At 57.2% G+C, this 57,142-nt stretch carries 54 protein-coding genes and 1 tRNA gene (2 of these 55 running past the window's edge); 16 read left to right on the top strand and 39 right to left on the bottom strand.

Going from position 1 to position 57,142, the window contains the following annotated elements; all coding sequences use genetic code 11:
• The 4 genes in view from WMO45_RS00875 to WMO45_RS00860 are tightly spaced (at most 40 nt apart) and all read right to left on the bottom strand, a layout consistent with a single transcriptional unit that may run on beyond the window.
• Positions 1 to 527: the 5' portion of a dihydroorotate dehydrogenase gene (locus WMO45_RS00875; protein WP_349138743.1), read on the bottom strand. 391 nt of this gene lie to the left of the window's left edge; the window shows 527 of its 918 coding nt (coding positions 1-527); it begins with the start codon at positions 525 to 527; the stop codon falls past the left edge of the window.
• Positions 520 to 1,278, bottom strand: a complete 759-nt coding sequence (locus tag WMO45_RS00870; RefSeq protein WP_349138742.1) for a dihydroorotate dehydrogenase electron transfer subunit — start codon at positions 1,276 to 1,278, stop codon at positions 520 to 522. Before WMO45_RS00870 ends, WMO45_RS00875 begins: the two co-directional genes overlap by 8 nt.
• 40 nt (positions 1,279 to 1,318) lie before the next feature.
• On the bottom strand, positions 1,319 to 2,245 hold the full coding sequence (gene pyrF / locus WMO45_RS00865; protein ID WP_349138741.1) for an orotidine-5'-phosphate decarboxylase: 927 nt from the start codon (positions 2,243 to 2,245) through the stop codon (positions 1,319 to 1,321).
• Positions 2,246 to 2,250: 5 nt separating this feature from the next.
• A complete protein-coding gene (locus WMO45_RS00860; RefSeq protein WP_349138740.1) occupies positions 2,251 to 3,534 on the bottom strand; it encodes a dihydroorotase in 1,284 nt (427 codons plus the stop codon).
• A gap of 178 nt (positions 3,535 to 3,712) precedes the next feature.
• Here WMO45_RS00860 and WMO45_RS00855 point away from each other — a divergent pair, with 178 nt between their 5' ends.
• Positions 3,713 to 3,889, top strand: a complete 177-nt coding sequence (locus tag WMO45_RS00855) for a hypothetical protein (protein WP_349138738.1) — start codon at positions 3,713 to 3,715, stop codon at positions 3,887 to 3,889.
• Positions 3,890 to 4,189: 300 nt separating this feature from the next.
• On the opposite strand, the gene WMO45_RS00850 is transcribed toward WMO45_RS00855, so the two are convergent.
• The 9 genes from WMO45_RS00850 to WMO45_RS00810 all read right to left on the bottom strand — a co-directional run bounded on the left by WMO45_RS00850 (position 4,190) and on the right by WMO45_RS00810 (position 11,195).
• A complete protein-coding gene (locus WMO45_RS00850; protein ID WP_349138736.1) occupies positions 4,190 to 4,600 on the bottom strand; it encodes an arsenate reductase ArsC in 411 nt (136 codons plus the stop codon).
• Between the two features lie 3 nt (positions 4,601 to 4,603).
• Positions 4,604 to 4,951, bottom strand: coding sequence for a thioredoxin family protein (locus WMO45_RS00845; RefSeq protein WP_349138735.1), 348 nt, complete (start codon positions 4,949 to 4,951; stop codon positions 4,604 to 4,606).
• A 17-nt stretch (positions 4,952 to 4,968) separates the two neighbouring features.
• The gene (locus WMO45_RS00840; protein ID WP_349138734.1) at positions 4,969 to 5,970 is read right to left on the bottom strand and encodes a permease; all 1,002 of its coding nucleotides are present in this window, start codon (positions 5,968 to 5,970) and stop codon (positions 4,969 to 4,971) included.
• Positions 5,971 to 6,050: 80 nt separating this feature from the next.
• Positions 6,051 to 6,377, bottom strand: a complete 327-nt coding sequence (locus tag WMO45_RS00835; protein WP_349138733.1) for an ArsR/SmtB family transcription factor — start codon at positions 6,375 to 6,377, stop codon at positions 6,051 to 6,053.
• Positions 6,378 to 6,666: 289 nt separating this feature from the next.
• Positions 6,667 to 8,835 carry a M56 family metallopeptidase gene (locus WMO45_RS00830; protein WP_349138732.1) on the bottom strand — a complete coding sequence of 723 codons (2,169 nt, stop codon included), beginning with the start codon at positions 8,833 to 8,835 and terminating at the stop codon, positions 6,667 to 6,669.
• On the bottom strand, positions 8,832 to 9,206 hold the full coding sequence (locus tag WMO45_RS00825) for a BlaI/MecI/CopY family transcriptional regulator (protein ID WP_349138731.1): 375 nt from the start codon (positions 9,204 to 9,206) through the stop codon (positions 8,832 to 8,834). Before WMO45_RS00825 ends, WMO45_RS00830 begins: the two co-directional genes overlap by 4 nt.
• 86 nt (positions 9,207 to 9,292) lie before the next feature.
• Complete coding sequence (gene sigE / locus WMO45_RS00820; protein ID WP_349138730.1) at positions 9,293 to 10,015, bottom strand: RNA polymerase sporulation sigma factor SigE; 723 nt, start codon at positions 10,013 to 10,015, stop codon at positions 9,293 to 9,295.
• Between the two features lie 14 nt (positions 10,016 to 10,029).
• The gene (locus WMO45_RS00815) at positions 10,030 to 10,887 is read right to left on the bottom strand and encodes a sigma-E processing peptidase SpoIIGA (RefSeq protein WP_349138729.1); all 858 of its coding nucleotides are present in this window, start codon (positions 10,885 to 10,887) and stop codon (positions 10,030 to 10,032) included.
• 113 nt (positions 10,888 to 11,000) lie between these two features.
• The gene (locus tag WMO45_RS00810; protein WP_349138728.1) at positions 11,001 to 11,195 is read right to left on the bottom strand and encodes a DUF951 domain-containing protein; all 195 of its coding nucleotides are present in this window, start codon (positions 11,193 to 11,195) and stop codon (positions 11,001 to 11,003) included.
• A gap of 138 nt (positions 11,196 to 11,333) precedes the next feature.
• Here WMO45_RS00810 and WMO45_RS00805 point away from each other — a divergent pair, with 138 nt between their 5' ends.
• The gene (locus WMO45_RS00805; RefSeq protein WP_349138727.1) at positions 11,334 to 12,263 is read left to right on the top strand and encodes a S1 RNA-binding domain-containing protein; all 930 of its coding nucleotides are present in this window, start codon (positions 11,334 to 11,336) and stop codon (positions 12,261 to 12,263) included.
• 1 nt (position 12,264) lies between these two features.
• Here the strand turns inward: WMO45_RS00805 and WMO45_RS00800 are convergent, their stop codons facing one another.
• From WMO45_RS00800 to glyA, 3 genes are all read right to left on the bottom strand, one after another.
• Positions 12,265 to 13,530 (bottom strand): replication-associated recombination protein A, encoded by a 1,266-nt coding sequence (locus WMO45_RS00800; protein WP_349138726.1) that lies wholly within the window; start codon positions 13,528 to 13,530, stop codon positions 12,265 to 12,267.
• 81 nt (positions 13,531 to 13,611) lie between these two features.
• The gene (locus WMO45_RS00795; RefSeq protein WP_349138725.1) at positions 13,612 to 14,679 is read right to left on the bottom strand and encodes an S-layer homology domain-containing protein; all 1,068 of its coding nucleotides are present in this window, start codon (positions 14,677 to 14,679) and stop codon (positions 13,612 to 13,614) included.
• A 122-nt stretch (positions 14,680 to 14,801) separates the two neighbouring features.
• On the bottom strand, positions 14,802 to 16,043 hold the full coding sequence (gene glyA / locus WMO45_RS00790; protein WP_349138724.1) for a serine hydroxymethyltransferase: 1,242 nt from the start codon (positions 16,041 to 16,043) through the stop codon (positions 14,802 to 14,804).
• A 136-nt stretch (positions 16,044 to 16,179) separates the two neighbouring features.
• On the opposite strand from glyA, the gene nth reads away from it, so the two are divergent.
• Complete coding sequence (gene nth / locus WMO45_RS00785) at positions 16,180 to 16,818, top strand: endonuclease III (protein WP_349138723.1); 639 nt, start codon at positions 16,180 to 16,182, stop codon at positions 16,816 to 16,818.
• 42 nt (positions 16,819 to 16,860) lie between these two features.
• Here the strand turns inward: nth and WMO45_RS00780 are convergent, their stop codons facing one another.
• The 4 genes from WMO45_RS00780 to trxA are packed head-to-tail and all read right to left on the bottom strand — an operon-like array spanning position 16,861 to position 19,868.
• Positions 16,861 to 18,156, bottom strand: coding sequence for a redoxin domain-containing protein (locus WMO45_RS00780; protein ID WP_349138722.1), 1,296 nt, complete (start codon positions 18,154 to 18,156; stop codon positions 16,861 to 16,863).
• A gap of 3 nt (positions 18,157 to 18,159) precedes the next feature.
• A complete protein-coding gene (locus WMO45_RS00775; protein ID WP_349138721.1) occupies positions 18,160 to 18,579 on the bottom strand; it encodes an RrF2 family transcriptional regulator in 420 nt (139 codons plus the stop codon).
• Entirely contained in the window at positions 18,576 to 19,523 is a 948-nt protein-coding gene (gene trxB / locus WMO45_RS00770) for a thioredoxin-disulfide reductase (RefSeq protein WP_349138720.1), read from the bottom strand. The genes WMO45_RS00775 and trxB overlap by 4 nt, the downstream gene beginning before the upstream one ends.
• A gap of 18 nt (positions 19,524 to 19,541) precedes the next feature.
• Complete coding sequence (gene trxA, locus WMO45_RS00765) at positions 19,542 to 19,868, bottom strand: thioredoxin (protein WP_349138719.1); 327 nt, start codon at positions 19,866 to 19,868, stop codon at positions 19,542 to 19,544.
• A gap of 164 nt (positions 19,869 to 20,032) precedes the next feature.
• Here trxA and WMO45_RS00760 point away from each other — a divergent pair, with 164 nt between their 5' ends.
• From WMO45_RS00760 to WMO45_RS00720, 9 genes are all read left to right on the top strand, one after another.
• A complete protein-coding gene (locus tag WMO45_RS00760) occupies positions 20,033 to 20,773 on the top strand; it encodes an N-acetylmuramoyl-L-alanine amidase (protein ID WP_349138718.1) in 741 nt (246 codons plus the stop codon).
• A gap of 9 nt (positions 20,774 to 20,782) precedes the next feature.
• A complete protein-coding gene (locus WMO45_RS00755) occupies positions 20,783 to 22,063 on the top strand; it encodes a glycosyl hydrolase family 18 protein (RefSeq protein ID WP_349138717.1) in 1,281 nt (426 codons plus the stop codon).
• A 309-nt stretch (positions 22,064 to 22,372) separates the two neighbouring features.
• Positions 22,373 to 22,449: transfer RNA gene (locus tag WMO45_RS00750), tRNA-Arg, on the top strand.
• Positions 22,450 to 22,569: 120 nt separating this feature from the next.
• Entirely contained in the window at positions 22,570 to 23,217 is a 648-nt protein-coding gene (locus tag WMO45_RS00745) for an SGNH/GDSL hydrolase family protein (protein WP_349138716.1), read from the top strand.
• A 160-nt stretch (positions 23,218 to 23,377) separates the two neighbouring features.
• Positions 23,378 to 25,054, top strand: coding sequence for a formate--tetrahydrofolate ligase (locus tag WMO45_RS00740; protein WP_349138715.1), 1,677 nt, complete (start codon positions 23,378 to 23,380; stop codon positions 25,052 to 25,054).
• Positions 25,055 to 25,067: 13 nt separating this feature from the next.
• Positions 25,068 to 25,685, top strand: a complete 618-nt coding sequence (locus tag WMO45_RS00735) for a cyclodeaminase/cyclohydrolase family protein (protein WP_349138714.1) — start codon at positions 25,068 to 25,070, stop codon at positions 25,683 to 25,685.
• Positions 25,685 to 26,539, top strand: a complete 855-nt coding sequence (locus WMO45_RS00730) for a bifunctional 5,10-methylenetetrahydrofolate dehydrogenase/5,10-methenyltetrahydrofolate cyclohydrolase (RefSeq protein WP_349138713.1) — start codon at positions 25,685 to 25,687, stop codon at positions 26,537 to 26,539. Before WMO45_RS00735 ends, WMO45_RS00730 begins: the two co-directional genes overlap by 1 nt.
• 155 nt (positions 26,540 to 26,694) lie before the next feature.
• On the top strand, positions 26,695 to 27,393 hold the full coding sequence (locus WMO45_RS00725; RefSeq protein WP_349138712.1) for a response regulator transcription factor: 699 nt from the start codon (positions 26,695 to 26,697) through the stop codon (positions 27,391 to 27,393).
• On the top strand, positions 27,368 to 29,440 hold the full coding sequence (locus WMO45_RS00720; protein WP_349138711.1) for a sensor histidine kinase: 2,073 nt from the start codon (positions 27,368 to 27,370) through the stop codon (positions 29,438 to 29,440). The genes WMO45_RS00725 and WMO45_RS00720 overlap by 26 nt, the downstream gene beginning before the upstream one ends.
• 55 nt (positions 29,441 to 29,495) lie before the next feature.
• On the opposite strand, the gene WMO45_RS00715 is transcribed toward WMO45_RS00720, so the two are convergent.
• The 9 genes from WMO45_RS00715 to leuC form a co-directional block, all read right to left on the bottom strand.
• A complete protein-coding gene (locus tag WMO45_RS00715; protein ID WP_349138710.1) occupies positions 29,496 to 29,645 on the bottom strand; it encodes a hypothetical protein in 150 nt (49 codons plus the stop codon).
• Between the two features lie 118 nt (positions 29,646 to 29,763).
• On the bottom strand, positions 29,764 to 31,653 hold the full coding sequence (locus WMO45_RS00710) for an ABC transporter ATP-binding protein (RefSeq protein ID WP_349138709.1): 1,890 nt from the start codon (positions 31,651 to 31,653) through the stop codon (positions 29,764 to 29,766).
• Positions 31,646 to 33,385, bottom strand: a complete 1,740-nt coding sequence (locus WMO45_RS00705) for an ABC transporter ATP-binding protein (RefSeq protein ID WP_349138708.1) — start codon at positions 33,383 to 33,385, stop codon at positions 31,646 to 31,648. Before WMO45_RS00705 ends, WMO45_RS00710 begins: the two co-directional genes overlap by 8 nt.
• 62 nt (positions 33,386 to 33,447) lie before the next feature.
• Positions 33,448 to 33,882: a MarR family winged helix-turn-helix transcriptional regulator gene (locus tag WMO45_RS00700; protein WP_349138707.1), complete on the bottom strand. Its 435-nt coding sequence runs from the start codon at positions 33,880 to 33,882 to the stop codon at positions 33,448 to 33,450.
• Positions 33,883 to 34,036: 154 nt separating this feature from the next.
• On the bottom strand, positions 34,037 to 35,170 hold the full coding sequence (locus WMO45_RS00695; RefSeq protein WP_349138706.1) for a hypothetical protein: 1,134 nt from the start codon (positions 35,168 to 35,170) through the stop codon (positions 34,037 to 34,039).
• The gene (locus WMO45_RS00690; protein ID WP_349139323.1) at positions 35,167 to 35,799 is read right to left on the bottom strand and encodes a redox-sensing transcriptional repressor Rex; all 633 of its coding nucleotides are present in this window, start codon (positions 35,797 to 35,799) and stop codon (positions 35,167 to 35,169) included. The genes WMO45_RS00695 and WMO45_RS00690 overlap by 4 nt, the downstream gene beginning before the upstream one ends.
• Positions 35,800 to 35,936: 137 nt before the next feature.
• Positions 35,937 to 37,013 carry a 3-isopropylmalate dehydrogenase gene (gene leuB, locus WMO45_RS00685; RefSeq protein ID WP_349138705.1) on the bottom strand — a complete coding sequence of 359 codons (1,077 nt, stop codon included), beginning with the start codon at positions 37,011 to 37,013 and terminating at the stop codon, positions 35,937 to 35,939.
• Positions 37,010 to 37,495 (bottom strand): 3-isopropylmalate dehydratase small subunit, encoded by a 486-nt coding sequence (locus tag WMO45_RS00680; protein ID WP_349138703.1) that lies wholly within the window; start codon positions 37,493 to 37,495, stop codon positions 37,010 to 37,012. Before WMO45_RS00680 ends, leuB begins: the two co-directional genes overlap by 4 nt.
• A gap of 14 nt (positions 37,496 to 37,509) precedes the next feature.
• Positions 37,510 to 38,769 (bottom strand): 3-isopropylmalate dehydratase large subunit, encoded by a 1,260-nt coding sequence (gene leuC, locus WMO45_RS00675; RefSeq protein ID WP_349138701.1) that lies wholly within the window; start codon positions 38,767 to 38,769, stop codon positions 37,510 to 37,512.
• Positions 38,770 to 38,868: 99 nt separating this feature from the next.
• Between leuC and WMO45_RS00670 the strand changes: the two genes are divergently transcribed.
• From WMO45_RS00670 to WMO45_RS00655, 4 genes are all read left to right on the top strand, one after another.
• A complete protein-coding gene (locus tag WMO45_RS00670) occupies positions 38,869 to 39,492 on the top strand; it encodes a Crp/Fnr family transcriptional regulator (protein WP_349138700.1) in 624 nt (207 codons plus the stop codon).
• Positions 39,493 to 39,606: 114 nt separating this feature from the next.
• Entirely contained in the window at positions 39,607 to 40,308 is a 702-nt protein-coding gene (locus WMO45_RS00665; protein ID WP_349138699.1) for an ABC transporter ATP-binding protein, read from the top strand.
• Positions 40,309 to 40,311: 3 nt separating this feature from the next.
• Positions 40,312 to 42,624 (top strand): ABC transporter permease, encoded by a 2,313-nt coding sequence (locus WMO45_RS00660; RefSeq protein WP_349138697.1) that lies wholly within the window; start codon positions 40,312 to 40,314, stop codon positions 42,622 to 42,624.
• 20 nt (positions 42,625 to 42,644) lie between these two features.
• The gene (locus WMO45_RS00655; RefSeq protein WP_349138696.1) at positions 42,645 to 44,111 is read left to right on the top strand and encodes an efflux RND transporter periplasmic adaptor subunit; all 1,467 of its coding nucleotides are present in this window, start codon (positions 42,645 to 42,647) and stop codon (positions 44,109 to 44,111) included.
• A 62-nt stretch (positions 44,112 to 44,173) separates the two neighbouring features.
• On the opposite strand, the gene WMO45_RS00650 is transcribed toward WMO45_RS00655, so the two are convergent.
• From WMO45_RS00650 to tsf, 10 genes are all read right to left on the bottom strand, one after another.
• Positions 44,174 to 48,313, bottom strand: coding sequence for a PolC-type DNA polymerase III (locus WMO45_RS00650; RefSeq protein ID WP_349138695.1), 4,140 nt, complete (start codon positions 48,311 to 48,313; stop codon positions 44,174 to 44,176).
• Between the two features lie 22 nt (positions 48,314 to 48,335).
• Complete coding sequence (ispG, locus tag WMO45_RS00645) at positions 48,336 to 49,373, bottom strand: flavodoxin-dependent (E)-4-hydroxy-3-methylbut-2-enyl-diphosphate synthase (RefSeq protein ID WP_349138694.1); 1,038 nt, start codon at positions 49,371 to 49,373, stop codon at positions 48,336 to 48,338.
• A gap of 13 nt (positions 49,374 to 49,386) precedes the next feature.
• Positions 49,387 to 50,460: a M50 family metallopeptidase gene (locus tag WMO45_RS00640; RefSeq protein ID WP_349138693.1), complete on the bottom strand. Its 1,074-nt coding sequence runs from the start codon at positions 50,458 to 50,460 to the stop codon at positions 49,387 to 49,389.
• A gap of 12 nt (positions 50,461 to 50,472) precedes the next feature.
• The gene (locus WMO45_RS00635) at positions 50,473 to 51,612 is read right to left on the bottom strand and encodes a 1-deoxy-D-xylulose-5-phosphate reductoisomerase (RefSeq protein ID WP_349138692.1); all 1,140 of its coding nucleotides are present in this window, start codon (positions 51,610 to 51,612) and stop codon (positions 50,473 to 50,475) included.
• A 1-nt stretch (position 51,613) separates the two neighbouring features.
• Entirely contained in the window at positions 51,614 to 52,441 is an 828-nt protein-coding gene (locus tag WMO45_RS00630) for a phosphatidate cytidylyltransferase (protein WP_349138691.1), read from the bottom strand.
• 2 nt (positions 52,442 to 52,443) lie between these two features.
• On the bottom strand, positions 52,444 to 53,190 hold the full coding sequence (gene uppS / locus WMO45_RS00625) for an undecaprenyl pyrophosphate synthase (RefSeq protein WP_349138690.1): 747 nt from the start codon (positions 53,188 to 53,190) through the stop codon (positions 52,444 to 52,446).
• Between the two features lie 84 nt (positions 53,191 to 53,274).
• Positions 53,275 to 53,829 carry a ribosome recycling factor gene (frr, locus tag WMO45_RS00620; protein ID WP_349138689.1) on the bottom strand — a complete coding sequence of 185 codons (555 nt, stop codon included), beginning with the start codon at positions 53,827 to 53,829 and terminating at the stop codon, positions 53,275 to 53,277.
• 1 nt (position 53,830) lies between these two features.
• A complete protein-coding gene (gene pyrH / locus WMO45_RS00615) occupies positions 53,831 to 54,553 on the bottom strand; it encodes a UMP kinase (protein ID WP_349138688.1) in 723 nt (240 codons plus the stop codon).
• Between the two features lie 124 nt (positions 54,554 to 54,677).
• Positions 54,678 to 56,825 carry an ATP-dependent helicase gene (locus WMO45_RS00610; protein ID WP_349138687.1) on the bottom strand — a complete coding sequence of 716 codons (2,148 nt, stop codon included), beginning with the start codon at positions 56,823 to 56,825 and terminating at the stop codon, positions 54,678 to 54,680.
• A gap of 126 nt (positions 56,826 to 56,951) precedes the next feature.
• Positions 56,952 to 57,142, bottom strand: partial view of a translation elongation factor Ts gene (gene tsf / locus WMO45_RS00605; RefSeq protein WP_349138686.1) — the final stretch only. It continues 724 nt past the right edge of the window; only the last 191 of its 915 coding nucleotides appear in the window; its start codon lies beyond the right edge, outside the window; it ends in the stop codon at positions 56,952 to 56,954.

Here is a 57,142-nt window from a genome sequence, read left to right as displayed (position 1 = left end):
TCAGTAATATCTGTGACGTTGGGGGAAAGCTTTACCATTACAGGGACGGTAGAGTGCGCCTTCGCCATCCGAGTGACCTCTGCGGCCAACTCCGGCTTGGTGCCGTAAGCCAACCCACCAGCCTTTACATTGGGGCAGGAAATGTTGACCTCGATCATATCCACACCAGCCGCAGAAAGCTTTTCACACATAATGCCGTATTCCTCCGGCGTATTGCCCGAGATGTTGGCAATTATGGCCAGGTCGTGGGTACGCAGCTCCGGCAGTTCCTCGGCAATAAAGGCGTCCACACCGGGGTTCTGGAGTCCCACCGAGTTGAGGATCCCCATGGGGGTCTCGGCAATACGGGGAGACGGATTGCCTTCTCTTCTGTGAAGTGTAAGTCCCTTACAGCAAATACCACCCAGCTCATTCAGATTATAAAACTGCCCGTACTCCCGGCCAAAGCCAAAGGTACCGGAGGCCACCACTACAGGGTTTTTCATCTTCACACCCGCCAGTACGACGGACTGATCTACCTTAGACATTCCAATCCACCTCCCTGGCATCAAAGACTGGGCCGTCCTTACACACGTGCTTCATGGTGCCGTCAGCCATCTGTACCGCACAGCCCAGGCAGGCGCCCACGCCGCAGGCCATCCGCTCCTCCAGCGACACCTGGCAGGGCACACCAAACTCGGCCGCCACCCGGGCCACATTGCGCAGCATCGGCTTGGGGCCACAGGCCGCCACGACCGTAAAGTCTTTTTCCTTTTCAAGTGTTTCCCGCACCAGTGCATCCACATAGCCGTGGTAGCCCAGGCTGCCGTCATCTGTAGCTACCTGCACATTGGCGCAGGCAGCCACAAACTCCTCCTGCAGCATGGCCCGGTCAGCCGAGCGGAAGCCCAGGATGGCAGTGCTCTTCCCGTCGGTCCATCTCGCACAGCCCAGCATGGGCGGCACTCCGATGCCGCCGCCTACCAGCAGACACTTGTCCTGTCGCTCCATCTGGAACCCTTTGCCCAGGGTACCCAGTACACTCAGCTGGTCCCCTGCCTTCCGGTGAGCCAGCCAGTCAGTCCCCTCGCCGCGCACCTCAAACACAATGCGCAGCAGCCCATCCTGCCAGGAGCAGATGGAGATGGGACGGCGGAGCAGCAGGCTGTCGCCGCACTTGATATGGACAAATTCCCCCGGCCCCGCAGGGGACATATCCCCCACCTCCAGGGTGAAGGAATAGGCGTACTCATTCAGTTTTACGGCCTCTGCGACCGTACAGATCCGTTCGATCGGCATGGGTTGATATTCCCCTCTCGTCTCTCAAGATAGCGTCTGCTTACGCGATGGTGGTAAAGCGCGCGATGTCATCCCGCATGGCAATGGCCGCGTTCCGGGCCGCCTGCTGATAATCCAGGCCGTCCTTGCCAGTCTTCTGCCAGGCACACATAATACCCCGGGAGGAGTTGACGATGGCACCGTGGCCGTTAGCCTGGAAGGCATACTGCACATCCTCAGCGGTGCCGCCCTGGGCGCCGTAACCGGGCACCAGCAGGAAAGTGTGGGGCATACGGGCGCGGATCTGCTTGAGCTCGTCGGGATGGGTGGCCCCCGCCACAGCGCCGGCCATGGTATAGCCATACTTGCCCTCGGTACCCGCACCCCACTTCTCAATGAGCTCAGCCATCAGGCCATAGACTGTATCATCTGCACCCGCAGGCACGTTCTGCAGCTCGCCGGAACCGGGATTGGAGGTCTTGACCAGCACAAAAACGCTCTTGTCCCGCTCCTTGCAGGTCTTGAGGAAGGGATTGACGCTGTCGGAGCCCATATAACCGTTGAGAGTGACACAATCAGCGTTGAAGCCCTCGCACAGAACATCCCCCACCTTGGTGGCACCCAGCCAGGCATCGGAATACGCCTCAGCGGTGGAGCCGATGTCGCCCCGCTTGATGTCGGCGATGACATACAGCCCCTTCTCATGGGCATAGCGGATGGTTTTTTCCATCAGGGCCATACCAGCCCAGCCCAGGCGCTCATAATAGGCCGCCTGAGGTTTCACAGCGGGGACCACATCGTACAGCGCGTCGATCAGGCCTTTATTGAACTCCCAGATAGCGTCGGCCGCACCCAGCAGGGTCTGACCGTATTTCTCATAGGACACCTTGCGGATATGTTCAGGTACATATTCCGGCTTGGCATCCAGCCCAGCCACCGTGGGGTTTTTCTTGGCGATGATTTTCTCCTGCAGTACATCAAAGGACATGGCTCTTAAACTCCTTCCTGGTAGACGATGTTTCCGCCTACCACGGTATATTTGATCTTGCCTTTCAGCTTCTTCCCCGCAAAGGGGGTATTGCGGCCCTTGGAGGCAAACCGCTCCGGGTCCACCGTCCACTCCTCGTCCGGGTCAAAAATGACTACGTCAGCATCCGACCCGATGGCCAACCGGCCCTTGGTGGGCAGACGCAGGATACAGGCCGGGTTGATGGTCATCTTGCGCAGGATGTCGGACAGTCCCAACTCCTTGGTGTGGTAAAGGTAGGTCAACGTCACCGCCAGGGCGGTCTCCAGTCCCACCATGCCGCTGGGGGCCTCGGTCAGCGGCCGGGCCTTCTCCTCAGCGGAATGGGGCGCATGGTCGGTGGCAATGGCATCGATGGTGCCGTCCTTCAGTCCCTCGATGATGGCCTCCACATCCGCCTTGGTACGCAGAGGCGGATTGACCCGGGCCATGGTGCCCTGCGAGAGGATCTCATCCTCCGTCAGGCTGAAATACTGGGGGCAGGTTTCACAGGTAATCTGAACACCCTTGCGCTTATACCGCCGGACGATAGCTACCGACTTGGCTGTGGAGATGTGGCAGATATGCACCGCCGCGCCGGTCTCCTCCGCCAGCATAGCATCCCGGGCCACCATCAGTTCCTCGGCAATGGCGGGCCGTCCGTCCAGCCGCAGCTGGCGGGAGATACGCCCTTCGTTGACGGCATAATTCTTAACCATGTCGGCATCCTCACAGTGGGACAGAATGGTCAGATTCTGCCGGTGAGCCAGGATAAGTCCGTCCCGCATGAGATTAGCGCTCTGCACCGGTACGCCGTCATCCGATAGCGCCACCACACCTGCCTCTTTCAGAGCTTCAAAATCCGTGAGTTCCTGCCCTTTCTGCCCTCTCGTCACCGCACCAATGGGCCACACGTGCACACCGCAGGCCTCGGCAGCTCGCCGCTTGACGTAGTCTACCTGCTCCTGACAGTCCACAGTAGGCCTGGTATTCGGCATACAGGCAATAGAGGTAAATCCTCCGTGAGCTGCCGCCAGAGTACCAGTTTCAATGGTTTCCTTATACTCAAATCCCGGTTCGCGCAGGTGCACATGCATATCTACCAGGCCGGCGCAGACCGTCAGCCCGCGGGCATCAATCACCTGAGCCTCCGGCTCGAAAATATTGCTGCCAATAACGGCCACTTTGCCGTCTTCCATCAAAATGTCCATGACGCCGCCGATACCGCCCACCGGGTCCACCAAACGGCCCTGGCGTATGAGCAATTTCACTCGCAATCACTCCTTCCGCGCATAGAAAAAGGGTCCAGGCCTCCCCCGTCCCCTCCTCAAAACAAGTTTCCATATCCTTTTTCATTATAACTTGAATCGCATATTTTAGCAACGCATTTTTCCGCTTTTCCGGCAATAATAAAAGCGGACACCGAGCACAGAAGGGAGTAACGCAAATATGACCAAACACGCATTTCTGGAAGGTATGGGACTGGGTGTACTGGCCGGTGCAGCCATTGGCATGGCCGTCACAGCCAAAAGCATGCAAAGTCCCGATGTGCGCCGCATGGCCCGCCGGGCGGTACGGCGAATGGACCAGATGAAAAGCGAACTGACTGACACCCTGGGCCTATAAAACACCATCCACGCAAAAATGACCGTCTTTCTCTAGCGTTCCATCGGGACAATATCGGAACCTGTCCGTATATCCTTAATATTTGTTCCTGTGGAAGGAGGCTGTGTTTCGGCACAGCCTCCCTTTTTCACTCATGGGCTCCTCAAAGGTGGGATAAAAATCAGGCATCCATCTCCGCTTCTTCCGCTGAAGATGGGTGCCTGTACATTTTAACATGATCTAGTTTGTACGCCAGTTTCTGTGTTAACTGAAAGCTGCTGTCTATAGGGTATTCCTCTGGGATCATATCGTTTTGAAAAACTATAACAATCCATCATCTACTCTGCTTTTCAGTTCCAAAACTTTTTTCTCAATGCTGTGGATCACTTCTAAAAAACAATCATCATCCTTTCCGGTTGGATCATCCAGTCCCCAGTCCTCCCGGTATTGGCAAGGCAACGACGGACAGGATACATTGCACCCCATAGTGATCACAATGTCAGCTGGGGGAATCTCAGACAACAGTTTACTGTACTGCCCCTGCTCCATATCTATACTATAGAGCTGTTTCATCAGTCGTACTGCATCCTGGTTGATCTTCGGCTTGGTCTGCGTCCCTGCGGAACAGCTGTCAAACGAATCGGCCGCCAACAGTTTGCCAAGCGCTTCTGCTATCTGACTGCGGCAGGAATTATGGACACACACGAAGGCTACTTTTGGCTTTTGACACATGGGTTACCCCCGAACCTTCTGGATCAGCGCCTTGGCCTCGTCCTTTTTCAGAACTTTACCATAGGATACTACTTTTCCATCTACTACCAACGCCGGAGTCGTCATCACCCCATAAGCGGCAATCTGCGTGAAATCTGTCACATGGTCAATCGCAATCTCCATGCCCAGCTCTGCCAGCGCCTCACGGGTAGCCTGCTCCAAGGCATTACATTTGGCGCAGCCGGAACCAAGCACTTTGACGCCGTTGGAGATCTTGTCAGCCTCCGCCCGGACCATTGCCTCAGGTGTGCAGCTGCCGCTGCAGCAGCAAGAATACTTTTTTTCTCCCTTGTTTCTGCTAAAAAGCCCCATATTTCATACCTCCTAAATTAAATGAAAACGTACTGGAATATATTAAACAAGTAGCCGACAACAATAATGCCAACTGTGCACACACCAATAAATAAAGCCAGCAGTTTCGGCTTGACGGCCTTGCGCAGCATGATCATAGATGGCAAACTCAGCGTTGTAACCGCCATCATAAAGGCCAGGATCGTACCAATCTGTGCGCCTTTTGCAAGCAGAGCCTCCGCCACCGGGATTGTACCGAATATATCCGCATACATAGGAACACCCACCAGTGTCGCCAGGAGCACCCCAAAGGGATTGTGGCTGCCCAAAACAGTCTCAATCCAGCTTTCCGGTATCCAGTTATGAATCACCGCACCGATCCCAACACCCACTAAAATATAGGGAAATACCTTTTTGAAGGTGGAGGAAACCTGTTCTTTTGCATACTTCACACGCTCCACTTTTGTCAAAGTAGGAGACTCAATATCTACGCTCCCGGCGGAAAGAATAAAGCTCTCCACATACTTCTCCATGTGCATCTTTTCAATGATTGTGCCGCCCACAACGGCAATCACCAATCCGAGCAGCACATAGATCACCGCTACCTTCGCTCCAAAGATGCTCATCAACAATATCAGACTGCCCAAATCCACCATTGGAGAGGAGATCAAGAAAGAGAATGTCACGCCCAAAGGAAGTCCCGCACTGGTAAAGCCGATAAACAGCGGGATAGAGGAACAGGAGCAAAATGGAGTCACTGTACCAAGCAAGGCAGAGATGATGTTTGCACCGATTCCATGAAAACGACCTAAAATCTTCTTGCTGCGCTCCGGAGGGAAGTAGCTTTGGATATAGGAAATGACAAAAATCAGAAAACACAGGAGAACGGTAATCTTGATCACATCATAGAGGAAAAACTGAACGCTGCCGCCAAGCTGTCCACCTATATCCACTCCTAGCATAGATAGGCCATTGCCAATTAACCCATTTAACCATTTCATTCCTAAAATCTCATTTTGAACGAATTGCCATACGCCCATGACAGAAACCTCACTTTTCATAAAGCAGATAACATATCAAAAATTTTTGATGTTTTAATTCAAGAGAAACGCCATCGATATTATGATGGCGTTTTTCTGCCGCAGGATGGGCAGTGATCCTCTTGTTCTGTATTGGGCGTAAGAATGGCCCGCAACCGTTCCAGCGCCCACGCTCCGCCAGATGGGTTCAAGCGGTAATGTGTCCATTTTCCTTCCTGCCGACTGGTTACAATACCAGAATCGCACAAGATTTTCATGTGGTAGGACAACCCGGATTGCGTCAAATCCATCGGTTCCTGTAAGACGCAAGCGCATTTCTCACCGCTGCGCAATTGCTCTAAAATGGCAAGGCGCTTCGGGTCACACAATGCCTTGAACACCTTGGCGTCCTCCTGGTGGGATCCCATCTGTTCACCTCATATCAAATCAAAAACTTTTGATATGATTAGTATATGCAGCAGGCCTCTATTTGTCAATGGCTGTTTGAAACTTTTATCTACTCACGGCTCTTCTGAGTTGGGAACCGCCTGTAGGGTTTCGCTGCCTCAGTGGTCATTCATCCGAACTTTGAGCTGAGCTAACCGCAAGTCCTTACGAGGACTTGCGGTTAGCTTCTTTACATCGTATTGTTGTTTCTCCTGGAATGGGTTCACTCCGTATTCCTTGGCGCAGAGCGATTGGTCAACCATCTTTGCTTCAGATAAATTTTTTTATGTTGTCTAACGTCAGTTCATACCACGGTGCGTCCGGTTTCCGGTCCTGAGCCTCCCAGGCAGCCTCGTACTCCGCCTGAGAGACAGGCTGATGATTCACCTCAAACGTGTGGAACACATACTGTTCCCCCATGCCGCGGATAAGTCGGTCCATCTCATAGCCCGTTTCCGTAAAGCGGATGGCCGCCACACCATCCTCGAAACCGGCTGAATACGAATAAGTAAATGTGCCGTCGGTCTTCAGATCCCAGAAGGTACGCCAGTGGCTGGGAAAGCCATAGACCATACCGTCTTTCTTATGGAGAATCAAATAGCCTCCCATATCGTTGCCCACATCGGTGATCCAGAGGACCACCTCTTCCGTTCCGTCCGCGTTCAGATCAAGAACTGCAAACTGGTAAATCTCTGCATAAGGGCTGTCCGGGCTAAATAAAGCCGGAACCTCCGCGATGGATTTGGACACCGGTTCTTCCGCGTCCTCCGCCCAATACAGAAATGTGGCATTGCCCACCAGAACGTCCTGATAGGAGCTTTCCTCCTCGTCCTGATAGGAGCTTTCCTCCTCAGTCGGCAGCGCAAAAGGAGTATAGGGGATGGACATCCCGGAGGCCATCCACCCTTCCCCCACAGTCACAGCGTCTTGGCCATCTTCGGGCTCGGAAACCTGCTCCACCGTCTCCAGATATCCCTCCATCTTTGGATCGAACCGGTACTTATACCACTCGGTTCTTCCCGCGCCGCTGGAGCCCTGATGGTAAAGGAATCCGTCGGTACCCACTACGTAGAGGCTCCGTTCCCACCCCTCCACCGCCAGGACAGGCTGACCGTCTACCAGAGTATAGACAGCAAACACGTATCCCTCATCCAGATTCCAGAACTCGCCCCCAGTCCATCCCAGGAGCAGTTCCTCCACACCATCCCCGTTCAGATCCATCTGCGCATACCCTGTCCGGTCCAGTAAGCTGTCGGTGTCTCCCCAGGCCCAGTAAGGATTGGTCATGGCATTGGGCAGGTCAGGGTAGTCATCCGGCTGCCGGAGAGCGAGAGCCTCCTCATACCGGGCCAGGATCGCCTCATAGGGATCCTCTTCCCCTGCTTCACCAGCAGACGTGGGAAGCGTTGAGGAAGCAGTCTGCCCCGTCAGATCCAGCACCCCGCAGGCACAGCAGGTCAACCCCAGCACCAGGATCAGGGTCAGACAAAGTGCAGCCCGTGTGGGTTTCCGGTAGCCTAAAATCCCCTGAAGTCGGGCCTTCAGCTGCCGCTTCTCCTCACACAGGGTGGTGGCCGTCACACCGGTGGGAAGTCTGCGCCGGGCGGCCAGGGCAAGCAACAACTCTCCATAGCCCATCCGCTCCTCCGGCGTCAAAGCGGAGAGCACCGCTTCGTCGCAGGAGAGCTCACAGTCCAGAGCGATCTGCTGCCCCATCCAATGGACCAGTGGATTAAACCAGTGGAGAGCGGTCGCCAATACTATCAACCATTTATAGAAGAGGTCACCCCGCTTACAGTGAGTCAGCTCATGGCGCAGAGCAGCGGACCATTCCGCCTCACTGAGCGTCGGACTGTTCTGGGGCAGAACGATCACCGGATGCAGCAGCCCCATCAGCATGGGGGTATCTACCTGGCTACTGCATACCAAACGCACCCGCGTTTTCCCCTTCAAGCACTCAAACAGGGCCAATTCCTCTGCCCGTGGCGGAGCAAGCGACCGTTTCAGTCTGCCGGAAAAGGCAACATAAGCGGCAATGTGCCAACCCAGGCTGACCACCGTCCCCACCAGCCACAGGAAAAACAGAGCATCGAAAAGGGAGAACACCGGCTCCAGCTCCTCTGTTTTCTGGTCCGTCTCCGCAGGATGCTCCTCCGGCACAGCCGCTCCGGCAGGGCTGTGTTCCTGTTCCATCGGATCTGCTTGGTGCAAAAGAGCATCTTGCTGCTGCATTGTGTCCAGCACGGGTTGGGGCGGTTCAGGCAGAGACACTCCATAGCCCACAGGCACCAGGAGGCGGAACAGAACCAGCAGCCAGGCGTAATAGGAAACGGCCTTGGGCAAGCGGTGACGAATCAGCGGGCGCAAAGCCAACAGGAGTGCACACAGCAGCGAGCCGGACAAGGAAAGGGAAAGTATGGTGAGCAGAACCCCCTTCATTTTGGCTCCTCCCCATGAAACAGGGCGGACAGCTCAGCGATGTCCGCCTCGCTCAACTGGCCGTCGGACAACAGAGCGGCCACCAGCTTTTTGGCACTTCCTTCAAATACCTTTCCAATATAATGCCGGGTAGACCACCGGTCATATTCTGCCCGGGTAAGGACCGCCCGGTACATCCCCCGGCGCTCCAGTCTGACCGCACCTTTCTCACACAAACGGCGCAGCAAAGTCTTGACGGTGGAATCCTCCCAACCGCACCTGGCTGACAAAGTCCGGCGGAGCTCCGCCAGAGCCACCGGCTGAGGCGACTGCCATAAGACCTGCATCACTTCCAGCTCCGCATCCTGGATCTTTTCTGCACTGCTGCACATATCAGTCCCTCCAGAAAGTTTACTGTTGTAGTCTATCAAAAGTTTACACCAGTAATCTTTTTCTGTCAAGACCTTTCCTTCGCCCCCTACAGCAACTTTAAAATCTCCCTTTTCAATCGAGAGATGATGCGCTTTTCCAGCCGTGAGATGTAGGACTGGGAGATACCCAGCCGGTCGGCCACCTCCTTCTGGGTCCGCTCCTGTTGTCCGTCCAGCCCAAAGCGCATGGTAATAATCTGGCGCTCCCGGTCGTCCAGTTTTTCCAGCGCGTCAAAGAGCAGCTTGCGATCCACGTCTGCCTCGATGGGCTTCATCACCAGATCGCTCTCCGTACCCAGGATATCGGACAACAGCAGCTCGTTGCCATCCCAGTCCGTGTTCAGCGGCTCATCAAAGGACACCTCACTTTTGAGATTGGCCGTTTTGCGCAGGTGCATCAGGATCTCATTTTCAATACACCTGGATGCATAGGTAGCCAGCTTGATGTTTTTGGCCGGCTGATACGTGTTGATGGCCTTGATCAGTCCAATGGTACCGATGCTGATCAGATCCTCAATCCCCACCCCAGTGTTCTCAAAGCGGCGGGCGATATATACTACCAGGCGCAGATTGCGCTCGATGAGCTTGGATTTGACCGCCTCATCTCCCTGCTCCAGCTTTGAGATAAGCTCTGATTCCTCATCTCTGGACAGCGGCGGAGGCAATGTGTCGCTCCCGCCAATGTACATGATTTTTCCCGGCAGCTGAAGCCCCAATCCAGCCAGCAGCCTCTGCACGCGCACATACAGGCGCAGCTTCCATTGTTTCATTCCGCCCCTCCTTTTTATGTACCGATCAGTGCACAGTATCCTCCCCCGTCGGTCAAAGGGGTTGGTGAAAGGGCCAGCAGCAGCGCTCCGTAATCCTCACCGCCGATCTTAGCCCCGTCCAGCCGCAGTGCCAACAGCATCCCACACTCCACTCCTACCGCTTGGTAAGGAAGCAGACGGCAGCGCCCCTGCCACCCCTCTTCACTCAGGCGCTCCATGACTGCCACCGGGTCTCTCAGCTCCTCTGGTGCTGGAGCCCGTTTTGGCGGAAAGAGGGCGGCTACCTTCTCTCCTTCCGCCACCATTACTGGACGGCCGGTAGCCGGATCCGTCAAAGTATTGCCCGTGTCCACCAAAGCTGTCAGCACCACCCGCCGCCCTTGCAATGTAAGTACTGCTGGCACCAGCTCCCGCCGGGCTGCGCTGTGGCGGGCTGAACGCTGAAAGAGCAGGGTGATAAGCACATAACACCCCGCTGCCGACACCAGAATGAGCCGAAGATCCATGGCCGAATAGAAGATCCCGTTCTTCAAAGTCAAGCCACGATTTCCAAACAGCTCCAGCGCAAAAATGCCACCCCCGAAGGCGGCGCTCACCGCAAAAAAGACCAGCGTAACCCGCAGCAAGCGGCGGCTGTGCCCATATCCCGCCAGCAGAGCCAATAGAGCGGCTCCGACCTTGCACAGCGGGTGCAGCAAAAACCCCATTCCAGGCAGGAATATCGCTGCAGCATATCCCGCACCCACTGCCGCCCCAAGCGCCAGGCGACCGCGGTGCAGTACCTCCCCCGCCAGGCGGCCGGAGGCCAGCAACAGCAGGTAATCAACCACGAAGTTGAGCAGAAACAATGCGTCCAAATACACTACTGTCATGTTCCGCCCCCCTTTCGGCACCGCAGCTTATTATAAAACCCCCTGTCCACAAAAAAGGTCACATTGCGGCCACCAAAAAAAGAAAGCGTCCCGGCCTCTGGCCGGGACGCTTCTTATTCCGTAGAACCCTGGGAACGCAAGATCTTCCGGATGCTCTTTTCCGCCTTGCTGCGAGGAAGCATCAGCTCATGCCCACAGCCCTGGCAGCGCAGCCGGAAGTCCATACCTACCCGCAGTACCAGCCAGTTCCGGCTTCCGCAAGGGTGTTCCTTTTTCAGCTCCAATACGTCGCCCACATGGACATCCATTCCGCTTCTCCTCCTGTTCGCTGGGTAACTTCTATTATAAGTTCCCCTCTCTCCGCTGTCAATTCAGCCTTGGATGGCGCATATAGTGTTGCATCCCGAAAAAGAGCGTATGGAAGAAAGAAAGGATTGGTCATATTGATGAGCCGCTTTCTGCCCGAAGGGCGTCTGCTTCATACACCGGAAAACCGGGCCGCCTGTGCCTCTGCCGCCACCCTGCGGCGAGCCATGGAGCGGGAAGAGCTTTTGGAGGGTGTCGCTCAGCTGTGCGACGCCGAGCACAACCTGCTGGTCCAGCTGGGTCCATTTGTCGGCTGGATCCCCCGGGAGGAAACCGCTCTCGGCATTGCGGAAGGCACTACCCGGGACATCGCGATTCTCTCCCGGGTAGGCAAACCGGTCTGTGTACAGATTGATGCGCTGGAAGAGCGGGACGGTGTCCTGTGTCCCCGCCTCTCCCGCCGCCGTGCTCAGCAGTCCGCCCTGACCTACCTGATGGAACACGCTCAACCGGGACAGGTCATTCCGGCCACGGTCACCCATCTGGAACCTTTTGGAGCTTTTGTAGACATCGGCTGCGGTGTGTGTTCTCTTATCGGTATGGAGAGCATCTCCGTCTCCCGTATCTCCTCTCCCAGTGAACGCTTTCGGGTGGGGCAGGAGATCTATGCCGCCGTCCTGGATATAGACCCGGCCTTGAGCCGGGTCTACCTCACCCATAAGGAACTTTTGGGCACCTGGGCAGAAAACGCCGCCCGCTTCCAGCCGGGGATGACGGTGCCCGGTATAGTACGTGGTCGAAAGGAGTACGGTGTGTTCATCGAGCTGACCCCCAACCTGTCCGGTCTGGCCGAACTGCGCCCCGGTCTGGAAGAGGGTGAGCGGGTCTCGGTCTACATCAAGGCTATCCTGCCGGAACGGATGAAGATCAAGCTGCTGGTCATCGACACCTTACCCCCGGAGGCGCCGCCGCCGCTGCACTATTTCATTACCCGCGGCCGGTTGGACAAATGGAAATACGCCCCGCCCGGCTGCACCAAGGTTGGGGCGGAGACCATCTTTGCCGGCTGACTCACTCCCCTTTGATCTCCTGCCAGTAGCGCCGGGCAGCCTGTTCGGTCTTATTATCGCCGTACTCATAGTAGCGGGTTCCCACCAGCGTATCGGGCAGATACTGCTGGCGGACCCAGTGGTGTGGAAAGGCGTGGGGATAGAGATATCCCTGCTCCCGCTCCTGGCCGGCAGAATCGGCGTGTATATTCTGCAGGTGCCGGGGGTAGTCCCCCGTCCTGCCCCGCCGCAGATCAGCCAGCGCCGCGTCGATGGCGCTCTCTCCCGAGTTGGACTTGGGCGCAGTGGCCATGACGAGAGCCGCGTCGGCCAGAGGAATTCGGGCCTCAGGCAGACCCAGCATATTGGCCGCGTCTACACAGGCCTTGACAATGGGAATGACCTGAGGATAGGCCAGACCCACATCCTCACAGGCGATGACCATCAGTCGCCGGCAGGCGGACACCAGGTCTCCCGCCTCCAGCAGACGGGCCAGATAGTGGCAGGCGGCGTCCGGGTCAGAGCCCCGGATGGACTTCTGCAGAGCGGAGAGAATGTCGTAGTGGTCATCCCCCTCCCGGTCGTACCGCATAGCCGAGCGCTGGGCGATCATCCGAGCATCCTCCAGCGTGACCAGAAGTTTTCCATCCTGCCGCCGGGCGGAGTTCATCAGCAGCTCAATGGCATTCATGGCCTTGCGCACATCTCCGCCGCAGGCAGAGGCGATGTGCTCCCGTACTCCGTCCTCACAGACCGCCTCCCCCTCCAGCCGCTGGGCCATGAGGCGGATGCCCCGGTCCACGGCTGGCAACACATCAGCGGCTTCGATGGGCTTGAACTCAAAAACGGTGGAGCGGCTGAGCACCGCATTATAGACATAAAAATAGGGGTTCTCCGTGGTGGAGGCAATGAGGGTGATCTTCCCGTTCTCTATAAACTCCAGCAGAGACTGCTGCTGCTTTTTATTGAAATACTGGATCTCATCCAGGTAGAGCAACACCCCGTCGGGGGCCAGCATAGTACCGATGTCCCCGATGATAGCCTTGATATCCGCAATGGAGGCCGTGGTGGCGTTGAGCCGGTGGAGCGGCCGGTTGGTACGACGGGCGATCAGGTTGGCCACGGTGGTCTTACCGGTGCCCGACGGGCCGTAGAAAATCAGATTGGGGATATTCCCCCCCTTGATGATACGGCGCAGCAGGCCGTTTTCGCCCAAAATATGGCGCTGGCCCACCACCTCATCCAGAGTCTGGGGCCGGATCTCATCCGCCAAAGGCCGGTATGTCATGGGAACAACCTCCCTGTTGCAAAGAATGGAGCGGAATTACTTCCGCTCCATTCTAACACACGTTCGATTGTCCGTAAAGAGTCAGGTCCGCTCTGTGACCTGGCCAGTGGTGAGATCCGCCTGGTACTGCTTGCCGTCAACAGTATAGGTCAGGGTCGACTCATCCTCGCTCACCGCCCAATCTGCCCCTGCGGATTGGCCGGACAGGGTGACGGTACGCCCGTCCCGCCGGATGAACAATAGCGTCTCATAAAACTGCATCATCCCGCTGTAGTTCAGGGCCAGAACAGTACCATACTGGGTATCCGCCCGGAACTGCACCTGGGAGTCGGTGATCCCCAGCTTATGCAGCGCGTTCCATACCGCCCGCTCGTAGGCGGCATCTTCCAGCTTGGCCACATTCTCCTTGCTCCGGCTCACTGGGGCGTCCTCGTAAAGGCGCAGGAAGGTGACCACCGCCTGCTCCCGGCTGTAGGTACCAAGGGGATCAAATACCATTTCTGTGTTGGAGGTACTCCCCATCACATCCAGTCCTACCATGGCAGCAATGTCGTCCTTAGCCCAGTCGGCCATGGTATCATAATCGGTATAGTCACTGTAGAGTGCCACCCGGTGATCCTCTGGATCCAGCTGTTCATAGCTGCGGGCCAGCATACAGGCCGCCTCCTGCCGGGTGATGGCGCCATCCGGGTCATAAACGGAGCCATCCCCCTTGCCGTTGACGATACCGATGAAGTAGGCCGCGTTGATGTAGCCTCTCTGCTCCCCTTGTGGCAGATCAGTCAGATAAAAGGATCCCTCGTTGTCGGAAAAGCGCTGCCACCAGCTCAGCCCGTCGCCAAAGTCCTCCTCGCCCCAGAATTCACCGTTGCGATCGGGACAGTAGTTCATGTAGGCATTCACAAAGTCCTCGTCGGTATAGCCATACTCCATGGCCAGATACCGGATCGCCAGGCAGGCAAATTCCCCACGGGTGATGGGCTGCTGCCAGTTCCCCTGGACCAGCTCGGGCACCAGCCCCATCTCTACTGCGCGGTCTATTTCCGCTTTTGCCCAGGCAGAGGGGACATTCTCCGCCGCCAGCGCCGGAGTCAGGCAGCTCCCCGCCAGTAAAGACAGGGACAATAGGGTCGACAGTATCCGTTTCATACACAGGGCCTCCCTTTTCTCGTTTTCTTTTTATACGTTTGAACACGGCAAATGGTTACAGATTTCCCCTAAATTTTTCAAAGAAAAAACGGGCCGCCGCTGCATGCGGCGGCCCGTCTGCATTACTCATACAGGGGGTACTTGGCGGTGAGCTGGGCCACCTGGGCACGGATCTCATCGGCCTTGGCTTCAAACTCCGTGGCAGTCTGCCACATGAGCCGGGCAATGACCGTCATATCCTCCTCCCGGAATCCACGGCTGGTGGCGGCGGGAGTACCCACCCGGATACCGCTGGTGACAAAGGGCTTCTCCGGGTCGTTGGGGATGGCGTTTTTGTTGACGGTGATGTTGACCTCGTCCAGCCGCTTCTCCATCTCCTTACCCGTGAGATGGGCCGGACGCAGATCCACCAGCATCAGGTGGTTGTCCGTGCCGCCGCTGACCAGGTCGAATCCCTCCGCCATCAGGGCTTTGGCCAAGGCGGCGGCATTCTTGATGATCTGCTCTTGATACGTCTTGAACTCTGGCTTGAGTGCCTCACCCAAAGCCACAGCCTTGGCGGCAATGATATGCTCCAGCGGTCCGCCCTGGCTGCCCGGGAAAATGGCCGAGTCGATCTTCTTGGCCAGCTCTTCCCGGCACAGGATCATACCGCCACGGGGGCCCCGGAGAGTCTTATGAGTGGTGGTGGTCACCACGTCGGCATAGGGCACCGGCGAGGGATGCAAACCTGCGGCCACCAGGCCGGCGATGTGGGCCATATCCACAAACAGGTAGGCCCCCACCTCATGAGCAATCTCACCAAAGGTCTTGAAATCGATGATCCGTGGATAGGCCGAGGCCCCGGCCAGGATCATCTTGGGCTTGTGCTTTTTGGCCAGATCACGGACCTGATCATAATCGATGTAGCCCTGGTCATTGACGCCGTAGGCCACCATGTGGTAGTTCTTGCCCGAAAAATTCACCGGAGAGCCGTGGGTCAGGTGGCCGCCGTTGGCCAGATCCATGCCCAGCACGGTATCCCCGTGCTCACACAGGGCCTGATACACCGCAAAGTTGGCGTTGGCGCCGCTGTGGGGCTGTACATTGGCGTGCTCGGCCCCGAAGAGCTGGCAGGCCCGCGTACGGGCGATCTCTTCCACCACATCCACGCACTGACAGCCGCCGTAGTACCGCTTGCCGGGATAGCCCTCGGCGTATTTATTGGTAAGCACCGTGCCAGCCGCGGCCAGCACCGCCTGGCTGACGAAGTTCTCCGACGCGATGAGCTCGATGTTGCGCCGCTGCCGGTCGTACTCCGCCCGGACCGCCTGACCTACTTCCGGGTCCTGCGCGGTGAGAAAGTCCATGATTTCCTTGACCAAATCCTGTCGCCACCTTTCTTGATGTTGCGCGTTGCTTCATTATACAAAATCTCACAGGAAAATACAATCACCAACGCCGGAAAAACCCTCTCGTTTTTTGTCGGAAGATATGCTATATTGTCTGAGAGGTGATTGCATGAAACAGCACGAGGACGTGTGCTCCATCGTGGAGGAGCTCAAGCGGCTCTACCCCGATGGGCTCTGTTCCCTACAATATCCCAAGCCCTATGAGCTGCTCTTTGCCGTCCGTCTGGCCGCCCAGTGCACCGACGAGCGGGTCAATATGGTCACGCCTGCCCTGTTCGCCCGCTTCCCCACCCTGGAATCCCTGGCCGAGGCCGATGTGAGCGAAGTGGAGCAGTACATCCACTCCACCGGCTTTTTCCGGGCCAAAGCCCGGGACATTGTGGCCGCCTCCCGCATGATGCTGGAGGAGTACGGCGGTCGGGTACCCGACACCATGGAAGAACTACTGAAGCTGCCCGGCGTGGGCCGAAAGACTGCCAACCTGATCTTGGGCGACGTGTACCACACCCCCGGCGTGGTGGTGGCCGACACCCACTGCATCCGCATTACCGGCCGCCTGGGCCTGACTGACGGCACCAAGGACCCCGTCAAGGTGGAGCAGCAGCTGCGCCAGGTCCTTCCTCCGGAGGAGTCCAACGACTTCTGCCACCGGATGGTGCTCCACGGCCGGGCGGTATGTATGGCCCGCAAGCCCGACTGCGCAAACTGTACCCTGCGCCCCTGGTGCGACTTTTATACCAAATCGTGAACGACCCGCCATTCGGATGTTTCCGAATGGCGGGTCGCCGTTTTATTCTCCGGTGGACTCCATGGTCTGCCGGACAATGCTCTCCATGATATCGCCGCTCAACGCGCCGGGCACGTACCCGTACACATTGCCGGAGGTATCGATCATAAACGTGGTGGGGAATGCCTGGATACCATAGGAATAGAACACATCCCCCGTCAGATCCATCACAACCGGGAAGGTGTATCCATTATCCGAAAGGAACTGCTCCACTTCCGCCTGGGTCACATCCTGGTTGTAAGGATTCTCGTCGGTCTTTGGGTTGGCCACCCCCAGCACGATCAGGTCCCCTTCATTGCTCCCGTACGCCTCATAGAGCGCCTGGATCTCCGGCATCTCGCTCTGGCACGGTCCGCACCAGGTAGCCCAGAAATTGAGAAAAACCGTCTTGCCCGCGTAGTCGGACAGCGTGTGCTCCTCCCCATACTGGTCCGTCAGGGTAAAGTCCGGGGCGGGGACAACTGGGCGTTCCTCCTCTGCCGGAGTACTCTCCGGCGTGGGAGTGGCACTCTCACTGACCGGCGCTGTACTCGGCTGAGCTGCCGGACCCTCAGCCGCTCCGCTGCCGGCAGCGCTGGAAAGATAACCGGTGATGCCGTTCATAAATCCGGTCAGCGTCATCAGTCCCATCAGGATCAGCAGGGCCGCCCCTACCTTCACGGTGTAGCGCACCACCTTTTGATGCCGCTTGAAAAAGTCCAGCACCGTCCCGGTGAACAATCCCACCGCCAGGAAGGGAATGACAAAGCCCAGGGTGTATACACCGATAAGCAAAAAGCCCTTCCCAGCGCTGCTGGCCGAGGAGGCCATGAGCAACACACTGCCCAGAGTCGGCCCCACGCAGGGCGTCCAGGCGAAGCTAAAGGTAAAGCCCAGCACCAGTGCTACCAGCGGATTCATCGCCCAGCGGTCCAACCGGAAGGGGAGCCTGTGCTCCCGCTCCAGCGCACTGGAGCGGCCAAAGGCTCCAAACTGATAGAGGCCAAACAGGATCATGATGATGCCGCTGATACGGGCAAACCAGGTCTGGTACGAGCTGAAGAACCGCCCCAACGCGGTAAAGCCAAAGCCCAGCAGGAAAAAGGCAAAGCTCACGCCCACAATGAAAAACAGGGTGTTGACCAGTACCTTTCCTCTGGGATAGCGGATGGTCCCATCCGCCTCCACCTTCCGCGCTCCGCCGGCCAGATAGCTGACATAAAGAGGCACCAGAGGCAGTACGCAGGGAGAGAAAAAGCTAAGAATTCCCTGTAAAAATACAGTCAATACCGGCACACTGGTCTCCAGTTGAAATCCCATCGGTCACTTCCGTCCTTCCAATAATCTCTCTTCGATATCCGCAAGGCTCAGCTGCGCCAGGCGGGCGTGGCAGCGCGCGTCCAGATCGTCCATTACCTCGTCCATCACCCCGGCCATACCGGAGGCCACCAGGCAGGGACGATCCACACCGCCGCTGTGCCAGGCCGGCTCGACAAAGCGCACATCCAGCGCACGGGCCACCTGCTCCAGCTTCAGGGCTGAGGGATCACCGCAGAAAAGATAGCCGCCTGCGATTCCAGTTCGTGTCTCCACCAGCCCCGCCCGCTTGAGAGCGGACATTACCTTGCGCACCCGGGCAGGATTGGTGCAGATGTTCTCCGCCAACTCCTCACTGGAGAGTTGACAACCCCGGCGGTGCAGATAAACCAGGGCATGCACCGCCACACAGAACAGGCCGTTCACGAGGCGTTTCCCGCCTTCCCGTGCTCCAGATTCAGGAGATACTCCTCCACAAAGTGGGCGGCCACCGCCCCATCAGCCGCCGCCGTGATGATCTGCCGCACCGCCTTGGTGCGGACATCTCCCACCGCGAAGACACCGGGCAGGCTGGTCCGTGTGGTCTCGTCAGCCACCAGGTAGCCGGACCCGTCCAGCTCAGCCTGACCGGCAAAGAGAGCGGTGTCGGGCACACGCCCTACCGCCACAAAAAGGCCGTCGCACGCCAGTTCCCGCCGCTGGCCGCTCACCACATCCTCCAGTTCCACACCGGTAAGGCGCCCATCCCGGCGCAGAGCCGTCACCCTGCTGTTCCAGAGGATCTCTACCCCAGCCTCGTCCAGAGCCCCGCGGTAAACGGCGGAGGCCCGCAGACTGTCCCGCCGGTGGATGAGGTAGACCTTTTTGCAGAGCTTGGCAAGGTAGAGCGCCTCCTCTACCGCCGTGTTGCCGCCGCCGTTGACCGCCACAGTCTTGTCCCGGAAAAACATCCCGTCACAGGTGGCACAGTATGCCACTCCACGGCCCCTCAGCTCCCGCTCGCCGGGCAGCCCCAGTTCCCTGGGATAGGCCCCGGTGGCCAGCACCACGGCATCGGCCCAAAAGGTGCCCTCGCTGCTGTCGATGCGCTTGGGACTGGCCGTCAGATCCACCGCCGTCACCTCAGCATACACAGTCTCTACCCCAAAACGGCTGGCCTGGCGCTCCATCTTCTCCCCCAGCTCAAAGCCGTCTACCCCGTCCTCAAAGCCAGGGTAATTCTCCACGATACCGGTAGTGGCCATCTGGCCGCCTGGCGAAAGCTTTTCCAACACCGCCACACTCCGGCCGGAGCGGGCGCAGTACAGTCCCGCCGTATACCCGCCGGGTCCGCCGCCGATCACCACTACGTCATAACGTTTCTGGTCCATTCCGCTCCCTCCGTTTCCTTACTGCACTTGCTGGGTACCCAGCCACTCTACAATCTGAGCCTTAGATCCAGGCGCAACCAACGGCTGGCCCGCCTTGCCCCCCTGGAAAAGCAGCAGTGTAGGAATGGTCTCCACCGCAAAGCGCTCTTCCAGCTCGGGCTGTTCATCCACGTTGACCTTATACACGGTCAGCTTGTCCGCATACTGCGCCGCGATCTGGTCCAGGGCCGGCCCGATCCGCCGGCAATAGCCGCACCAAGGCGCCCAAAAATCCACCAAAACCGGCCTGTCAGCCTCCAGCACCAATGCCTCAAAGTGTTCCTTCGTCAATTCCATCGCTGCCATGGTACAACATCCTTTCGCTTTTATTTGTCTTCTCTAACTGTATTTTTTCTAGTTACATTTCTATGGTTAGGATAACAGAATTCCTACCATTCGTCAAGTCTTTTTTACTCCGGTTATCACACCGCCGCTTTTGCGCATACGATGGGATAAAAGGAGGTATTCCCATGCCCATCATTTATCTTTCCCCTTCCACGCAGGAAAATAATTTTTATGTCAATGGCGGCACGGAAGAGGCTTGGATGAACCGGCTGGCAGACGCTATGGAGCCCTACCTCACCGCCTCCGGCATTCGCTACAGCCGAAATACTCCGGATATGACGGCTGCCTCGTCCATCCGGGCCTCCAACGCCGGCAATTACGATCTGCATCTGGCCCTCCACTCCAATGCGGCCCCAGAGGACCGGTATGGGCAGGTGCGCGGCGTATTGGTCTTTTTCTACCCCGGTTCTGCGCAGGGTCGAGAGGCGGCTGAGCTGATTGCCAACGGTTTGAAAACCGTTTATCCTCTTCCCAATCTGGTACGTGCCGAACCCACTACCTCTATCGGCGAGGTCCGTCGGGTACGGGCCCCCTCGGTATTCCTGGAACTGGGCTATCATGACAACCCAGACGACGCTGCCTGGGTACAAAATAACCTGGATGCCATCGCCCGGAATCTGGTGCTTTCCCTGACGGAGTTCTTCGGTCTCCCCTTCCTGCTGCCCCAATCCCCACGCCCAGCCGTAGTAGATGTCTCCTGGGGCTATCTGAACATACGGGATAAGCCCAACACATCCTCGGCCGTTTTGGCCCGGGCCTATGACGGGGCCCGGCTGACTGTACTCAATCAGTGGGAAAACTGGTATGTGGTGCGCTTTGACGGCATCGTAGGCTGGGCCAGCGCCGATTTCGTAACCCTAATTTGAGGCTCTGCCATGCTGATCCATATTGTACAGCCCGGAGACAGCGTTTACCGCATCGCCCTGGAGTATGGCGTTCCCATGTCCCAAATTATTCTGGACAATGACCTGGAACACGCCGCCCGCCTTGCTGTGGGGCAGGCGTTGGTCGTCCAGTTTCCACGCCAGACTCACACGGTCCGCGCCGGCGAGACTGCCTCCGGTATTGCCCGGCGCTATGGGATCTCCCTGCGCCAGCTCTACCGCAACAATCCGATCCTGGGTGGAGATCCCGCACTCTATCCCGGACAGACCTTGGTGATCACCTATGACAGCGTTCCGGAGGAAACCCTGTCCGTCAACGGATACGCCTATCCCTACATCAACCCTGCTCTGCTGCGCTCTGTCCTCCCCTATCTGTCCGGGCTGACACCCTTTACCTATGGCTTTACACCGGACGGGAACCTAGTAGAGCTGGACGACCGGGCTCTGATTACCGCGGCCATGCAAGGTGACGTGGCACCGCTGATGCATCTGTCCACCCTAACCGAGGAAGGTGGCTTCTCCAATGCATTGGCACACGCCATATTCACCGACACCGCTGCACGTTCCACTCTGATTGATCAGGTTGTAAACACAATCCGTGAAAAGGGATACCGCGGACTGGACGTGGACTTTGAGTATGTCTACGCGGAGGATGCCGGAGCCTATGCCGATTTCTTGCGTCAACTATCTGACCGTCTGAACCCGCTGGGATATCCGGTCATCGCAGCGCTTGCACCCAAAATTTCTGCCGATCAGCGCGGCACACTTTACGAAGGACATGATTTTCGCGCCATCGGCGCAGCAGTGGACCAGGTCCTGCTCATGACCTATGAATGGGGCTACACCTATGGCCCTCCCATGGCGGTGGCTCCCCTGCCCAATGTCCGCCAAGTGGTAGAATATGCCCTGTCAGAGATTCCTGCCAGCAAGATCTGGCTTGGCGTGCCTGCTTATGGTTACGACTGGCCCCTTCCTTTTATTCAGGGTAAGAGCAAGGCCCAATCGATCTCGCCCCAGCAGGCAGTGGAGCGGGCCGTGCAATATGGCGCCCAGATCCAGTACAGCACCTATGCACAGGCCCCCTGGTACCGCTATCGGGACGCCTCCGGAGTGGAACACGAGGTCTGGTTTGAAGATGCCCGCAGCATTCAGGCCAAACTGGCCCTAATTGGTGAATACGGTCTTATCGGCCCGGGATACTGGAATTTGATGCGGCCTTTCCCACAAAACTGGCGGGTTCTGAACGCCCTGTACCACATACGCACGCTCTAATTGTGTCGCTTTTAGCGTTCATAATTCGTTCACAGTAAGTTTGAAAACGGTTCATCACTTCCGTCCAAAGTCTGGTATGATAAACACAGTCAAATTGATTGGATATGACCTCCGTTTTCTTCTCTCTCTTCTCTCTTCTATGAGCACATTTGCACTGTTCCTCCTGCAGGGCGGCAGCCGCTCCCTGCGGGAGGGACAGACCAAAAATTCCGCGCTTCTGATATTCAGAGGCGCGTTTTTTAGTTTTTAAAAATTTCTCTTGCATTTTATTTCAAGCTGTGCTATTATTATTAAGCTGTCGTGAGACATGCGGCTGTAGCTCAGTTGGATAGAGTGTTTGGCTACGAACCAAAAGGTCGGGGGTTCGAATCCCTTCAGCCGTACCAGTCGGAGTAAGCGTTTTTGCTTACTCCGGCTTTTTTATTTCATTACCGCCTGCATCATGGTATACTAAAAATATCGTTTTTTAGACGCACATCACCGCACCAGAAAGGAACGAAACGGACATGGAACACAAGCCGCTTAAACACATTCTCTGTTACGGAGATTCCAATACCTTTGGCTCCGACCCGGATCATCCCGGCCAGCGCCATCCCTACCAGGTGCGCTGGACCGGCCGCCTTCAACACCTGCTGGGGGAGGATTACCGTGTCATTGAAGAGGGCATGGGCGGACGCAATACAGTATGGGACGACCCGCTGGAGGACAACCGGAATGGTCTGCGTTTCCTGCCGGTAGCCCTCCAAAGCCACAAACCATTGGACCTGGTGATCCTTGCCCTGGGCACCAACGACTGCAAAAGCCACCTGCCCGCCAATGCCGCCACCAGCACTCTGGGCATGGCACGGCTGATCGACACCGTGCGGCGCTTTGATTACGGCCCCGTCATGTCTGCCCCTCAGATTCTGCTGCTTGCCCCCATCCATATCGGTACAGAGATCGCTCACAGCAGTTTCACCATGTTTGACGATGCTTCCAGAGCCATGTCCATGGAATTGGGTCCCCGTTATCGCGCTCTGGCGGAAAGCTGCGGCTGTGCGTTTCTGGATGCCGCCGCCGTAGCTGGCCCCGGTGCCGATCAGCTACACATGGCTTCCGATGGACACCAGGCCGTGGCGGAGGCCCTGGCCCCAATGATCCGCGGGCTGCTCTGAGCCATCTGGAAACTGATTCTTTTTGTTTCCACCTCTTTTTTCGTCTGGTTGACAAGGAAAACAAAGGATGTTACCATAAAAATAAGTTTTTTGAACGGGGGGAGATGCCGGAGAAACCGTCATCTTCCCTGTGTTTTTATGAAAGCAAAGGAGTGTCATCATGGAAGTGAAGTCGGATATTGAGATCGCCCAGGCTTGTCAGATGAAGCCCATCCAGGAGATCGCCGCTGTTGCCGGCGTGGACGAATCCTATCTGGAGTACTATGGACGCTATAAGGCCAAAATCGACCTGCGGCTGCTGGCCGACCGCGCCGGGCGGCCGGACGGAAAATTGATCCTGGTCACCGCCATCAATCCCACTCCCGCCGGCGAGGGCAAGACCACCACCACCGTTGGTCTGGCCGACGGCATGCGCCGTCTCGGCAAAAACACCGTCGTGGCCCTGCGGGAACCCAGCCTGGGTCCCGTGTTCGGCGTCAAGGGCGGCGCAGCCGGCGGCGGTTACGCTCAGGTAGTCCCCATGGAGGACATCAACCTTCACTTCACCGGCGACTTTCACGCCATCGGCGCGGCCAACAACCTGCTGGCCGCCATGCTGGACAACCACATCCAGCAGGGCAACACCCTGGACATCGACGTGCGGCGCATCACCTGGAAGCGCTGCGTGGACATGAACGACCGTCAGCTGCGCAACATCGTGTGCGGCCTGGGCGGCAAGGTCAACGGCGTGCCTCGGGAGGACGGCTTTGACATCACAGTGGCCAGCGAGATTATGGCCGTACTCTGCCTGGCCGACGGTCTGGCCGATCTGAAGGCCCGGCTGGGCCGTATGGTAGTGGCCTACAACCGCTCCGGTGCCCCCATTACCGCCCACGACCTGAAGGCCGAGGGCGCCATGGCCGCCCTACTTAAGGACGCCATCAAGCCCAACCTGGTCCAGACGCTGGAGGGCACTCCTGCCTTTATCCACGGCGGTCCTTTCGCCAACATTGCCCACGGCTGCAACTCCGTGATGGCTACCCGGGTGGCCCTGAAGATGGGCGACTATGCCATTACCGAGGCCGGCTTCGGCGCGGATCTGGGTGCCGAGAAATTCCTGGACATCAAGTGCCGTCTGGCGGATCTGCATCCCTCCGCGGTGGTAGTCGTAGCCACCGTCCGCGCTCTCAAGCACCACGGCGGCGTGGCCAAGGCGGAGCTGGGCAATGAAAATCTGGAGGCTCTGGAAAAGGGCCTGCCCAACCTGCTGCGCCATGTGGAGAACATCACCACGGTCTATGGTCTGCCCTGTGTGGTGGCCATCAACCGCTTCCCCACCGACACCGAGGCCGAGCTGAAACTGGTAGAAGACAAATGCCGGGCCCTTGGGGTCAATGTGGCCCTCAGCGAAGTGTGGGCCAAGGGCGGCGAGGGCGGCATGGCGCTGGCCCGCGAGGTCATCCGTCTGTGCGAGGAGCCCAACCACTTCTCCTTTGCTTACGATCTGGAGCAGTCCATCGAAGATAAGCTCAATGCCATCGTCCGAAACGTCTATCACGGCGATGGCGTGGTACTCACCAACGCTGCCAAAAAGCAGGCGGCGGAACTGACCGCCCTTGGCTTTGGCGGCCTGCCCATCTGCATGGCCAAGACCCAGTATTCTTTCTCTGACGACGCCACTCTGCTGGGCGCTCCGGAGGGCTTTACCGTGACGGTACGCAACTTGAAGGTCAGCGCCGGCGCGGGCTTCCTGGTGGCCCTCACCGGGGATATTATGACCATGCCCGGCCTTCCCAAGGTCCCCGCTGCCGAGAAGGTAGATGTGGATGCTAACGGGAAGATCTCCGGCCTGTTTTAAAGGAGGTCTGCCAATGGATACCGCACAGCAAAGCTGCGGCGCGTTTCTCGACGCGTTGGCCGCTAAGGCCCCCGTCCCCGGCGGCGGCGGTGCCTCCGCCCTGGTGGGCGCTTTGGGCACCGCCCTATGCACCATGGTAGGCAATTACACCCTGGGCAAGCCGAAATATGCGGCAGTCGAACCTGATGTCCGGGCACTGATGGACCGGGCCGAGGCTATCCGCACCAGACTTCTGGCGCTGGTGGATGAGGATGCCGCTGCCTTTGAACCCCTCTCCAAAGCCTACTCCATCCCCAAGGACGAGCCGGATCGGACGGAGCGGCTGGAGGTCTGCCTGAAACAAGCGGCGGCTACTCCCATGGAAATTCTTCGTCTAAGCTGTGAAGCAATTAAGCTTCACAGAGATATGCTGGAAAAGGGCAGCGTACTGATGCGCTCGGACGTGGGCACCGGCGTGGTTTTCTGCTGGAGTGCACTGTACGGCGCGGCCCTGAACGTAAAGGTCAACACCAAAAGCATGACCGACCTAGACTACGCCCAGGCCATGAACGCCGTGGTAGACGCGCTGGTGGAAGAGCACCGACAGATCGCCGAACAGGTCTATGAGACGGTAATGGGGGGGTATTGCTGATGGCAGAGCTCTGGAAGGGCGCGCCGGTCGCCGCCGCCCTCACCGGGCAGCTGACTGCCCGGACCGAACAGCTAATCGCCCGCGGCGTCACCCCCACTCTGGCCATTGTTCGGGTAGGTCAGCGGCCGGAGGACCTCTCCTATGAGCGGGGCGCACTGAAGCGATGTCAGGCCATCGGCATTGCTGTAAAGCAATTTATCCTGCCAGAAGATTCCTCTCAGCAGGACTTGTTAAAGGTGATTCAGCAGGTCAATACGGACCCCGGAATCCACGGTTGTCTCCTGTTCCGTCCCCTCCCCCGCCACATGGATGAGGAGGCGGTATGCGCTGCCCTCTCCCCCGCCAAAGATGTGGACGGTATTACCGCCGGCTCTTTGGCCGGGGTATTTACGGGCCGCGGGCAGGGTTTTCCCCCATGTACTGCCCAGGCCTGCCTGGAACTGTTGCGCCACTACGGCTATGACCTGACGGGCAAACGTGCGGTGGTGGTAGGCCGCAGTTTGGTCATCGGTCGTCCGGCAGCCATGCTGCTGCTGCATGAAAACGCCACGGTCACCCTCTGCCACACCCGTACCGCCGACCTGGCCGCCGAGTGCCGCCGGGCAGATGTGCTGGTGGCCGCAGTGGGCCGGGCAGGCGCTATTGGCGCCGACTGTCTTGCCCCCGGTCAGGTAGTCATCGACGTGGGCATCAACGTGGACGCGGATGGAAACCTGGTGGGCGACGTGGATTTTGCCGCAGCCTCAGCCCTGGTAGACGCCATCACTCCGGTTCCCGGAGGTGTTGGGGCCGTCACCACCTCGGTGCTGGCCCGCCATGTCGTGGAGGCAGCCGAGCGAACTTCCAACAACTGAACCGCATAGGCCAAGCGGCGCGCCCTCCGGCGCGCCGCTTTTTCTTGCCCTCCGTTGGCAGGACATGCTATATTGTAAGAGATTTGTCAGAATTTTATCTGCCGGTTCGTCAGATGGAACGGTTACTATAGACATGACATAAGGAGGGAGCTGTCATGAACGAGTGTATTCTGGTGGTGGATGACGATCCGGAGATCGTCAATGCCATCGCCATCCTGCTGGAAAAAGAGGGCTACCGGGTACTGAAGGCATACAACGGCATGCAGGCGCTGGATTTGGCTCTGGAACCATCCCTGCGGCTGATCCTCATCGACGTGATGATGCCCAAACTGGACGGACTGTCCGCCGTGCTGCGCATCCGGGAACAGCGCAATCTGCCCATCATCGTCCTATCGGCCAAAAGCGAGGATTCCGATAAGATCCTGGGGCTTTCCATGGGGGCGGACGACTATGTGGCCAAACCGTTCCACCCCCAGGAGCTGGTGGCACGGGTCCGCAGCCAATTGCGCCGGTACACTCAGTTGGGGGACGTGAATGCCGCCGCTCAGGGGCGTGAAATCATCAACGGGCGGCTGCGCTACCGGCCGGAAGAACACACCCTGCTGGTGGATGGAGAGCCGGTACGGCTTACCGCCACGGAGCTGAAGATCGTGGATCTGCTTATGCGCAACCTGGGGCGAGTCTTTCCCGCCGAGGAGATCTATCGCCGGGTGTGGAACGAAGAGGCCTATGCCACGGAGAACACAGTCATGGTGCATATCCGCCGCATTCGCGAAAAAATAGAACTCAATCCAAAAGAACCGGAATATTTGAAGGTGGTGTGGGGCATTGGATACAAAATCGAGAAGCATTAAACCTGCCCTGGCCTTTCTGGCCTTTGTGCTGGGGATCAGCCTGCTGGTCTTCTCCGCAGCAGCCTATTTTTTGCTGTTCGTCACCTACCGGGACAGCCACTATGCTCAGTATTTTGCTGACGCACTCCAATCGGACTATCAGCAAACCACTTTCTTCCGCAGCGCCATAAGCAGCCGCCTCTACTCCTTGCTGGACTATGCAGCGGCACCGGAGGACAGCGCCGGATTGCCGGTCGATACAGAGGACTACAACCTTCTCTTCTGGGTGAAAAAGGATGGCCAGACCCTTCTTTCCAATACCAACGCCCTCACCTCCACCCAGGCGCCGGATGGCTATAATTTTCTGCTCTATTTTGACGGAAGCAAAGTCACCATCCATAAAGACGGCCAGGAGATAGACGTCTATGGAGACGGCATGTTCCGCAGTACAGAGGAAGACTGGTTCGTCCCCGGTTACACCACGGGAAATACACCTTATGATCCGTCCTACGCTGACATCACAGTCTGCATGGCAGCAGCACAAACCCCTGTGCAGTACAACACCAGCTACGGTCTTTATTCCCTTGTACAGGACATGCGCACGGTCCGCGCGATCCTCATCTGGCTGCTGATTGTGCCGCCTATAGCCGGAGTGGCACTGATTATCCTGTCCATTTTCTGGCACAGGCACAAGGTACATGCCGACCGTGCCATCGCTTGGTTTACCGGGCACATTTGGCTGGAAATCAAGGTATTGCTGCTTATCCCCCTATGTTTTCTGGGAGCCTACGCCATCGTGGTCAGTATCAATCTGTTGATACAGGGTTATTTGCACAACAGTCCCCTGAGCTATTTGTCGGTGCCCGCGGTCATATGGTGGTGTTACTTCTATCTCAACGACCTGCGGTACAATTTCGGGCAGCTGCGCATCCACAGCTTTTGTGCTGCCTGTGCCCGGCTGCTGCGCCGTCAGGAACTGCGCTGGCCGGTACAGCAGCGGATGGACCGGCGCTCTGTGCTCCAGTTTTTGCTGTGTATTCCCTTTTTCCTGTTCTGTGCTATATGGGTCCCCTGGTTGTACGACTACCGCTTCTACTCTGGCCTTGGTCCGCTGCTGCTGGCGGTCCTCTGTCTGGCCGGGGTTGGTCTGATTGCCGCTCAACTCTGGCTGATGAAACGAAACCGCACCGCCACAGCGGACATGGACCGGCTGCTGGCCCACATCAAAGCTGCCGGAGAAGGACAGCCTGTGGACACGCTGCCTCTCCCGGAGGATTCTGATCTACTGGACGCGGCCCAGAGCCTTGCCCACATGGAAGATGGATTGCGCACCGCCCTGGCTGGTCAAATGAAGAGCGAACGGATGAAGGTAGAACTCATCGCCAATGTATCACACGACCTGAAAACACCTCTGACCTCCATCATCAGCTATACCGAACTTCTCCAGCAAGAACCGGGGCTGCCGGAACATGTGAACGACTATATCCGCATCCTCTCCGACAAGGCAAGGCGGCTGCAGACCATGGTGCAGGATGTATTTGAGGTAAGCAAGGCGGCCACCGGCAACCTGCCCACCCACTGCCGGCCCATTGATTTTGCCAAGCTCCTGCGCCAGACACTGGCCGATATGAACGAAGCCATCGAGGCCAGCTCCTTCCTCCTGCGCGTCACCCTCCCTGAAGAGCCTGTTTGGATCGAGGCCGACGGCGACCGCCTCTACCGGGTGTTTCAGAATCTTATTGGCAATGCCCTGAAGTACTCGCTGGAGGGCTCCCGGATTTACCTCCAGCTGATAGTGGAGGACACTCAGGCACAAGCAATCCTTCAAAACACCTCCCGGGACGAACTGCCCGGCGGCGTGGACCTGACGGAACGCTTCGTCCGTGGTGACGCCAGCCGCACCGACGGAGGCAGCGGACTGGGTCTGTCCATCGCCCGAACCTTTACCGAGGCCTGCGGCGGCCGTTTTCAGGTGCAGACCCAAGCCGATCTGTTTACCGCAACGGTCGCCTTCCCCCTGACCTCAAAACAACCGGAAGCGGACGATACACCAGCGGAATTTTCCTGAGTACAAAAAGCAAGAGCGGGCCCCCGAATGGGGACCCGCTCTATTTTCTTATGGATCAGCAGCAGCTGTTTCCGCAGCCATTGTTGCAGCCGCAGCCATTTCCGCCCATATTGCCGCCGCAGCAGCAGCACAGCAGAATGATAATCAGGATGATCCACAGGCAGCCACCGCCACCAAACCCGCTACCGCTATTACAACAACCCATTCCAAAATACCTCCTGATCGAAGATGGAAACCGGGAGCGATGCGGCGGGGCCGCCGCGCCGGTCTCACTTCATACTATGCCAGGAGCCGGTATGGGTGCGTGGATAAAACGGATTTTTTTACTCCAGTTCAAAGGCACCGGTATACAGTTGATAGTACAACCCGTGCTGGGAGATCAGATCCTCATGGCTGCCCCGCTCCACAATGCGGCCGTGGTCCAGAACCATGATGGCATCAGAGTTGCGCACGGTAGAAAGCCGGTGGGCAATGACGAATACGGTGCGCCCGCACATCAGGGCATCCATACCTTGCTGCACAATGGCCTCGGTCCGGGTATCAATGGAGGAAGTAGCCTCGTCCAGAATCATCACCGGTGGATCGGCCACAGCCGCACGGGCAATGGCGATAAGCTGGCGCTGGCCCTGGGACAGGTTGGCGCCGTTGCCGGTGAGCATGGTATCGTAGCCCTGAGGCAGACGGCGGATGAAATCGTCGGCGTTGGCCAGCACAGCAGCAGCCTCTACCTCTTCATCAGTGGCATCCAGATTGCCGTAACGGATGTTCTCCCGGACGGTACCGGTAAAGAGGTTGGTATCCTGAAGCACAATGCCAAGAGAGCGTCGCAGATCCGGCTTGTGGATATCGTTGATGGAAATGCCGTCGTAGTGAATCTTACCATCGGCGATATCATAGAAGCGGTTGATAAGATTGGTGATGGTGGTCTTTCCTGCACCGGTAGCTCCTACGAAAGCCAGCTTCTGGCCCGGTTTGGCAAACAAGGTGATATCATGGAGGATGGTCTTACCCTCCTCGTAGGCAAAGTCCACATCATCAAAACGCACATCGCCGGTCAGGCGGACATAGGCAAAGCTGCCGTCCTCCTGAGGCACTTTCCAAGCCCAGATATTGGTGCGCTGGCTGCTCTCCAACAGATTGCCGTCCTTATCAAAGGATACGTTCACCAGCGTCACTTTACCATGGTCTTCCTCCGGGGGCTCATCCATCAGATCAAAAATACGCTGGGCACCGGCCAGGGCCATAACAACAGAGTTAAGTTGCTGAGAGATTTGGCTGATGGGGTTGGACAGGCTCTTGGACAGCTGAAGGAAGGTTGCGATGACGCCCAGGGTGATGCCAGGCCCCACACCGCTGAGTGCAAGGGCACCGCCAGCCATGGCAATGATCACATACTGGATGTTGCCAATATTGATCAGAATGGGCATAAGAATATTGGCATATTTATTGGCCTTATCGGCGCTCTCAAACAAAGCGTCGTTTACACGGTCAAATCCCTCCTGTGCCTCTTGCTCATGGCAGAAGACTTTGACCACCTTCTGGCCGTTGATCATCTCCTCGATATAGCCGTTCAGGTCACCCAGTTTTACCTGCTGACGGACAAAGTAACGACCACTGCGCCCGGCCAGGAACCGGGTAACACACAGCATAACAATGATGCACAGGATGACCACACCAGTGAGCAGCAGGTCCGTGGTCAGCATGCCGATGAAGGCCACCACGATCATCATCAGAGAGTTGATTACCTGTGGGATACTCTGAGAGAACATCTGACGCAGGGTATCCACATCGTTGGTATACACGCTCATCACGTCGCCGTGGGCATGGGTATCAAAATACTTGATCGGCAGTGACTGCATGTGGCCAAACAAATCATCACGGATTTTCTTCTGTACACCCTGGGAAATGGTCACCATCAGGCGGTTATAGGCCAGAGCACACAAGGCACCAGTAAGGTACAGACAGCCCATCATGATCAAAGCATGAAGCAGCCCGTCAAATACCGGATTGTCCATGGCCATTAGAGGCGTGATGTAGTCGTCGATCAGAGAACCCAGGAACAGGGATCCGGAAACGGAGGCAATGGCACTTACCAGAATGCACAGCAGCACCAGAATAAAGCGAATACCATAGCCCCGGCCTACATAACTCATCAGCCTGCGCACGGTATGGGTCTTTTTCACCGTCTTCTTGTCTGTTGGCATCTTATTCATCGTCGCTTCCTCCCTTCGTCTGGGACTCATAAATCTCACGGTAAATATCACAGCTCTGGAGCAATTCCTCGTGAGTACCCATGGCAGCAATCTTTCCGCCATCCATCACCAGTATCTTGTCCGCATCCTCAATCGAGGAAATGCGCTGAGCAATAATAAATTTGGTGGTCTCCGGAATTTCCTCCCGGAAGGCCTTACGGATCAGGGCATCAGTCTTGGTGTCCACTGCGGAGGTAGAATCGTCCAGGATCAGGATCTTGGGCTTCTTCAGCAAGGCCCGGGCAATACACAGGCGCTGCTTCTGGCCGCCAGATACGTTGGAACCGCCCTGCTCAATGTAGGTATCATATTTGTCGGGGAACTCCTGGATGAAGGGATCGGCCTGAGCCAACTTGCACACCCGGATCATTTCCTCATCGGTGGCTTCCTTGTTGCCCCAGCGCAGATTCTCCTTAATGGTTCCGGAAAACAGCACATTCTTCTGCAAAACCATAGCCACCTGCTCCCGCAGGGCTTCCATATCATAGTCCCGCACGTCTACGCCACCTACCAGCACACGCCCTTCAGTGGCATCGTACAGACGCGGAATCAGCTGGACAAGGGTGGTCTTGGAGGTACCGGTACCACCCAGGATGCCTACGGTCTCGCCGGATTTGATGGTGAGATTCACATCCTTCAGGCATTCCTTCTCCGGGTCTTTGGCATAGCTGAAGCTAACGTTCTCAAAAACAACGGAGCCGTCCTTCATCTCCAGTACCGGGTTGGGTCCGTTTTTCAGATCGCTCTCCTCATTGAGCAGTTCTTTGATTCGCTCGGCAGAAGCCCGGGCCAGGATGATCTGCACCAGTACCATGGAACACATCATCAGACTCATCAGAATCATCATGATGTAGCTGAACATGCTGGTCAACTGACCGGTGGTCAGGTCGCCACCCACTACCAGGTTCGCACCAATCCAGGAGACAGTCAGCATGCAGGCATAGACGCACACCTGCATTAAGGGCATGTTAAAGGCAATAATTTTCTCCGCTTTGGAGAAATCCTTATAGATCTCATTGGAAACCTTTCCGAATTTCTCCTTCTCATAGTCCTCACGGACAAAGGACTTGACAACCCGGATACCCAGTAGGTTCTCCTGCACCACATTGTTCAGCCAGTCGTACTTTTTGAACACCCGTTCAAAAAGAGGGTGAGCCGATTTCATGATAATCAGAATACCCACGGCCAGAACGGGCACTACCACCAGGAAGATAAGTGCCAGCTTGGGATTAATCGTATAGGTCAAGCCCCAGGCGCAGATGAGCATGATGGGGCAGCGCACCGCAATACGAATGATCATCATAAATGCCATCTGTACATTGGTCACATCGGTGGTCAGACGGGTAATAATACCGCCGGTGGAAAATTTATCAATGTTGGAAAAGGAAAATTTCTGAACATTCCGGTACATCTCACGGCGCAGATTGCGGGAAAATCCGGTAGATGCCCGGGCGGCAAACCGGCCCGACAGGGCCCCCAGCAGCAGCGCAATCAAGGCCATGGCCACCACTGTGGCACCGTATTGCAGAATATGAGACATGCTGCCTGCCTTGACGCCCTCATCCAACAATTTGCCGGTCATCATGGGGATGAGTACATCAAACGCCACTTCACCAATAACGAAGATAGGCGTCAAAATCGTATCTCGTTTGAATTCTTGGATACAACTGGTCAGTCCCCTTTTTTTCTTCATACAGTTCCCTCCTAAAATTCAGAATAGATAGAAAATAAGAAGCCGTTCCCCACAGGGACGGCTCACATGAGGTTGCCCTTTAATTTCTCCACAGTTGCCATAAACTGATCCACTTCCGATTGGGTCAGCCCTCGGGTCAACACCTCTTCTATTTTCTGGATGCGTGCCTCAATCTGTTGGTGGAGTGCTTCTGCTTTTGCGGTCGGTATAACCCGCTTGAGCCTGGCATCCCGGGTTACGGAGCATCGAACAATAAATCCTTCTTCTTCCATCCGCTTCAATACCCGCGAAGCCGTGGAACGGCGGATATAAAAGGCCTCTTCAATGTCTTTTTGACAAATCTCCTGGTCCTTGTTCCGACAGAGAAATTCCAACAATTTCCCTTGCATCTCCGTAAACTCATCGTACTCCGGCTGTGCAGTCAACTCCAGTACCTTACGCCGCAACAGATTGGATAATGCCTTAATTTCATATCCAACGTGGCGCCTCTGGCACATTTAATCTCTCCTTTCTTTCTGTACTCTTTATTTTAGTTGCATTGCTAACAGTTGTCAATATACAACTACACCAAAAAAGGTCCCGAACAGATTTTCTATTTTCAGCATAGAGAAAGTCCCAGCCGCCGGAAGGCGGCTGGGACTTTCTTTAGTTTCACTGGATACGTGATACAGTAACGGCACTCATCACAGCCTGAGCAGATGCCTTGTCCAAGCCACCTGCTGCCACTTGATCCAGGAGCGTTCCACTGCCACTTTTAAGGGGAGCGGACAGAGCAAAGTACGACAGGTAAGCCACCTGTGCCCGCAGGAAAGTGTCTTCCTCCAGCATGGCCTGTTCTGCTTCATTGAACACCCCAAACTGTACGCTCTTCTCCACGGCGTTGTCCCAGGAGAAATCGGGCGATGTGCCGCTGTCGCTATATCCCAGCGCCCGCAGCAGGAAGGTCACATACTCCCCCGCTGAGATCTCTGTATTCGGTCCAAAATACATTTGACCCGCTGCACTGGTACCCACACCCTTGGTGTAGCCCTTGGAGTAGGCATAGGCCACATAGCGGTCACACCAGTCCGGCGTATCTACAAACGGATTGGCTGCTGTGCTGGAGAGGGCAGCCTGCTCCTCCCCGATCAGGCGCAGAAACATCACCAGTCCTACACTGCGGGTGGGCGGGATTTCCAGATCATATCCCTTTCCGTATGCCGTTCCGGTTCCGCGGAACAGGCCCATGGCGCTGAGTGCGTCTGCCAGGGCATTGTAGTCCACACCGGAACCGGACAGGATCGTATAGGCTCCCTCTACACTTACCACCGCTGTATCTGAGGTAACCAGCAGCGTCACAGGCTCCCCCTCTCCCGCCAGGCAGCGATGACGGGCTGTCAATGCCGTACCATTGGAAACCTGTTGTCCCGCTGTCACATCCACTCCGGCCCCGCTGGAAAGCACAGCACTCCCCGCCAGGGTCATGGCCCCTGAGCCAGTGCTCAGACCAATCACATCACCTTTTTTAACCCGCAGATCCGTCATACTCTGCGCATATTCCAGCGTGCTGCCAGCCTGCACCAGATAGCCGCACTGCTCTACATTGAGTGCATCCAACGCTTCCTGATAACTCTGTCCGGTCTGCTGCTCTACCCGCTGCTCTGCCTGCTGCTGTACAGCGGGCAAATAAGTGTCATTTAAATAGCTTCGGGAAATCAGTGACTCCTCCACACTTCCGGATGCATATACCGCCACCGTACTCCCCAGGATCAATGCCGCTAGAAGGGCGGCCGCTGCTTTTTTCATGGCTCCTCCGATATCATGTAGCTCAGTGCCAAAAGGCTGTCTGCAAAATGCACATCCTCTACTACTAGGCCAGGTGCTTTGACATTAAGTTCAATATTGGTAAAATTCCATAGCCCTCTTACCCCGGCTCCTACCAGACGTTCGGCAATGCGGGGCGCCGCACTGCCCGGCACGGTAAGCACCCCAATGCTGGCCGGATGCAAACTCAAATATTCCTCCAGCTGATCGGCATGGTAAACCTGTACACCGGAAAGCTCCCGCCCCACGATGCTGCGGTCAATGTCAAACGCGGCCGCCAGAATCACGCCGGAGCGCTCAAAATGAAAATTCTCGATCAGTGCCCGACCCAAGTTGCCCGCCCCAAGCACCACGGCGGTATGGCCCCGGTTCATCCCCAGAATATCGGACACCTCGCTGCGCAAGCTCTCCACATTGTAACCATACCCCTGCTGTCCAAACTCGCCAAAGCAGGAGAGATCCTGCCGGATCTGCGAGGCCGTCAATCCCATAGACTTTCCGAGGGCATTGGAAGAGATACGCTCCACTCCCGCCCGATACAGATCATTCAAATGCCGGTAATACCGCGGCAGGCGACGGATCACCGCGGTGGATACCTTCTGCTTCCTCATCAATTCATCACACTCGTTCCAGAGCACGTTGTTTTTCTGTCTCATCAGTTTACTCGAAAGTTACTTTGATGTCAACGACTGAGGACAAAATCAACAGGGGCGGCCCGAATGCCGCCCCTGTTTTATAAGTGAATGATTCAAATATTTCGGCAGATCAGATCACCCATCTGCCGGGTCCCGATGGGAGCTACCCCGGGCTCGGCGATGTCAGCTGTACGCCAACCGTCAGCCAATACTGCATCCACCGCACGCTCCACTGCGTTGGCCTCGGCTGCCAGGTGGAACGAGTAGCGGAACATCATAGCCACCGAAAGGATGGTAGCAATGGGATTGGCCTTATCCTGTCCGGCGATATCGGGTGCAGAACCGTGGATAGGCTCATAGAGACCGGGAGCGCTGTCCCCAATGGAGGCAGAGGGCAACAGGCCGATGGAACCGGTAACCATGCTGGCCTCATCGGAGAGGATATCGCCGAACATGTTCTCTGTGACCACCACATCAAACTGCCCGGGATCGCGGACCAACTGCATGGCACAATTGTCCACCAGCACGTCCTCATACTGTACGTCGGGATACTCCTCCGCCAAGCGATGCATCACACTGCGCCACAGGCGGGAAGTCTCCAACACATTGGCTTTGTCTACGCTGGAAACCTTTCTCCGGCGCAGCCGGGCCAGCTCAAAGGCCCGCCGGCCGATACGCTCGATCTCCTTCTCAGAGTAAGCCATTCGGTCTGCAGCTTCCATACCCCGATCCTGGGTCTCATATTTCTCGCGCTGGCCGAAATAAATGCCGCCGGTAAGTTCCCGCACCATCATCAAATCAATGCCCTTTTCCGCCGTCTCCTTCTTCAGAGGGCAGGCATCTGCCATGGCCGGCCGAAGCGTGGCCGGACGCAGGTTGGCATACAGCCCCAGGTCCTTACGGATGGCCAGCAGGGCAGTCTCGGGCCGCTGCTCAGCGGGCTTGTCTGCACCCCACTTGGGCCCGCCTACGGCACCCAGCAACACCGCGTCACAGGCCTTGCACTTCTCCGCCGTACCGTCCGGATAGCTCTTCCCTACCGCGTCGGTAGCACAGCCGCCCAGCAGCACTTCTTCATAAGTAAAGGTATGGCCGAATTTTTTGCCCACGGCCTCCAGGACCTTGACAGCCTCTCCCACAACCTCGGGGCCAATGCCGTCCCCCCGGATAAGTGCGATTTTATAATTCATTTCGCCACACCTCGCGCTTTCAGAGAATTGAGCAGTCCCCCAGCCTCGATGATCCGCTCCACAAACGCCGGGAAGGGCGCCGCCTGCCACGTCTTACCCTGCGTCTCATCGGTAATGGTGCCGGTGGCAAAGTCTACACTCACGGTATCCCCCGCCTGGATCTCAGCGGCGGCCTCGGGGCTCTCCAGGATAGGCAGCCCGATGTTGATGGCGTTGCGGTAGAAAATACGGGCAAAGGAGGGGGCGATGACGCACTTAACTCCGCAGGCCTTGATAGCCAAAGGAGCATGCTCCCGGGAGGAACCGCAGCCAAAGTTGGCCCCTGCCACAATGATGTCGCCCTGCTCCACACTGGAGGCAAAAGAGGCATCGATGTCCTCCATACAGTGGGAGGCCAGGGACTTCTCGTCGGGGGCATTGAGGTACCGTGCGGGGATGATCACGTCGGTATCTACGTTGTCGCCATATTTATAAACTTTCATGCCTAAAACCTCCCTTACAGCTTCCGGGGATCGGCCACGCAGCCCGCCACGGCGGATGCGGCGGCCACTGCCGGGTTGGCTAGGATGATCTCGGAAGACACAGGTCCCATGCGGCCCACAAAGTTGCGGTTGGTGGTGGAGATGGCCCGCTCATGGTCGGACAAAACCCCCATATGCCCGCCCAGACAGGGGCCGCAGGTGGGGGTGGACACCGCGCAGCCGGCCTCGATAAAGGTCTGAATCAGACCCTCTGCCATGGCGTCCAGGGTGATCTGCTGGGTAGCAGGAATGACGATGCAGCGCACGCCGTCAGCCACCTTCCGGCCCTTGAGCACTGCGGCAGCCTGCCGCAGATCGTCCAGGCGGCCGTTGGTGCACGACCCGATGACCACCTGATCGATGTGCATCCCCTCCACCTGGTCAATAGTGCGGGTGTTGGAGGGCAAATGGGGCAGGGCTACCGTGGGTTGGAGCGTATTGAGATCAATGACCACTTCCCGCTCGTACTCGGCGTCCGGATCGGCCTCTACCGCCTGCCAGGGACGGTTTACACGGCCGGCCAGATAGGCCCGGGTCTTGTCATCCACCGGGAAGATGCCGTTCTTCGCGCCCGCCTCAATGGCCATATTGGCAATGGTGAATCGGTCGTCCATAGACAGCTCTCCCACGCCCTCTCCGGCAAACTCCAGGGATTTATACAGTGCCCCATCCACTCCGATGGTACCAATCAGGTGGAGGATCACATCCTTGCCGGTTACACAGGGCTGCAGCTTGCCCGTCAGAGTGACCTTGATCGCCGCAGGTACCTTGAACCAGGCAAGGCCGGTGGCCATACCGGCCGCCATATCGGTGGAACCGACGCCGGTAGAGAACATTCCCACCGCGCCATATGTACAGGTATGGGAGTCAGCACCGATCATGCACTCACCGGGGGCGGTGAGCCCCTGCTCAGGCAGCAGGGCATGCTCTACCCCCATACAGCCCACGTCATAAAAGTGGGTGATGGAAAAACGCTTGGCAAATGCCCGGGCTTGAGCGCACAGCTGGGCGGATTTGATGTCTTTACAAGGGGTGGAGTGGTCCAGCACCAGAGCGATCTTATCCTTGTCAAATACCTGAGTCAGCCCCGCCTTGTCAAATTCCGTAATGGCCACCGGGGCAGTAATATCGTTTCCAAGCACCAGATCCAGCTTTGCCTCCACCAGCTGGCCCGGGACCACGTGGTCCAGACCCGCGTGTCTGGCCAGGATCTTTTGCGTCATGGTCATTCCCATGGTTGGGTGCCTCCTTTGATGATTGTTGCATTCAGCATACCACGCCCCCTTGTCAAAAGAATGTAAAGCGTGTTACAATTATTGCAGGAGGTGAGCGCCATGCTGCGCAATATCTGGACCCCTCTGGCCGATGGCCAGCCCACTCAACGCAAGGAACCAGGCCAGCTCATCTATCTGCAGGACACCAAGGCCGAGTGCTTTTATTATATTGTATCTGGCACAGTCAAGTGCTTTATCAGTTCCCCCGATGGAGAAGAGCGCATTCTCACCCTCCCCCACGCCGGGGAGCTTATTGGGGAAGCTGCCTTTTTCGACCAGCAGCCCCGGGTCTCTTCCGCGGTTGCAGTAACCCGTTGTGAATTGGTATCGGTGGACCGGCGGCGGCTGGAACAGGTGTTTTCGGCCTATCCCGGACTGGCCATCGCCATGCTGGAGGACCTGGCCCGCCGGGTGCGTCTGCTCTCCGGTCACGTAGACAGCGACTTCCTTCCGGCGGATAAACGGATTGCCCGGCATTTGCTGTCCATCATTCCGGAGGAGGATGGACGGTTACGGTGTACCCATGAGGAAATCGGCGCCTCGGTAGGTGTCAGTCGGGTAACCGTCAGCCGGGTTTTGGGCGAATTTGACCGCCGTGGTTGGGTGGAAACCGGCTATAAGACCCTGAAGCTGCTGGATCGGGAGGCTCTGGCTGAGTTTTTGTCCACCGAGGAAGCACTCTGATTTCTCCAGAATTTACAATGTATTCTTGCCTTATTCACAACTTGGCGCTATGATGGAAGAAAACAAACCGGCGCACGAATATCCGCGTATACCGCCGAACGGAAGGTGGAAGCGATGGCAGGCATTCAGCTGGAACATGTGACACGGGAGTACCTGATGGGTAAAACAGTCATCCGCGCGGTGGATGACATCAGTTTCTCTGTCCCTGAGGGAAAGTATACCATCATACTTGGCGCCAGCGGCGCAGGTAAGTCTACCGTGCTCAACATTCTGGGGGGGATGGACTCTCCCACCTCCGGCTTAGTGCGGGTCAACGACAAGGAGATCTCCGGTTTCAATAAAAAGCAGCTGACCGGCTATCGCCGGGAAAGCATCGGCTTTGTATTTCAGTTTTATAACCTGATGCCCAACCTGACCGTGCTGGAAAATGTGGAACTGGCCAGCCAGATCTGCCGCAACCCGCTGGACGCCCGTCATGTATTGGAGATGGTGGGACTAGGGGAACGGCTGAACAATTTCCCCGCTCAGTGTTCCGGCGGCGAACAGCAGCGGGGCGCCATTGCCCGCGCCCTGGCAAAAAATCCCGATGTACTGCTCTGCGATGAGCCCACCGGCGCACTGGACTACCAGACCGGCAAGGCTATTCTGGCTCTGCTCTACGACCTGTGCAAGCAGAGCAAAAAAACGGTGGTTGTGGTCACCCACAACGGCGCGCTGGCCCCAACCGCCGACGTACTTATCCGCATGAAGAGCGGAAAGATCGAATCCTTTGAGGAAAACCCCTGTCCCGTCCCGGTCCAAGAGCTGGAGTGGTAGCGTATGATCTGGAAAAATTTCTTTCGGGATCTGCGCCACACGGCCTCCCGCCTGATCTCGGTGAGCATCATTACCATGATCGCTGTACTGGTCTACACCGGTCTGAGCGGGATCCTGTCCAACACTGAGCGCATCTCCCAGGATTATTTCGACAATCAGAATGTAGCAGACTACTGGATCACAGGCGTAAATCTGGACGACGGTGACTGTCGGACCCTGGCGACGCTGGACGCCGTCACTGGAGTACAGGGACGCGTCCAATTGGACGCAGAGGACCGCTATGACAGCAACCGGACCCTGACCCTTTACGGCGTGTCTGGTGAGTTTGCCATCAACACGCCCTACCTGGTGGAGGGCTCCCTCCCTTCTTCCAACCGTGAGATTTTGCTCAGCGATGTCTACGCCAGAAGTTTGGGACTGGAAGTAGGCGACTGGTATGAGCTGACCATTACCGGCAGCGGCATACATCTGCGTCTGCAGATCTCCGGCCTGGCCAAGGACCCGGAATGCCTCTACCATGTCAACGCTACCATCCCCGCTCCCGACCTGACACTCTATGGCTTTGCCTACGTCCGGCAGGAAACCGTACAGGACCTGCTGGGTGCTAACCACTACAATCAAATCTGCATCACTACCGATCCAACCTGCTCCGCTTCCGACCTGCGCCGGGAGATCGATACCCTGCTTGGGGATAAGGTACTTAATATTCTGGCCCTGGAAGACAACACCCAGGCCTACTCCATGATGGAGACCAAAGAGAATATCGCACCTATCCTCACCATCTTCCCCGTACTGTTTTTCCTGTGCGCGGTATTGATGATGGTGAGCACTATGAACCGCCTGGTGGAGAGCTCCCGCTCGGACATCGGCACGTTCAAGGCTCTGGGCTACTCGGACCGTACCATCCTCTTCTACTACCTGCTCCACGCCCTGCTGGTAGTTGCGGTTGGTTTCCCAGTTGGCGCCTATTTGGGCAAGTACATTTCCGCACTCATCGTCCGTACCATTGCCACAGGCTGCGATATGCCCCCTTATACCATTGTACATGACTATGCGTCCTGGTGGCAGTCCCTGGCCCTGACCGCCCTGTGCTGCATCGGCAGTGCCTGGCTGGTGTGTCGCTCCCTGCTGAAAGAGACACCCGCCCAGTGCATGCGCCCCAAACCGCCCAAAAACGCCCGCGCGATCCTGCTGGAACGCGTTCCTTTCCTTTGGCGCAGGTTAAGCTTTAATCAGAAATACATCATCCGAAACACCCTGCGCAACAAAGTGCGTATGGCTACCTGTATTTTTGGTATCGCTTTCTGTATGGCCCTGGTCTTTTTGGCGTTCGCCATCAAGGATTCCATGGACCACTATACTACCGCATTGGCGGAACACCAGAACAACTATGACCTCATGGTGGATTTCAGTACCTCGGTTACCCAGGGGCAATACGACCGCATTGCTCACGACACAAGCGTCACAGCCGCTGAACTGGAAATGACCACCGCCTGCTGGATCTATTCGGAGCAGCAGGCCTCCACCGCCTCTCTTACCGTGGCAGAAGACCAAGTTTCACTAAAATTATACGACCCCTACGCCTCCAAGGGACAAACTCTGCCTGCCGATGGGATCATTTTGGAAAAGAGCCTGGCCGATGAACTGGAGGTATCGGAAGGCGACACGGTATCCCTCCGTTTCTCTGGAGACAGTCGTTTTTACTCCGTCCGGGTAGCACAGGTCAACCGGTGCGTCAGCGGCATCTATGCCGGTCGTACCTTCTGGCGTTCGCTGGGGCTCGGCTACACACCCACGGCGGCCTATCTCACCACCAGCAACCCATCACAAGTGACTGCCCAATTGGATCATTACGACTTTATCGATGGCTGGCAGACCCGCGAAACCATTACCTCCGCGGTGATGGACCGGATGACCAGCACCTCCATGGTGGTCTATGTGCTGATCCTCTTTGGCGGTGGACTGGCCTGCATCGTAATCTACAATCTGGGAATCATGAGTTTCTTTGAGCAGGTACGCAGCCTGGCCACACTGATGGTACTGGGCTTTTACCACAAGGAGATCAAGCGCCTGCAGCTGAGTGAAAACTTGATTTTTGCCGCTCTGGGCATCCTGCTGGGGATCCCGCTGGGCGTATTCCTCAACCGGATGATCTTAAACGCTATCACCACCATGCCGCTGGAGGAGGCCACGCGGCCGTTTTCAGTGGCCCTTTCCTGCGCGATCACGATGTTGTTCGCGCTGGCCGTCAATGTGGTGATTGGTCGGAAGATGAAGGGTATCGATATGCTGGGTGCTCTGAAGAGCGTGGAATAACGAAAGAGGTGGCGTGAACGATGAGATGGAACCAAAGGGTACGCTCTGCCGCTGCGCTGGCCTGTGTGGCCGGGCTTTTCTCCCTCAGCGGCTGTACGGGGTCGGATCAGGAAGAACTGGTAACCGTCACCCCTACTACGGACACGGTGATCGAAGATACCGTGGAGGACACGGGCACGGTGGCCTACCGGGACAACTATTCTATCAGTCCATCGGTCAGCGGCAGGATTCTCTCCTGTACCATTGAGGAAGGAGATACCGTGGCCGAAGGAGACGTGCTGTACACCATCGACTCCAGTGACCTGGAGGATCAGATTACCCAGGCTCAGCTCTCCCTCTCCAATGCCCGCGCCAGCTATGATCAGGCCGTCGCCGCCTGCGAGGATCTGACCGTATACGCAAGCGCTTCTGGCACCGTTACCACTACTTATGTCCACATAGGTGATTATGTTAATATCGGTACTCCCATTGCCGATCTGGTGGACAGCCAGAATCTGGAGCTAACCGTTCCCTTTGCTACAGAGGACGCCGCGGCCCTCTCCCCCGGCACTTCTGCCGTCATCTCCTTTCCCTCTCAAGCTGGCACCGTCACTGGTTCCGTCAAACGAATCTATGATACTCCCAGTGTTCTCTCCGGTGGCCGGGAGGGGATGTATGTTGTCATCTCCTTCCAAAATCCCGGTGCAATCCAGGCAGGCGCCACCGCTACTGCTACAGTCGGTACCCATGCATGCATGGAGGCCGGAACAGTCGCTTACGGGACACAGCAGTCCATCTACGCGACCCAGTCCGGCCAAGTGCTGACTCTGTCCATCCAAGCCGGCACCTCCGTTACTGCTGGTCAGACGGTGATGACCATCGAAAACGCCAGTCTGACCAACGCAGTTACCAATGCTGCCCTGTCTGTACAATCCGCCTCCGTCAATCTCTCCCAGCTGGAGGCCAAGCGACCTGATTATTCCGTCACCGCCCCGGCCAGCGGCACCATCATCAGCCGCACGGCGAAAACCGGAGATTTTGCCTCCGCCGCTGTCGCACTGGCTACCCTGGCCCAGCCGGACACGCTCTGCGTCCAGGTGGACGTAGACGAACAATCCATTGATCGCATTCAGCCCGGTCAGAGTGCCCGAGTCTCCTTTACCACCGACGACGGACAATCCAGGACCTACGAGGGCACCGTCAACCGGGTGGATGACACCGGCGTCACCTCCGGCGGCGTCACCGACTATACGGTGGAGCTGCTTCTGGACAGCACCGACGGACTCCGGGCCGGAATGAACGTCTCCGCCACTATTGTTACCCAAAGTCAGCTTTTCCAGCTGTGTATTCCCTCTTCTGCCGTGACAGACGGTTCGGTGCACATACTGCGGGACGGCAAGGAGGAAACCGTTGCCGTGGAAACCGGTCTCACTTTGGGAGGATACACTGAGATCCTCGGGGGACTAAGTGCCGAGGACACGGTAATCCTCTCCGGTACGGCAAGCTGATCCAGAAACAAACGCCCCCGTTTCGGCATAGAGAGCCGAAACGGGGGCGTTTTCCTACTCACTCAAAATCCGTCAAACAACGTAATCTGGCTGGTATCCGGCATACCATCCAGAGCGCCGGCGGCCTTAAGCTGCTCAATATGGGTCTTGGATACCTTGGGACAGGCCGCGGAGAATTCCTCAATGGAGATAAACTGCTTGCCCTTACGCTGCTCCATGATGGAGTAGGCCGCCGTCTCCCCCAAGCCGGGGATGGAGGCAAAGGGGGGCAGCAGGGTTCCCTTCTCCTCGTCCATCAGGAAGTTGACCGCATGGGAGCGATAGAGATCCACATGCTCAAACGTAAACCCACGGAGATAGAATTCATAGACCACCTCCAGGGTGACCAGCATATCCTCTTCCACGGCGGAGGGGTTCTCCTTCTCCCGGATCTCCTTCATCTTGGCCTTACACACATCCATACCCCAGCACATGCACGTGGCGTCAAAGGCCTTGGCCCGGATGGAAAAGTAGGCCGCGTAAAAGGCCAGCGGCCGATGGACCTTGAACCAGGCAATGCGGAAAGCCATCATGACGTAGGCCACGGCGTGGGCTTTGGGGAAAAGATACTTGATCTTCTTGCACGAGCCGATGTACCACTCGGGCACACCCGCAGCCTTCATCTCCTCCTCCGCTCCCTCGGGCAGGCCCCGGCCCTTACGGACCGACTCCATGATCTTGAAGGAGCGCTTTTCCGGCATCCCGCAGGCGATGAGGAAGAGCATAATATCGTCGCGGCAGCCGATGGCCTGCCCGACGGGAACTCCCTGATCCACGATCAGGTCCCGGGCGTTGCCCAGCCACACGTCGGTGCCGTGGGAGAAACCGGACAGCCGTACCAGAATATCAAATTCGGTGGGCTGAGTGTCCATCAGCATGCCCCGGACAAAAGAAGTACCAAATTCCGGAATGGCCACGGCCCCGGTGGGACCCAGGATGGGGTCATCCACAAAACCGAGCGCCTCGGAGGAGGTGAAAATGCTCATGGTACCCGGGTCATCCAGGGGGATGTCGGTGCGGGCATTCACCCCCGTCAAGTCCTCCAGCATGCGGATCATGGTAGGATCATCGTGCCCCAGCATGTCCAGCTTCAGCAGGTTGGACTCCATGGAGTGATATTCGAAGTGGGTGGTAACGATATCCGTATTGGGGTCGTCAGCGGGGTGCTGCACGGGGCAGAAATCGTAGATCTCCCGGTTCTGTGGGATGACCACCATGCCGCCGGGGTGCTGGCCGGTGGTGCGTTTGACCCCGGTGCAGCCCTGCGCCAGACGGTTTTCCTCGGCCCGGGTGGCATGTACACCCCGCTCGTCCAGATACTTCTTCACATAGCCGAAGGCGGTCTTTTCCGCCACGGTACCAATGGTACCCGCCCGGAACACGTGGGTCTGTCCAAACAGCTCAAAGGTGTAGCGGTGGGCGTTGGCCTGATACTCGCCGGAGAAGTTCAGGTCGATATCAGGCACCTTGTCACCGCCGAAGCCCAGGAAGGTCTCAAAGGGGATGTTGAAGCCGTCCTTGGCATAAGGCGTTCCGCATACGGGGCACACTGCATCCGGCATATCCGCGCCGCAACCCGCCCCCAGCTCCTTGGCGATCTCAAAGTCGGAGTGTTTGCACTTGGGGCAGCGGTAATGGGGCGGCAGGGAGTTAACCTCCGTAATACCCGACATGAAAGCCACCAGCGACGAGCCCACCGAACCACGGGAGCCCACCAGATAGCCGTGGGCCAGAGAGTCCTGTACCAGCTTCTGGGCCGACATGTAGATGACGTCGTAGTGCCGCAGCAGGATGTCGCCCAACTCAGCGTTGATGCGGTCAGAGACGATCTGAGGTACCTCTTCCCCGTAAAGGTCTTTTGCTTTCTCCCATACCAGGCGGCTAAGTTCTTCCGCCGAATTCTCGATCTTGGGGGCAAACAGTCCCTTGGGCAGGGGCACCACGTCCTCACACCAGTCGGCCACCAGATTGGTGTTACGCACCACCACCTCGTAGGCCTTCTCCTTCCCCAGGTAGGCAAACTCCTCCAACATCTCATTGGTGGTCTTAAAGTAGATGGGCAGCGGAGCATCGGCGTCCTCAAATCCCTTGGAGGCCAGCAGGACATGGCGGTAGATCTCATCCTCCGGGTCCAGGAAGTGCACATCGCCAGTGGCACACACCGGCTTATCCAATACCCTGCCCAGCTCCACAATGGTGCGGTTGAAGTCCTTGAGCTCTTCCTGGCTCTGGACAATGCCCTTACGCAGCATGAAGGCGTTGTTGCACAGCGGCTGGATCTCCAGGAAATCATACCAGGAGGCGATGCGTTTGAGCTCTTCAAACTCCTTGCGCTTGACCACTGCATCAAAAAGCTCTCCCGCCTCGCAGGCCGAGCCGATGATCAGCCCCTCCCGGTGCTGGTTGATAAGGCTCTTGGGCATGATGGGGTAACGCTTGAAGTGCTCCAGATGGGCATAGGAGATGAGCTTGTACAGATTGCGCAAGCCAAGCTGGTTCTTGGCCAAAACGATCAGGTGCTTGGGTTGGCGCCTGGCCTTACCGCCGGTGCGCAGCCGGGTCATGGCCGGGTTGATCTGCTGGAGGGTATGTACCCCCTTGTCCCGCAGCATCTCAAAGAAGGGGATCAGCATATAGCCCACCGTGGCTGCGTCGTCATAGGCCCGGTGGTGGTTGAAGGCAGGCAGGTTCAAGTGCCCGGCCACAATGTCCAGCTTGTACTTGCCCAGCTCGGGCAGCAGGTTCTGAGCCAGGATGAGGGTATCCAGCGAGGTCTGGGTAAAGGGGCGGCCCATCCGGCGGCATGCCTCGGAGATAAAGCCGATGTCAAATTCCGCGTTGTGTGCAGCCAGAGGCCGGTCCCCCACAAAGTCCAGAAAGGCGTTTACTGCCTCGGCCTGAGAAGGGGCGCCCCGGAGCATCTCGTCGGTAATGCCGGTGAGCTCCGTGATCTCCCGGGTCAGCGGCCGGCCGGGGTCGGCAAAAGTGGAGAACTGCTCGGCAATCTCTCCCCCCCGCAGCACCACAGCGCCGATCTCTGTGATCGCGTCTCGCCGCTTGTCCAGACCAGTGGTCTCAATGTCAAAGCAGACGATCTCATCGGCCAGATCTTGCTCCCGGTCCCCGTGGATGACCACTCGGTCGTCCACATCGTTGATGAAGTAGGCCTCCACGCCATAGAGAATCTTGATGTTCTTAGCCGAGTGCCAGGCATCTGGGAAGGCCTGGGCCACCCCGTGGTCGGTAATGGCGATGGCGCGGTGGCCCCAGGCCTCCGCCCGCTTGACCACGTTTTTATCCGGCCCCGCCTTGGGGCTGACCTGCGTCAGAGCATCCATGGAGGACATGGTGGTGTGCAGGTGCAGTTCCACCCGCTTCTCCGGCGCGTCGTCGGTCTTCATGGTCTTGCTGCTCTCCATGACGGCATAGGGCTCCAGCACCATGTCGCCGGTAAAGCGATCGATGTTGAGCTTTCCCTGGAGAAGTAGGTGCTGACCCTTCTTTACCCCGTCCACGATGGCCTTGCCCTCGTCCCCGGGGAAGAACTTGGACACCCGCACTGAGCCGGTGTAATCGGTCACGTCAAAGCAGACCACCCAGGCCCCACGCTTTTTCAGCTCCCGGTGGTCCACCGCAAATACATCGCCCTCCACAATGACGGTGCCCATGTCCAGTTCCAGCGTCCGCATGGGGATGGGCTCCTTGCGGATCTCATGGCGGCCATAGATCAGCTTGCCCTTGCCGCCTCCCTTACTCCCCTTCTTCTCCGAAGGCCGGGGGGCTTTCAGCCCCGCCAGCGCCTTACGCCGGATCTCCTCCGTGCGGCGGAACGCCGCCATGGCATCCTCCTCCGCAGGCAGCGGCGCAGGGGGCGGAGACGCCTCCTCTTCTGTGGGGGCTGGCGGCGTAGGCGTTCCCGGCAGGCCCGCCAGGTCCAGCTCCACCCGCTCTACACGGTAGGCCAGGGCCAGGCTGCGCTCGATCTGCCGCTTCACATCCTCAGCGGGACAGCTGGCACACTCCACCTCGGCCCGGATGGAACGGGCACTTTTGTCGATCACTGCCCGGGTCACCAGGTAGCCCTCCGTCAGAGACGCCAGCTCCCCGGCGGGGTGCCAGGCCGAAAACAGTCTTAAAAAGGGTATCTTTTGTGCTTGCGGCATAGTTGAAACGCTCCTAAATCACTTACAATTGCTCGATCATGGCGAATAGCTCGTCCACTAGGCAGTCCTGAGGGACCTTCTTAACGATCTCCCCCTTGCGGAAAAGCAGTCCCTCGCCGTTGCCACCGGCGATGCCCACATCGGCGGCAGAGGCCTCTCCTGGTCCGTTCACCGCACACCCCATCACCGCCACGGTAATGGGCTTGTCTACCTTCTTGAGCCGCTCCTCCACCTCACTTGCCAGCGAAATAAGGTCGATGCGGGTGCGCCCACAGGTAGGACAGGAGATCAGATCGGGGCCGTCCCGGCGCAGGCCGGCGGCTTTCAGAATATCCCTGGCCGCCAGCACCTCCTCTACCGGGTCGGCGGAGAGAGACACCCGCATGGTATCCCCAATGCCCAGGGCCAGCAGGCCGCCAATACCGATGGCCGATTTTAGTGTTCCCATGCGCACGGTGCCGGTCTCAGTCACTCCAAGATGTAAAGGATAATTACTTTTCTCACTCATCAGGCGATAGGCCGCCATAGTAACCGGTACGCTGGAGGATTTGAGCGAGACGCAGATATCGTCAAAATCATACTTCTCCAGCAGCCGGATATGTCCAAATGCCGATTCTACCAGGGCTTCCGGCGTCACGCCGCCGTACTTGGCCAGCAGCGGCTTCTCCAGTGAGCCGCCGTTGACTCCGATACGAATGGGAAGTCCTTTTGCTTTACACGCTTGGGCCACTGCTTTGACCCGATCTTCCCCACCGATGTTGCCGGGATTGATGCGCACCGCGTCGCATCCGGCCGCCACACACTCCAGGGCCAGCTTATAGTCAAAGTGGATATCCACCACCAGCGGGATGGAGATCTGTTCCCGGATGGCGCCTACCGCCCTGGCCGCCACCAGGTCGGGTACCGCCACCCGGATGATCTGACACCCGGCGGTCTGGAGCCGCTTGATCTGCTCCACCGTAGCCGACACGTCGTCGGTACGGGTGTTGGTCATAGACTGGATGCTCACAGGCGCACCGCCGCCCACGGGTACGCTGCCCACGTTGATCTGTTTGGTCATAGTCTCTTCCTCCTTACAGGAGCTTGGTCACGTCGCTGATCGCCACCACGACCATCAGCGCGATCAGGCAGAAAAAGCCGATCATATTGACGTAACCCAGATATTTCTGATCCATACGTTTTCCGCGAAGCAACCGGTAGATCCCCCCTACAAAGAGGAAAAGGATCTGTCCTCCGTCCAGCGCCGGGATGGGCAGCAGGTTCATCACTGCCAGGTTGATGGCAATAAGGGCCACAAAGTCCAAAATGTTCACCATACCGCCGAACAGCCCGGCAGCCTCTACTCCCTGCTGTCCCTTCTCCCCAGCGATGGCCAAAATACCGATCGGGCCGGACATGTCCTGGATCCCTACCGCGCCGGTCACCAGATCACCCAGACTCATCCATACCATGCGCACATAGTCAATGGCCTGGTACCAGACATTTCGGATCGTGGCCAACGGCCCGGTTTCACGAACCTCTCCCACTGTGATGCCGCGTTTGAGCACCTGTTGACCATTTTCCTCTACCTGAATACGGTAGGGCAGGTGGAGCGTGCCCAGGTCAACCCGCTCCCCGTCCCGTAATACCTCGATGGCCACATCCTCCCCAGCCCGACTGAGAAAAAGGATGGCATCATTACGGAAGTAGATCCGGTGTCCATCGATGCGATAGAACTCATCCCCGGGCAGCAGTCCCTGCTCGGCGATATCCTCCGCTCCGGAGAGGAACTCCCCCACCACCGGCATAGAAGGGCTACCTGCCACGCTGAACAGAATCAGGATGAGCAGCAGCCCCGCCACAAAATTCATAAACGCGCCGGCCACCAGGATAATAAATTTCTTCCAGGCCGGCTTATTATGAAAGGAACGCGGGTCGTCGGAGTTCTCATCCTCTCCCTCCATAGCGCAGAAACCGCCTACAGGAAAGGCTCGAAGAGAATATGTGGTCTCCCCCCGCGTCCGGGACAGCAGCTGTGGCCCCATGCCGATGGCAAATTCGTTCACACGCACTCCCAGAAGCTTGGCAGCAATAAAATGACCGAACTCATGTACTGCAATGAGCAGCCCAAAAAGCACAATGGTAATGACAATGAACAAAATGGTCATAGGCACCTCAAATCAACATGTAGCTGCTTCCCGGGCGGCCGCATCGGCCGCCAATACATCTTCCAAGGTAGGATCGTACACCACCGGAACTTGGTCCAACGCCCGAGCCACTCGCTCGGCTATGGCCCCGAAGGATATCTTCTCCTCCAGGAACAACCCTACCGCTGCCTCATTGGCACCGTTGAGCACCGCTGTGGCCGTCCCACCCGTACGGGCAGCAGAGAGGGCCAGTTTCAGACAGGGGAATGCCTCATAGTCCGGGGCATGGAAGGTCAAAGGCGGACAGGTCAACAAATCCAAAGGCTCTGCCACTGCCGGAGTACGGGCGGGCCAGGTCAGGGCATACTGGATGGGCAGGCGCATATCGGGTACCCCCAACTGCGCCAGCACTGCATGATCACAGTATTCCACCAGGGAGTGAACTATACTCTCCCGGTGAATTACGATGGAAATTTTCTCCGGAGGCATATGGTAAAGCCGCATCGCCTCAATAAACTCCAGACCTTTGTTCATCAGAGTGGCCGAGTCAATGGTGATCTTCGCTCCCATGGACCAGTTGGGGTGCTTTAGGGCCTGAGCCTTGGTGACATTGGCCAGCGCCTGCTTCTCCCAGCCGAAGAAAGGCCCGCCTGAGGCGGTCAGGATCAGGCGCTTGACCTCCCCGCGATCTTTGCAGCCCTGAAGGCACTGGAACAGGGCCGAGTGCTCCGAATCCACAGGTACGACCTCGGCCCCATAGCGCTGGGCTGCGTCCATGACCAATTCCCCGGCGCACACCAGCGTCTCCTTATTGGCCAGGGCGATCCGTTTCCCCTCCCGAATAGCAGCCAATGTCGGCCGCAGGCCTACCATGCCCACCACTGCTGTCAATACGGTATCCGCCGCAGGCAGGCTGGCCGCTTCAATAAGGCCGTCCATCCCAGCGGACACCCGGATTCCGGTGTCCGCCAGCCGCAAGCGCAGTTCTGCTGCGGCGGCCTCATCCATCAGTACGGCAAGCTCTGGCTGGAAGCGACGACACTGTTCTTCTATCAGATCCACATTCCGGTTGGCGGTCAGAGCCGCCACCTGCATGCCGCAGGCGGCAATCACCTCCAGTGATTGCCGCCCAATGGATCCAGTAGACCCTAACAGGGAAATACATCTGCTCATATTACGATACCCCCACAGCGGGCAGGAAATGGAGCAGCAATTCAATCAGCGGGGCACAGAAAATTACGCTGTCAAACCGGTCCAGCACACCGCCATGCCCGGGAAAGATATTACCGAAATCCTTCAGCCCATATTCCCGCTTGATATAGGAAAACGAAAGGTCACCCAGCTGAGAAACCAGACTGCCCAACGCGCCGTAAATGCCCAGGTAGAAATACTGCACCTCAAAATGGAATACAAACTGGAGCAGCACACCGTACAGTACCGTGCATACCACCGCACCTACAAGGCCCCCCACAGCACCCTCTACCGTCTTTTTGGGTGAAAGCTCCGGGGCCAGTTTGTGCCGTCCAAACGCCATACCAGCAAACAGGGCAAAGGCATCGCTGATGAAGGCCACCACCAGCGGCAACACGATCACAGGTTCCCACACTTCCATCTGGCGGATGCGCAGGAAGGTAGACAGGAAAAAGGGGATGACAAGCGTGAGGAAAAAAGCCCCTCCCATTTTCTCCAGCGTGATACGTTTATGGCTGGCAATTGCTTCAGCAAACAGGAGCAGCACATAGACAAACATCCCACACAACGCCGCCAGGGCAGATGCGTCATAATAAATCCAGAAGGGAATCAGTCCGGCCAATATGATGGAATAACCGGAGATACGCGCATGCTTCAAAAATCCCGTGGACCACAGTACCTCGTGTACCGCGATCATGGACAAAGCTGCTATCAGCAGACACAGCGCCCACGGATAGGCAGGTGACACACCGTAAAACAATACCAGCAGCAGCGGAATGAAGATCACCGCTACCATGACTCGTTTTCCCACTCTCAGACACCCCCAAAGCGGCGGGATCGGCTCTGATAAGCCGCCAGCGCCTTATGCAGCTCTTCCTTGGAAAAATCCGGCCAGAGTACATCGGTGAAATAGAACTCAGCATAAGCCGACTGCCATAGCAGGAAATTGGATACCCGTATTTCTCCGCTGGGTCGAATAATGAGATCCGGATCCGGTACCCCAGCGGAATAAAGATAACGGGAAAAATCTGCCTCTGTCAAGGAGTCCGGCGTTCGTTTTCCCTGGGCGCACTCCAAGGCAAAGGCCCGCGCCGCCCGAACGATCTCATCTCGACCGCCATAATTGAAACATACATTGACCTGCATGCCATCATAATGGGTGGAAATATCGTCTGTACGCACACACATATCCTTGAGCTCCTGGGGCAGCGGCTCCAGGTCTCCGAAAAAGTGCAGTTTGATCTTATCCTTCTCCATCTTTTCAATGGACTCCAGCAGATAGGTCTTCAGCAGGCCCACAATGGCCGAAACCTCTTCGGCAGGCCGCTTCCAGTTCTCTGTGGAGAAGGCGTAGACCGTCAGATACTCCAGACCGATCTCCTTACAATAGGTGGCAATGGTACGAAAGGTCTCCGCACCTGCGGCGTGTCCCGCTGTCCGGGGCAGTCCACGACGTTTCGCCCAGCGGCCATTGCCATCCATAATGATCGCAATGTGACGGGGCAAATGCTCAAAGTCCACCACTGGGACCGCATTCTTTTTCGGCTTGATAAATGCCATATGATACCCTACCTGCTCAAATAAGATACGGGTGCGGGATGCCAAGTGGCATCCCGCACCGCAAAGTGTTCTCGCCTTACAGCATTAAACTGCCATCAGTTCCGCTTCCTTCTTAGCGGTCAGCTCATCGATCTGCTTGCAGCGCTTCTCGGTGATATCCTGCAGTTCTTTCTCGTAGTCCTTCCGATCATCCTCGGTAATCTCGGACTTTTTCTCCATGGCCTTGAACTTCTCCATGGCATCCCGACGGATATTGCGGATGGCCACTTTCCCGTTTTCACCGTATTTCTTTACCTGCTTGGTCAGTTCCTTGCGGCGCTCCTCCGTGAGTTGAGGAAACGCCAGACGGATCACACGACCATCGTTCTGAGGATTGATGCCCAGATCGGAGGTCTGAATGGCTTTTTCAATGGCCTTGAGCAGTGTACCATCCCAGGGCTGAATCATCAGGCTGCGGGGATCGGGAGAGGAGATGGCAGCCACCTGGTTGAGAGGGGTGGGGGCGCCATAATAGTCCACCGTGATCTTGTCCAGTACCGCTGCATTGGCGCGGCCGGCCCGAACGCTGGCGAAGTCGCTCATGACCACATCAATGGTCTTCTGCATCTTAACATCAAATTCTTTGTTGACTTCCTTCATCTCACGATTCCTCCTTGACAATGGTCCCGATCTTTTCACCCATTACGACCCGCAGGATATTCTCCGGGTCTTTCAGCGCAAAGAGAATCACCGGAATATTGTTGTCCATGGACAGAGACGTAGCGGTGGAATCCATGACCTGGAGCCGCTGGGCCAGAACATCATCATAAGTGATGGTGTCATACTTGACCGCGGTTGGGTCCTTCTTGGGATCGGCACTATAGACACCGTCGATGTTCTTGGCCAACAAAATGGCGTCGGCATCGATTTCCGCAGCGCGCAGCACCGCCGCCGTGTCGGTGGAGAAGAACGGATTGCCCGTACCACAGCCAAAAATGACCACTCTTCCCTTCTCCATATGGCGGATAGCGCGGGAACGGATGTACGGCTCGGCAATGGAACGCATCTCGATGGCGGTCTGCACCCGCACGTCCACGCCCTTCTGCTCCAGCACATCAGCCACAGCCAGAGCATTGATGGTGGTGGCCAACATACCCATGTGGTCGGCCCGGGTGCGTTCCATCCGGTCGCCGCCGTCCTTTACGCCGCGCCAGAAATTGCCGCCGCCCACAACGATTCCCACCTGCACACCGATGGACACACACTTTTTGATCACATCGCATACGCTGCCGATCACGTCAAAGTCCAGCCCACGGCTGGCCTCTCCGGCCAGAGCCTCTCCGCTGAGTTTCAGAAGTACACGCTTATACTGCGGTTCGGACATATATTCAGCCCCTTTGAATGGTATTTTAGTCTACCCTATTTTAATATAGTTTTCCACGTTTGCCTAGTAGTTAAGCTAAAGTTTTTACAATTTATTCGTATGTTCCTCTCCCCGCTGTCCTCGATCACAGCCGTTCCAGCCTGGCGCGGAAAGAGATACGCCGCGGCGTCTGCATCTCGTCGAACTGCACCACATGGGCACCCCGGTCCAGGTCCACATCCAAAACCGTGCCCGGCCCGAACAGGGTATGCCTCACCCGCTCCCCTGCAGCGAATCGATCGCCGCTGTTCTCCGGCAGCCGCCGGCTCTCTGCGTCAATATAGGCCTGTGCCTGTTGGATAAGTCCTTCCACGGGCGGATGGGTATATTGTAGCAGTGCTTGGTCAATATCCAACAGAAATCGGGAGGGATAGCGGGGAGATCCATCCAGATTTCGCCCATCCGCCTCGGAGAGGTAGAGTCGCTCCTCTGCCCTGGTCAGGGCCACGAAAGCCAGCCGGCGTTCCTCCTCCATGCCCGGGCGAGTCCGTACCTTCCGTGAGGGAAAGATTCCCTCGTTCATCCCGCATAAAAATACATTGGGAAATTCCAGTCCCTTGGCGGCATGGACCGTCATCAGTTTCACCTTGTCCCCAGTCCCCCCTGCGTCCTGATTGGTGAACAGGGCCACATGAGCCAGGTAGTGCTCCAGGGTGCTCTCCTCCCCGCAGCTGGTCTCATACTCATAAATCGACTGCTTCAATTCCGCCAGATTGTCCAGCCGCTCCTGACTGCCTTCGGTACGAAGCATGCGCTCATAACCACTCTCATTGAGCACAGCGGAGAGCACCTCGGAAACCGGACGGTCTCCATATCCGGTAGAATATGTGTCAATCAGCGACACAAACTGCTGCCCTTTGGTCCCTTTGAGTATGGGATCCTCCAAATTGTCCCGCAGCGCCTGATAAAGTGTGCACCCTTTCTCCTGGGCGTACTGCTCCAAAAAGGCCATCCGCCGTCTGCCCAGGTTGCGCCGGGGCACGTTGGCCACCCGTCGGAAAGACAGATCATCCTGATAGGCGATCATCCGCAAATAGCACAACGCGTCCTTGATCTCTGCCCGGCCAAAAAACTGCACACCGCTGTAGATGGTGTAGGGGATTTTCTCACGCAGCAGAACCTCCTCCACCGCCCGGGTCACATAATGGGCCCGGTAGAGCACCGCCATATCCCGGTAGGCCACCCCCTGCATATGGAGCCGCTCCATCTCCCCAGCCATCCACTGCGCCTCTTCCTGTTGACTCACCGCAAAATGACACCATACGGGTGCGCCGGAAGGCCGGGTAGAAAGCAGATCTTTTTCCACCCGCTGACGATTCCTCCGGATCAGGGAATTGGCCGCCGCCAGGATCTGAGGCGTAGAGCGGTAGTTGTCCAGCATCAGAATGGTGCGGGTTCCGGGAAATTCCTTGTCAAAGTCCAGCAGATACTTCACATCCGCCCCCCGCCAGGTGTAGATGGTCTGGTCCGGGTCCCCCACCACAAACAAATTGTTATGATAGCCGCACAGGACCTGCATCAACTGGTACTGGAGCGCATCGATATCCTGAAACTCATCGATCATGATATACTCCAGCCGCTGCTGCCACTTGAGCCGGAGGTCCGCGTGCTGCTGAAATACATACAGAGAAAATTTGATCAGATCATTATAATCCAGCCCGAAGCACTTCTTCTCCTGGTAGAGATAGCCGTAGAAAATAATATCCTCTGGGTCGGAGGCCTGGTCATACTTCTCCCGCAATACATCCAGTGACAGGTCAATCATATCCCGGTAATACTCCGGTTCCTTTATCAGCTTTCGGATCTCGATCCGGTTTCTCGCCTCGGAGAAGGTCATCTCCCGCAGGGTCAGTCCACGCTCCTCATAGATGATCTGGAGCATAGCATCAATGTCGGCATTGTCCAGCACCAGAAAACTCTTGGGATACTGGACCGCGTGGCTGTCCTCCTGGAGGATCGAGACACAAAAGCCATGAAAAGTATTGATATAGCCGGTATCGTTGTCCCCGGTGAGCTGGTGGATGCGCTGGCGCATCTCCGCGGCCGATTTGTTGGTAAAGGTAACGCAGAGAATATTCCCCGGCAGGATCCCAAGCTCGTTGACCAAAAAGGCAAACCGGTGGGTCAACGCCCGGGTCTTACCGGAACCAGCCCCTGCAATTACACGAACAAATCCCTCGGTCGCTGTCACTGCCTCCCGCTGGGCACTGTTGAGGTTTTGCAAAAGATCCATGGCTCTCCCCCCCATACCGGAACATTTGTTTTCATTATAGCAGGCAATCGCCCCGGGTACAAGCGCCACACCCGGCAAAAAAAGGTCCGGGGAATGCATTCCCCGGACCTTCTTCCATCAAAACAATTACTTGCCCAGCTGCTTGGCAATCTCCTCAGCGAAGTTCTCCTGCTTCTTCTCGATGCCCTCGCCCTTCTCAAAGCGAACAGCATCCTTGAAGGTCACAGTGCCGCCCAGCGCCTTAGCGGCGGAGGCAATATACTGCTCCACGGACATGGAGTTGTCCTTCACGAACTCCTGCTGCAGCAGGCAGTTCT

It is taken from the genome of Flavonifractor hominis, from assembly GCF_040095835.1.
GTDB lineage: Bacteria > Bacillota > Clostridia > Oscillospirales > Oscillospiraceae > Flavonifractor > Flavonifractor hominis.
Note: the sequence above shows the minus strand (reverse complement) of the source record. Positions and strands in the feature narration are given on the sequence as shown.

What these genes read in the sequence shown, in the direction of transcription:
- WMO45_RS00870 (WP_349138742.1), bottom strand. Translation starts at nt 1,278, where the DNA reads ATGCCGATCGAACGGATCTGTACGGTCGCAGAGGCCGTAAAACTGAAT.
- pyrF (WP_349138741.1), bottom strand. Translation starts at nt 2,245, where the DNA reads ATGTCCTTTGATGTACTGCAGGAGAAAATCATCGCCAAGAAAAACCCC.
- WMO45_RS00855 (WP_349138738.1), top strand. Translation starts at nt 3,713, where the DNA reads ATGACCAAACACGCATTTCTGGAAGGTATGGGACTGGGTGTACTGGCC.
- WMO45_RS00850 (WP_349138736.1), bottom strand. Translation starts at nt 4,600, where the DNA reads ATGTGTCAAAAGCCAAAAGTAGCCTTCGTGTGTGTCCATAATTCCTGC.
- WMO45_RS00845 (WP_349138735.1), bottom strand. Translation starts at nt 4,951, where the DNA reads ATGGGGCTTTTTAGCAGAAACAAGGGAGAAAAAAAGTATTCTTGCTGC.
- WMO45_RS00840 (WP_349138734.1), bottom strand. Translation starts at nt 5,970, where the DNA reads ATGGGCGTATGGCAATTCGTTCAAAATGAGATTTTAGGAATGAAATGG.
- WMO45_RS00835 (WP_349138733.1), bottom strand. Translation starts at nt 6,377, where the DNA reads ATGGGATCCCACCAGGAGGACGCCAAGGTGTTCAAGGCATTGTGTGAC.
- WMO45_RS00830 (WP_349138732.1), bottom strand. Translation starts at nt 8,835, where the DNA reads ATGAAGGGGGTTCTGCTCACCATACTTTCCCTTTCCTTGTCCGGCTCG.
- WMO45_RS00825 (WP_349138731.1), bottom strand. Translation starts at nt 9,206, where the DNA reads ATGTGCAGCAGTGCAGAAAAGATCCAGGATGCGGAGCTGGAAGTGATG.
- sigE (WP_349138730.1), bottom strand. Translation starts at nt 10,015, where the DNA reads ATGAAACAATGGAAGCTGCGCCTGTATGTGCGCGTGCAGAGGCTGCTG.
- WMO45_RS00815 (WP_349138729.1), bottom strand. Translation starts at nt 10,887, where the DNA reads ATGACAGTAGTGTATTTGGACGCATTGTTTCTGCTCAACTTCGTGGTT.
- WMO45_RS00810 (WP_349138728.1), bottom strand. Translation starts at nt 11,195, where the DNA reads ATGGATGTCCATGTGGGCGACGTATTGGAGCTGAAAAAGGAACACCCT.
- WMO45_RS00805 (WP_349138727.1), top strand. Translation starts at nt 11,334, where the DNA reads ATGAGCCGCTTTCTGCCCGAAGGGCGTCTGCTTCATACACCGGAAAAC.
- WMO45_RS00800 (WP_349138726.1), bottom strand. Translation starts at nt 13,530, where the DNA reads ATGACATACCGGCCTTTGGCGGATGAGATCCGGCCCCAGACTCTGGAT.
- WMO45_RS00795 (WP_349138725.1), bottom strand. Translation starts at nt 14,679, where the DNA reads ATGAAACGGATACTGTCGACCCTATTGTCCCTGTCTTTACTGGCGGGG.
- nth (WP_349138723.1), top strand. Translation starts at nt 16,180, where the DNA reads ATGAAACAGCACGAGGACGTGTGCTCCATCGTGGAGGAGCTCAAGCGG.
- WMO45_RS00780 (WP_349138722.1), bottom strand. Translation starts at nt 18,156, where the DNA reads ATGGGATTTCAACTGGAGACCAGTGTGCCGGTATTGACTGTATTTTTA.
- trxB (WP_349138720.1), bottom strand. Translation starts at nt 19,523, where the DNA reads ATGGACCAGAAACGTTATGACGTAGTGGTGATCGGCGGCGGACCCGGC.
- trxA (WP_349138719.1), bottom strand. Translation starts at nt 19,868, where the DNA reads ATGGCAGCGATGGAATTGACGAAGGAACACTTTGAGGCATTGGTGCTG.
- WMO45_RS00760 (WP_349138718.1), top strand. Translation starts at nt 20,033, where the DNA reads ATGCCCATCATTTATCTTTCCCCTTCCACGCAGGAAAATAATTTTTAT.
- WMO45_RS00755 (WP_349138717.1), top strand. Translation starts at nt 20,783, where the DNA reads ATGCTGATCCATATTGTACAGCCCGGAGACAGCGTTTACCGCATCGCC.
- WMO45_RS00745 (WP_349138716.1), top strand. Translation starts at nt 22,570, where the DNA reads ATGGAACACAAGCCGCTTAAACACATTCTCTGTTACGGAGATTCCAAT.
- WMO45_RS00740 (WP_349138715.1), top strand. Translation starts at nt 23,378, where the DNA reads ATGGAAGTGAAGTCGGATATTGAGATCGCCCAGGCTTGTCAGATGAAG.
- WMO45_RS00735 (WP_349138714.1), top strand. Translation starts at nt 25,068, where the DNA reads ATGGATACCGCACAGCAAAGCTGCGGCGCGTTTCTCGACGCGTTGGCC.
- WMO45_RS00730 (WP_349138713.1), top strand. Translation starts at nt 25,685, where the DNA reads ATGGCAGAGCTCTGGAAGGGCGCGCCGGTCGCCGCCGCCCTCACCGGG.
- WMO45_RS00725 (WP_349138712.1), top strand. Translation starts at nt 26,695, where the DNA reads ATGAACGAGTGTATTCTGGTGGTGGATGACGATCCGGAGATCGTCAAT.
- WMO45_RS00715 (WP_349138710.1), bottom strand. Translation starts at nt 29,645, where the DNA reads ATGGGTTGTTGTAATAGCGGTAGCGGGTTTGGTGGCGGTGGCTGCCTG.
- WMO45_RS00710 (WP_349138709.1), bottom strand. Translation starts at nt 31,653, where the DNA reads ATGAATAAGATGCCAACAGACAAGAAGACGGTGAAAAAGACCCATACC.
- WMO45_RS00705 (WP_349138708.1), bottom strand. Translation starts at nt 33,385, where the DNA reads ATGAAGAAAAAAAGGGGACTGACCAGTTGTATCCAAGAATTCAAACGA.
- WMO45_RS00700 (WP_349138707.1), bottom strand. Translation starts at nt 33,882, where the DNA reads ATGTGCCAGAGGCGCCACGTTGGATATGAAATTAAGGCATTATCCAAT.
- WMO45_RS00695 (WP_349138706.1), bottom strand. Translation starts at nt 35,170, where the DNA reads ATGAAAAAAGCAGCGGCCGCCCTTCTAGCGGCATTGATCCTGGGGAGT.
- WMO45_RS00690 (WP_349139323.1), bottom strand. Translation starts at nt 35,799, where the DNA reads ATGAGGAAGCAGAAGGTATCCACCGCGGTGATCCGTCGCCTGCCGCGG.
- leuB (WP_349138705.1), bottom strand. Translation starts at nt 37,013, where the DNA reads ATGAATTATAAAATCGCACTTATCCGGGGGGACGGCATTGGCCCCGAG.
- WMO45_RS00680 (WP_349138703.1), bottom strand. Translation starts at nt 37,495, where the DNA reads ATGAAAGTTTATAAATATGGCGACAACGTAGATACCGACGTGATCATC.
- leuC (WP_349138701.1), bottom strand. Translation starts at nt 38,769, where the DNA reads ATGGGAATGACCATGACGCAAAAGATCCTGGCCAGACACGCGGGTCTG.
- WMO45_RS00670 (WP_349138700.1), top strand. Translation starts at nt 38,869, where the DNA reads ATGCTGCGCAATATCTGGACCCCTCTGGCCGATGGCCAGCCCACTCAA.
- WMO45_RS00665 (WP_349138699.1), top strand. Translation starts at nt 39,607, where the DNA reads ATGGCAGGCATTCAGCTGGAACATGTGACACGGGAGTACCTGATGGGT.
- WMO45_RS00660 (WP_349138697.1), top strand. Translation starts at nt 40,312, where the DNA reads ATGATCTGGAAAAATTTCTTTCGGGATCTGCGCCACACGGCCTCCCGC.
- WMO45_RS00655 (WP_349138696.1), top strand. Translation starts at nt 42,645, where the DNA reads ATGAGATGGAACCAAAGGGTACGCTCTGCCGCTGCGCTGGCCTGTGTG.
- WMO45_RS00650 (WP_349138695.1), bottom strand. Translation starts at nt 48,313, where the DNA reads ATGCCGCAAGCACAAAAGATACCCTTTTTAAGACTGTTTTCGGCCTGG.
- ispG (WP_349138694.1), bottom strand. Translation starts at nt 49,373, where the DNA reads ATGACCAAACAGATCAACGTGGGCAGCGTACCCGTGGGCGGCGGTGCG.
- WMO45_RS00640 (WP_349138693.1), bottom strand. Translation starts at nt 50,460, where the DNA reads ATGACCATTTTGTTCATTGTCATTACCATTGTGCTTTTTGGGCTGCTC.
- WMO45_RS00635 (WP_349138692.1), bottom strand. Translation starts at nt 51,612, where the DNA reads ATGAGCAGATGTATTTCCCTGTTAGGGTCTACTGGATCCATTGGGCGG.
- uppS (WP_349138690.1), bottom strand. Translation starts at nt 53,190, where the DNA reads ATGGCATTTATCAAGCCGAAAAAGAATGCGGTCCCAGTGGTGGACTTT.
- frr (WP_349138689.1), bottom strand. Translation starts at nt 53,829, where the DNA reads ATGAAGGAAGTCAACAAAGAATTTGATGTTAAGATGCAGAAGACCATT.
- pyrH (WP_349138688.1), bottom strand. Translation starts at nt 54,553, where the DNA reads ATGTCCGAACCGCAGTATAAGCGTGTACTTCTGAAACTCAGCGGAGAG.
- WMO45_RS00610 (WP_349138687.1), bottom strand. Translation starts at nt 56,825, where the DNA reads ATGGATCTTTTGCAAAACCTCAACAGTGCCCAGCGGGAGGCAGTGACA.